Origin of the sequence: Neobacillus niacini, assembly GCF_031456445.1 — a bacterium.
Classification (GTDB): Bacteria; Bacillota; Bacilli; order Bacillales; family Cytobacillaceae; genus Neobacillus; species Neobacillus niacini_I.
Genome location: NZ_JAVDUQ010000001.1, coordinates 344,723 through 402,393, shown reverse-complemented (window position 1 = coordinate 402,393; position 57,671 = coordinate 344,723). Strand labels below are relative to the sequence as shown.

The 57,671-nt window shown below is 40.5% G+C and carries 54 protein-coding genes and 1 other annotated feature (2 of these 55 running past the window's edge); of the genes, 52 read left to right on the top strand and 2 right to left on the bottom strand.

All coding sequences use genetic code 11. The features are described from left to right. From J2Y67_RS01990 to pyrE, 19 genes are all read left to right on the top strand, one after another. Nucleotides 1–561 carry the 3' portion of a YggS family pyridoxal phosphate-dependent enzyme gene (locus J2Y67_RS01990; RefSeq protein ID WP_310169958.1) on the top strand. Its footprint begins 117 nt before the window's first position, so the window shows 561 of its 678 coding nt (coding positions 118–678); its start codon lies off the left edge, out of view; the stop codon is at nucleotides 559–561. Nucleotides 562–573: 12 nt separating this feature from the next. Then, nucleotides 574–1,014: a cell division protein SepF gene (locus J2Y67_RS01985; RefSeq protein ID WP_310169956.1), complete on the top strand. Its 441-nt coding sequence runs from the start codon at nucleotides 574–576 to the stop codon at nucleotides 1,012–1,014. A gap of 6 nt (nucleotides 1,015–1,020) precedes the next feature. After that, nucleotides 1,021–1,284, top strand: coding sequence for a YggT family protein (locus J2Y67_RS01980; RefSeq protein ID WP_310169954.1), 264 nt, complete (start codon nucleotides 1,021–1,023; stop codon nucleotides 1,282–1,284). Nucleotides 1,285–1,317: 33 nt separating this feature from the next. Then, a complete protein-coding gene (locus J2Y67_RS01975) occupies nucleotides 1,318–2,091 on the top strand; it encodes a YlmH family RNA-binding protein (protein WP_310169952.1) in 774 nt (257 codons plus the stop codon). 84 nt (nucleotides 2,092–2,175) lie between these two features. Then, the gene (locus tag J2Y67_RS01970; RefSeq protein ID WP_310169950.1) at nucleotides 2,176–2,691 is read left to right on the top strand and encodes a DivIVA domain-containing protein; all 516 of its coding nucleotides are present in this window, start codon (nucleotides 2,176–2,178) and stop codon (nucleotides 2,689–2,691) included. 50 nt (nucleotides 2,692–2,741) lie between these two features. Then, nucleotides 2,742–2,981 (top strand) — a binding site (T-box leader). A 74-nt stretch (nucleotides 2,982–3,055) separates the two neighbouring features. Then, a complete protein-coding gene (gene ileS / locus J2Y67_RS01965) occupies nucleotides 3,056–5,827 on the top strand; it encodes an isoleucine--tRNA ligase (protein WP_310169948.1) in 2,772 nt (923 codons plus the stop codon). Nucleotides 5,828–6,110: 283 nt separating this feature from the next. Beyond that, the gene (locus J2Y67_RS01960; protein WP_310169947.1) at nucleotides 6,111–6,476 is read left to right on the top strand and encodes a hypothetical protein; all 366 of its coding nucleotides are present in this window, start codon (nucleotides 6,111–6,113) and stop codon (nucleotides 6,474–6,476) included. Between the two features lie 76 nt (nucleotides 6,477–6,552). Further along, the gene (gene lspA / locus J2Y67_RS01955; RefSeq protein WP_310169945.1) at nucleotides 6,553–7,044 is read left to right on the top strand and encodes a signal peptidase II; all 492 of its coding nucleotides are present in this window, start codon (nucleotides 6,553–6,555) and stop codon (nucleotides 7,042–7,044) included. Then, a complete protein-coding gene (locus J2Y67_RS01950) occupies nucleotides 7,016–7,927 on the top strand; it encodes an RluA family pseudouridine synthase (protein ID WP_310169943.1) in 912 nt (303 codons plus the stop codon). Before lspA ends, J2Y67_RS01950 begins: the two co-directional genes overlap by 29 nt. Before the next feature lie 154 nt (nucleotides 7,928–8,081). Next, nucleotides 8,082–8,627, top strand: a complete 546-nt coding sequence (gene pyrR, locus J2Y67_RS01945; RefSeq protein WP_310169941.1) for a bifunctional pyr operon transcriptional regulator/uracil phosphoribosyltransferase PyrR — start codon at nucleotides 8,082–8,084, stop codon at nucleotides 8,625–8,627. A gap of 167 nt (nucleotides 8,628–8,794) precedes the next feature. Then, nucleotides 8,795–10,108, top strand: a complete 1,314-nt coding sequence (locus J2Y67_RS01940; RefSeq protein WP_310169939.1) for a solute carrier family 23 protein — start codon at nucleotides 8,795–8,797, stop codon at nucleotides 10,106–10,108. Nucleotides 10,109–10,268: 160 nt separating this feature from the next. Then, on the top strand, nucleotides 10,269–11,213 hold the full coding sequence (locus J2Y67_RS01935) for an aspartate carbamoyltransferase catalytic subunit (RefSeq protein WP_310169937.1): 945 nt from the start codon (nucleotides 10,269–10,271) through the stop codon (nucleotides 11,211–11,213). Beyond that, a complete protein-coding gene (locus tag J2Y67_RS01930; RefSeq protein WP_310169934.1) occupies nucleotides 11,173–12,459 on the top strand; it encodes a dihydroorotase in 1,287 nt (428 codons plus the stop codon). Before J2Y67_RS01935 ends, J2Y67_RS01930 begins: the two co-directional genes overlap by 41 nt. Then, nucleotides 12,456–13,547 (top strand): carbamoyl phosphate synthase small subunit, encoded by a 1,092-nt coding sequence (locus J2Y67_RS01925; protein WP_310169932.1) that lies wholly within the window; start codon nucleotides 12,456–12,458, stop codon nucleotides 13,545–13,547. Before J2Y67_RS01930 ends, J2Y67_RS01925 begins: the two co-directional genes overlap by 4 nt. Further along, a complete protein-coding gene (carB, locus tag J2Y67_RS01920) occupies nucleotides 13,540–16,749 on the top strand; it encodes a carbamoyl-phosphate synthase large subunit (RefSeq protein WP_310169929.1) in 3,210 nt (1,069 codons plus the stop codon). The genes J2Y67_RS01925 and carB overlap by 8 nt, the downstream gene beginning before the upstream one ends. Beyond that, entirely contained in the window at nucleotides 16,746–17,510 is a 765-nt protein-coding gene (locus J2Y67_RS01915; RefSeq protein ID WP_310169926.1) for a dihydroorotate dehydrogenase electron transfer subunit, read from the top strand. Before carB ends, J2Y67_RS01915 begins: the two co-directional genes overlap by 4 nt. Further along, the gene (locus J2Y67_RS01910) at nucleotides 17,507–18,448 is read left to right on the top strand and encodes a dihydroorotate dehydrogenase (protein ID WP_310169925.1); all 942 of its coding nucleotides are present in this window, start codon (nucleotides 17,507–17,509) and stop codon (nucleotides 18,446–18,448) included. Before J2Y67_RS01915 ends, J2Y67_RS01910 begins: the two co-directional genes overlap by 4 nt. Beyond that, the gene (pyrF, locus tag J2Y67_RS01905; protein ID WP_310169923.1) at nucleotides 18,420–19,136 is read left to right on the top strand and encodes an orotidine-5'-phosphate decarboxylase; all 717 of its coding nucleotides are present in this window, start codon (nucleotides 18,420–18,422) and stop codon (nucleotides 19,134–19,136) included. The genes J2Y67_RS01910 and pyrF overlap by 29 nt, the downstream gene beginning before the upstream one ends. Beyond that, nucleotides 19,133–19,765 (top strand): orotate phosphoribosyltransferase, encoded by a 633-nt coding sequence (gene pyrE, locus J2Y67_RS01900; protein WP_310169922.1) that lies wholly within the window; start codon nucleotides 19,133–19,135, stop codon nucleotides 19,763–19,765. The genes pyrF and pyrE overlap by 4 nt, the downstream gene beginning before the upstream one ends. A 178-nt stretch (nucleotides 19,766–19,943) precedes the next feature. On the opposite strand, the gene J2Y67_RS01895 is transcribed toward pyrE, so the two are convergent. After that, on the bottom strand, nucleotides 19,944–21,656 hold the full coding sequence (locus J2Y67_RS01895; RefSeq protein WP_310169921.1) for an Rqc2 family fibronectin-binding protein: 1,713 nt from the start codon (nucleotides 21,654–21,656) through the stop codon (nucleotides 19,944–19,946). Nucleotides 21,657–21,808: 152 nt separating this feature from the next. Between J2Y67_RS01895 and J2Y67_RS01890 the strand changes: the two genes are divergently transcribed. The 17 genes from J2Y67_RS01890 to spoVM all read left to right on the top strand — a co-directional run bounded on the left by J2Y67_RS01890 (nucleotide 21,809) and on the right by spoVM (nucleotide 39,622). Beyond that, nucleotides 21,809–24,487 carry a cation-translocating P-type ATPase gene (locus tag J2Y67_RS01890; RefSeq protein ID WP_310169920.1) on the top strand — a complete coding sequence of 893 codons (2,679 nt, stop codon included), beginning with the start codon at nucleotides 21,809–21,811 and terminating at the stop codon, nucleotides 24,485–24,487. Nucleotides 24,488–24,577: 90 nt separating this feature from the next. Further along, nucleotides 24,578–25,453: a YicC/YloC family endoribonuclease gene (locus J2Y67_RS01885; protein WP_310169919.1), complete on the top strand. Its 876-nt coding sequence runs from the start codon at nucleotides 24,578–24,580 to the stop codon at nucleotides 25,451–25,453. Nucleotides 25,454–25,513: 60 nt separating this feature from the next. Next, nucleotides 25,514–25,777: an extracellular matrix/biofilm regulator RemA gene (gene remA, locus J2Y67_RS01880; protein ID WP_026574829.1), complete on the top strand. Its 264-nt coding sequence runs from the start codon at nucleotides 25,514–25,516 to the stop codon at nucleotides 25,775–25,777. Between the two features lie 12 nt (nucleotides 25,778–25,789). Continuing rightward, nucleotides 25,790–26,404 carry a guanylate kinase gene (gmk, locus tag J2Y67_RS01875; protein WP_310169917.1) on the top strand — a complete coding sequence of 205 codons (615 nt, stop codon included), beginning with the start codon at nucleotides 25,790–25,792 and terminating at the stop codon, nucleotides 26,402–26,404. Nucleotide 26,405: 1 nt separating this feature from the next. Beyond that, nucleotides 26,406–26,624: a DNA-directed RNA polymerase subunit omega gene (gene rpoZ / locus J2Y67_RS01870; protein WP_310169915.1), complete on the top strand. Its 219-nt coding sequence runs from the start codon at nucleotides 26,406–26,408 to the stop codon at nucleotides 26,622–26,624. A gap of 189 nt (nucleotides 26,625–26,813) precedes the next feature. Beyond that, nucleotides 26,814–28,034, top strand: a complete 1,221-nt coding sequence (coaBC, locus tag J2Y67_RS01865) for a bifunctional phosphopantothenoylcysteine decarboxylase/phosphopantothenate--cysteine ligase CoaBC (protein ID WP_310169914.1) — start codon at nucleotides 26,814–26,816, stop codon at nucleotides 28,032–28,034. Beyond that, nucleotides 28,021–30,432, top strand: coding sequence for a primosomal protein N' (priA, locus tag J2Y67_RS01860; RefSeq protein ID WP_310169912.1), 2,412 nt, complete (start codon nucleotides 28,021–28,023; stop codon nucleotides 30,430–30,432). Before coaBC ends, priA begins: the two co-directional genes overlap by 14 nt. Before the next feature lie 109 nt (nucleotides 30,433–30,541). After that, a complete protein-coding gene (gene def, locus J2Y67_RS01855) occupies nucleotides 30,542–31,027 on the top strand; it encodes a peptide deformylase (RefSeq protein WP_310169910.1) in 486 nt (161 codons plus the stop codon). After that, nucleotides 31,024–31,968, top strand: coding sequence for a methionyl-tRNA formyltransferase (fmt, locus tag J2Y67_RS01850; protein WP_310169908.1), 945 nt, complete (start codon nucleotides 31,024–31,026; stop codon nucleotides 31,966–31,968). Before def ends, fmt begins: the two co-directional genes overlap by 4 nt. 1 nt (nucleotide 31,969) lies before the next feature. After that, a complete protein-coding gene (rsmB, locus tag J2Y67_RS01845) occupies nucleotides 31,970–33,319 on the top strand; it encodes a 16S rRNA (cytosine(967)-C(5))-methyltransferase RsmB (RefSeq protein ID WP_310169906.1) in 1,350 nt (449 codons plus the stop codon). 3 nt (nucleotides 33,320–33,322) lie between these two features. Continuing rightward, the gene (rlmN, locus tag J2Y67_RS01840; RefSeq protein ID WP_310169904.1) at nucleotides 33,323–34,414 is read left to right on the top strand and encodes a dual-specificity RNA methyltransferase RlmN; all 1,092 of its coding nucleotides are present in this window, start codon (nucleotides 33,323–33,325) and stop codon (nucleotides 34,412–34,414) included. 6 nt (nucleotides 34,415–34,420) lie between these two features. Further along, on the top strand, nucleotides 34,421–35,170 hold the full coding sequence (locus J2Y67_RS01835; RefSeq protein WP_310169901.1) for a Stp1/IreP family PP2C-type Ser/Thr phosphatase: 750 nt from the start codon (nucleotides 34,421–34,423) through the stop codon (nucleotides 35,168–35,170). A gap of 5 nt (nucleotides 35,171–35,175) precedes the next feature. Then, entirely contained in the window at nucleotides 35,176–37,143 is a 1,968-nt protein-coding gene (pknB, locus tag J2Y67_RS01830; protein ID WP_310169898.1) for a Stk1 family PASTA domain-containing Ser/Thr kinase, read from the top strand. Nucleotides 37,144–37,224: 81 nt separating this feature from the next. Beyond that, nucleotides 37,225–38,106, top strand: coding sequence for a ribosome small subunit-dependent GTPase A (rsgA, locus tag J2Y67_RS01825; RefSeq protein WP_310169896.1), 882 nt, complete (start codon nucleotides 37,225–37,227; stop codon nucleotides 38,104–38,106). 2 nt (nucleotides 38,107–38,108) lie between these two features. Then, nucleotides 38,109–38,753, top strand: a complete 645-nt coding sequence (gene rpe, locus J2Y67_RS01820; protein ID WP_310169894.1) for a ribulose-phosphate 3-epimerase — start codon at nucleotides 38,109–38,111, stop codon at nucleotides 38,751–38,753. Between the two features lie 56 nt (nucleotides 38,754–38,809). Beyond that, nucleotides 38,810–39,457 carry a thiamine diphosphokinase gene (locus J2Y67_RS01815; RefSeq protein WP_310169892.1) on the top strand — a complete coding sequence of 216 codons (648 nt, stop codon included), beginning with the start codon at nucleotides 38,810–38,812 and terminating at the stop codon, nucleotides 39,455–39,457. Nucleotides 39,458–39,538: 81 nt separating this feature from the next. After that, entirely contained in the window at nucleotides 39,539–39,622 is an 84-nt protein-coding gene (gene spoVM / locus J2Y67_RS01810; protein WP_035445740.1) for a stage V sporulation protein SpoVM, read from the top strand. 140 nt (nucleotides 39,623–39,762) lie between these two features. Here the strand turns inward: spoVM and rpmB are convergent, their stop codons facing one another. Then, on the bottom strand, nucleotides 39,763–39,951 hold the full coding sequence (gene rpmB, locus J2Y67_RS01805) for a 50S ribosomal protein L28 (protein WP_007087786.1): 189 nt from the start codon (nucleotides 39,949–39,951) through the stop codon (nucleotides 39,763–39,765). Between the two features lie 287 nt (nucleotides 39,952–40,238). Between rpmB and J2Y67_RS01800 the strand changes: the two genes are divergently transcribed. From J2Y67_RS01800 to rpsP, 16 genes are all read left to right on the top strand, one after another. After that, nucleotides 40,239–40,601 (top strand): Asp23/Gls24 family envelope stress response protein, encoded by a 363-nt coding sequence (locus J2Y67_RS01800; protein WP_026574843.1) that lies wholly within the window; start codon nucleotides 40,239–40,241, stop codon nucleotides 40,599–40,601. Nucleotides 40,602–40,636: 35 nt separating this feature from the next. Continuing rightward, entirely contained in the window at nucleotides 40,637–42,319 is a 1,683-nt protein-coding gene (locus J2Y67_RS01795) for a DAK2 domain-containing protein (protein ID WP_310169889.1), read from the top strand. Between the two features lie 127 nt (nucleotides 42,320–42,446). Next, nucleotides 42,447–43,109, top strand: coding sequence for an L-serine ammonia-lyase, iron-sulfur-dependent subunit beta (sdaAB, locus tag J2Y67_RS01790; RefSeq protein WP_310169887.1), 663 nt, complete (start codon nucleotides 42,447–42,449; stop codon nucleotides 43,107–43,109). Between the two features lie 94 nt (nucleotides 43,110–43,203). Further along, on the top strand, nucleotides 43,204–44,088 hold the full coding sequence (gene sdaAA / locus J2Y67_RS01785) for an L-serine ammonia-lyase, iron-sulfur-dependent, subunit alpha (protein WP_310169885.1): 885 nt from the start codon (nucleotides 43,204–43,206) through the stop codon (nucleotides 44,086–44,088). Further along, nucleotides 44,085–46,133: an ATP-dependent DNA helicase RecG gene (gene recG, locus J2Y67_RS01780; protein WP_310169883.1), complete on the top strand. Its 2,049-nt coding sequence runs from the start codon at nucleotides 44,085–44,087 to the stop codon at nucleotides 46,131–46,133. The genes sdaAA and recG overlap by 4 nt, the downstream gene beginning before the upstream one ends. A 130-nt stretch (nucleotides 46,134–46,263) precedes the next feature. Beyond that, a complete protein-coding gene (gene fapR / locus J2Y67_RS01775) occupies nucleotides 46,264–46,830 on the top strand; it encodes a transcription factor FapR (protein WP_310169881.1) in 567 nt (188 codons plus the stop codon). A 13-nt stretch (nucleotides 46,831–46,843) separates the two neighbouring features. Then, nucleotides 46,844–47,848, top strand: a complete 1,005-nt coding sequence (gene plsX / locus J2Y67_RS01770) for a phosphate acyltransferase PlsX (RefSeq protein ID WP_310169878.1) — start codon at nucleotides 46,844–46,846, stop codon at nucleotides 47,846–47,848. 15 nt (nucleotides 47,849–47,863) lie between these two features. Then, nucleotides 47,864–48,811 (top strand): ACP S-malonyltransferase, encoded by a 948-nt coding sequence (gene fabD, locus J2Y67_RS01765; RefSeq protein WP_310169876.1) that lies wholly within the window; start codon nucleotides 47,864–47,866, stop codon nucleotides 48,809–48,811. Further along, a complete protein-coding gene (gene fabG, locus J2Y67_RS01760) occupies nucleotides 48,808–49,551 on the top strand; it encodes a 3-oxoacyl-[acyl-carrier-protein] reductase (protein ID WP_310169874.1) in 744 nt (247 codons plus the stop codon). Before fabD ends, fabG begins: the two co-directional genes overlap by 4 nt. A 69-nt stretch (nucleotides 49,552–49,620) precedes the next feature. After that, entirely contained in the window at nucleotides 49,621–49,854 is a 234-nt protein-coding gene (gene acpP, locus J2Y67_RS01755) for an acyl carrier protein (protein ID WP_045515275.1), read from the top strand. 148 nt (nucleotides 49,855–50,002) lie between these two features. Beyond that, complete coding sequence (gene rnc / locus J2Y67_RS01750) at nucleotides 50,003–50,746, top strand: ribonuclease III (RefSeq protein ID WP_310169872.1); 744 nt, start codon at nucleotides 50,003–50,005, stop codon at nucleotides 50,744–50,746. Between the two features lie 36 nt (nucleotides 50,747–50,782). Continuing rightward, nucleotides 50,783–54,349, top strand: coding sequence for a chromosome segregation protein SMC (gene smc, locus J2Y67_RS01745; RefSeq protein ID WP_310169870.1), 3,567 nt, complete (start codon nucleotides 50,783–50,785; stop codon nucleotides 54,347–54,349). Nucleotides 54,350–54,366: 17 nt separating this feature from the next. Continuing rightward, nucleotides 54,367–55,356, top strand: a complete 990-nt coding sequence (gene ftsY, locus J2Y67_RS01740; RefSeq protein WP_310169868.1) for a signal recognition particle-docking protein FtsY — start codon at nucleotides 54,367–54,369, stop codon at nucleotides 55,354–55,356. Nucleotides 55,357–55,548: 192 nt separating this feature from the next. Then, complete coding sequence (locus J2Y67_RS01735) at nucleotides 55,549–55,881, top strand: putative DNA-binding protein (RefSeq protein ID WP_310169866.1); 333 nt, start codon at nucleotides 55,549–55,551, stop codon at nucleotides 55,879–55,881. Between the two features lie 12 nt (nucleotides 55,882–55,893). Continuing rightward, nucleotides 55,894–57,246 (top strand): signal recognition particle protein, encoded by a 1,353-nt coding sequence (gene ffh, locus J2Y67_RS01730; RefSeq protein WP_310169864.1) that lies wholly within the window; start codon nucleotides 55,894–55,896, stop codon nucleotides 57,244–57,246. Nucleotides 57,247–57,455: 209 nt separating this feature from the next. Then, nucleotides 57,456–57,671 carry the 5' portion of a 30S ribosomal protein S16 gene (rpsP, locus tag J2Y67_RS01725; protein WP_071356109.1) on the top strand. The gene runs 57 nt beyond the window's last position, so the window shows 216 of its 273 coding nt (coding positions 1–216); its start codon is at nucleotides 57,456–57,458; the stop codon falls past the right edge of the window.

Sequence of the window (57,671 nt, the reverse complement as noted above, 5' to 3'; positions counted from 1 at the left end):
GAAAGAGCGACGGAAGCAGTCGAGGCTGGGATCTTGAATCTTGGTGAAAACCGTGATGAGGGACTCCTTTCGAAATGGGAAGTGTTAGGGGACAAGCCTAAATGGCACTTCATTGGAACCTTGCAAACAAGAAAAGTAAAAAATGTTATCGATAAAATTGAATATATCCATTCATTGGACCGTTTTTCATTGGCACAGGAAATTAATAAACGTGCGGTGAAACCAGTAAAATGCCTTGTTCAGGTGAATATTTCACAAGAGGAATCAAAACATGGGTTAACTCCCCAAGTAGCAATTGAATTTATTAAACAGCTGCAGCCATTAGAAAACATTCGGGTTGAGGGCTTAATGACAATGGCCCCTTTAACAGAGGATGATAGCGTGCTTCGTAATTGTTTTCGCGGGTTAAGGCAGCTGCGGAACCAAATCAAGGAACTTCAACTGGAGTATGCCCCTTGCAATGAGCTTTCGATGGGAATGTCCAATGATTTTACAATTGCAATCGAAGAGGGAGCAACAATGGTAAGAATAGGAACAGCACTAGTCGGCGAAGATGGTTAGGAGTGGATTGTGATGAGCATAAAAACAAAATTAAAAACATTTTTCTTTTTGGATGAGGAATATGATGAAAACGAAGATGAGGAATATGTAGAAGAAGTGCAGCCTGTCAGACAGCAAAAACCACCTGCTAAACCTCAAAATGTAGTAAGCTTGCAAAGTGTACAAAAGTCTTCAAAGGTTGTACTCGTCGAACCGCGCACCTATTCAGAAGCGACGGAAATTGCCGACCATTTAAAAAACCGCCGTGCCGTTGTCGTTAACCTGCAGCGGATTGATAATGAACAGGGAAGACAAATTGTAGATTTTTTAAGTGGTGCAGTTTATACCATCAGCGGAGAGATTCAAAAAGTCGGAGACAAGATTTTTTTATGCACACCTGATAATGTAGAAGTGTCAGGTAATATTACAGAAGCATTGATGAACGGAAAAGAATTCCAAGATACGAGGTGGTAAGCGAAAATGGATTTAATTTTTACACTATTAATTGATTTAATCGGAATTTATCGCTGGATTCTAATCATTTATATTTTAATGTCTTGGTTCCCAAATATGAGTAGCTCGCAGATTGGTTCTTTTCTTGCACGAATTTGTGAACCGTTTCTTGAACCGTTCAGACGGATTATCCCGCCAATCGGCATGATGGATATATCCCCATTGGCCGCATTTTTCGTTCTTTATTATGCTCCCGCTGGCCTAAGTGCATTGCAAAGCTGGATTGGTTAATTTCGGGTTTTTAGGCGAAGTAAGGAGACGGCTATGAATATTTATCAGCATTTTCGGCCCGAAGAACGGGAATTTATCGATCAGGTATTACATTGGAAGGATTATGTGGAATCATTGTATTCTCCTAGGCTGACAGATTTTCTTGATCCGAGAGAACAACATATTTTAAAGATGCTGATTGGGGAAAATGGCTCGATTCAATACCGTCTTTTTGGCGGGAATTCCGGAGTGGAAAGAAAAAGAGCATTAATTATTCCAGATTATTATTCGGAAAATCCCGATGATTTCCAGATTGCCTTATTTGAAATTGAGTACCCCGGTAAATTTGTAACCATTGAACATCCAAAAGTGTTAGGAACGTTAATGTCATTGGGATTGAAGCGTGGGAAATTTGGAGATATTCTTTTTGAAGATGAGAGAGTTCAATTTTTTGCTTCAAAAGAAATTGGTGAATATATTAAAATGAATCTGCAATCCATTGGGCGCGCTACCGTAAGATTAAAGGAAATGGAATTAGAGAAAGCCATTTCTTCTAAGGATGAATGGGTGGAAACTGAAACGACTGTTTCTTCTTTACGGTTGGATACAGTTGTTTCCGGAATTCATCATTTATCCAGGCAAAAATCACAACTGCTGATTGGACAAGGATTGGTTAAGGTGAACTGGACGTTAACGGAAAACCCTTCGTTTGAATGTGATGCAGGCGATTTAATTTCGGTCCGTGGACATGGCAGAGTGAAAATTTTGTCAATTGATGGTAAAACAAAGAAAGAAAAATGGCGAATACATGTTGGGAAACAAAAATAAATGAAATTTTAGCAGGGAAATTGAAAACCTTGTCGAATTATTAATTTTATACATACAGACTTATTGATTGATGGAGGTGGCATCATGCCCTTAACGCCGTTAGATATACACAATAAAGAATTTAATAAAGGTTTTCGAGGCTACGATGAAGATGAAGTAAATGAATTTCTTGATCAAGTGATAAAGGATTACGAGTTGGTACTTCGCGAGAAAAAGGAATTGGAAGAACGTTTGAATGAAATGAATGAGCGCTTAAGCCATTTTGTAAATATTGAAGAAACATTAAATAAATCGATTATAATTGCCCAAGAAGCGGGCGAAGAAGTTAAACGCAGTGCGCAAAAGGAAGCGAAGCTGATTATTAAAGAGGCTGAGAAAAATGCCGACCGGATTGTAAATGAGTCCCTATCCAAAGCAAGAAAAATTGCAATGGAAATCGAGGATTTGAAAAAACAGTCAAAAGTCTTCCGCACAAGATTTAAAATGCTGATTGAAGCCCAGCTTGATATGTTGAACACAGATGATTGGGATCATTTATTAGAGTATGAAATTGATGCAACAGAGCTAAAAGTTCACGAAGAAGAAGATTCATTAGCTTGACGAATCTTACGAAAATAGCATATAATTTTCTAACAGATTAAATAGTTTGGACAATGACGATGAAAGGGACAGTACAATTTTTCAGATGCTTTTTCTAGCGAGCCGGGGAGGGTGAAAGCCCGGTAAAGTTGAAAAGTTGGAAGATCACCCTTGAGTCCCAGGTCGAACCCCTTTTTAGGAAAGTAGGCTTTGGCGTGTGATTCACGTTACGAATGGTTAAGCGGATAAGTACTTAAAAGTACTTGTCTATCAGGGTGGTACCGCGGGAATAAAACCTTCTCGTCCCTATTTGGGATGAGAGGGTTTTTTTATTGCAAAAATAGTCTAATATGTTCAATAGTAAGATTTATTGGAGGAAGAAAAAATGGATTATAAAGATACGTTATTAATGCCAAAGACCGAGTTTCCAATGCGGGGAAATCTTCCGCAAAGAGAGCCTGATATTCAATCAAAATGGGAAGAATTCGATATTTACGCAAAAGTACAGGAACGGACAAAAGAACGTCCAATATTTGTCCTTCATGATGGTCCTCCATATGCAAATGGAGATATCCATATGGGGCATGCTCTTAATAAAATTTTAAAAGATTTTATTGTTCGTTATAAATCAATGAGTGGTTTTCATGCACCATATGTACCGGGCTGGGACACACATGGTCTGCCTATCGAACAGGCGTTAACTAATAAAGGGGTAAAACGGAAAGAAATGACCGTTGCAGAATTCAGAAAGTTATGTACTGAATATGCTTTAGAACAAATTAATAACCAACGGACTCAATTTAAGCGCCTTGGCGTCCGCGGTGATTGGGAAAACCCATACATCACCCTGAAACCGGAGTATGAAGCACAACAAATTAAAGTATTCGGGGAAATGGCGAAAAAAGGCTATATTTATAAAGGTCTCAAGCCTGTTTATTGGTCCCCATCCAGTGAGTCTGCTCTAGCTGAAGCGGAAATCGAATATCAAGACAAACGTTCACCTTCTATTTATGTTGGTTTTAAGGTGAAGGACGGCAAAGGTGTACTTGATACCGATACACAAATTATTATCTGGACAACAACTCCATGGACGATTCCAGCAAACTTGGGAATCTCCGTTCACCCTGATTTAGTTTATGTGGTTGTATCAACCAACGGAAACAAATACTTAGTAGCTGATGCTCTTTTAGAGGCAGTAACAAAAGAAATTGGCTGGGAAGATGTATCTGTTGTTCAAAAAATAAAGGGTGCTGAATTAGAAAATATCATCGCAGCACATCCGTTATATGGCCGTGATTCCTTAGTCATGTTAGGAGAGCATGTTACCACAGATGCCGGAACAGGATGCGTTCATACTGCACCAGGTCATGGGGAAGATGACTTCTATGTCGGACAAAAATACGGTTTAGAGGTCCTTTGTCCAGTGGATGATAAAGGGCATATGACAAGTGATGCTCCTGGTTTTGAAGGATTATTTTACGATCAAGCGAATAAGCCGATTGGTGAAGCTTTAGAAAAAGAAGGAGCACTTCTGAAGCTTTCATTTATTACACACTCCTATCCGCATGATTGGAGAACGAAAAAACCGGTCATCTTCCGTGCTACTGCCCAATGGTTTGCTTCGATTAAAGATTTCCGAAAAGAACTCCTTGAAGCGGTTAAGGAAACCAAATGGGTTCCTGCCTGGGGAGAAACTCGTCTATTTAATATGGTACGTGACCGCGGCGACTGGTGTATTTCCCGCCAGCGTGTCTGGGGTGTACCAATCCCAGTATTTTACGCAGAAAATGGCGAGGAAATCATCACGGATGAAACCATTAATCATGTATCGGAATTATTCCGTCAATTAGGTTCAAATGTCTGGTTTGAACGTGAAGCGAAAGAGCTGCTTCCTGAAGGATTTACCCATCCTGGCAGCCCGAACGGTACGTTTACAAAAGAAACAGATATTATGGATGTTTGGTTTGACTCCGGATCTTCCCATCAAGCAGTGTTACTTGAAAGAGAAGATTTGGTCCGCCCGGCAGACCTTTATCTTGAAGGTTCTGACCAATATCGCGGCTGGTTTAACTCTTCCTTATCCACGGCAGTTGCTGTTACAGGCAAGGCTCCTTATAAAGGGGTTCTAAGTCACGGATTTGCCCTTGATGGAGAGGGGCGGAAAATGAGTAAATCATTAGGAAATACAATTCTTCCATCAAAGGTAATGAATCAACTTGGCGCCGATATTTTACGATTATGGGTAGCTTCAGTTGATTATCAGGCTGATGTTCGTGTTTCTGATGCCATTTTGAAACAGGTAGCAGAGGTTTACCGAAAAATCCGTAATACGTTCCGTTTCTTGTTAGGAAACTTAGCAGACTTTAATCCAGCTACTGATAAGGTTGTTTTTGAAAACCTACGAGAAGTGGACCAATTTATGCTTGTCAAATTAAATAAACTAATTAAAAATGTCCGAAACGGATATGAAAATTATGAGTTTTCCGGTATTTACCATGCGGTAAATAATTTCTGTACACTTGACTTGAGCGCATTCTATTTGGATTTTGCGAAAGATGTTCTTTATATTGAGGCAAAAGACAATCATGAACGCCGTGCCATCCAAACTGTTTTGTATGAGTCATTAGTTGCTTTAACTAAATTGGTTTCACCGATTCTTTCCCATACTGCAGATGAGGTTTGGAAGTTTATCCCTGATGTTAAGGAAGAAAGCGTTCAGTTGACAGATCTTCCAGAATACGTAGATTATCCAAACGCAAAGGGATTGGAAGAAAAATGGAATTCTTTCATGAAGCTACGCGATGATGTCTTAAAAGCGCTTGAAGAAGCTAGAAATGAAAAAGTAATTGGAAAATCATTAACGGCAAAAGTTACACTTTATGTAAATGAAAAAACGCAGGCTCTTTTAGATTCGATTCAGGAAAACTTACAGCAGTTATTTATTGTCTCCGGTTTTGAAGTAGCAGGTTCTGTAGAGGATGCTCCGGAAAATGCTCTTAAACTGGATAATGCAGCCATTGTTGTCATCAAAGCAGAAGGTGAGACTTGTGAACGTTGCTGGGTTGTTTCAAAAGAAGTCGGTCAGGATCCGGAGCATAAAACACTCTGTCCGCGCTGTGCAGAAGTTGTAAAAGAAAATTATACACATTTAGCCTAATGTTAATGCCCCGTATTTATAAGAATACGGGGTTTTATAATTTATCTAGCTCCAGCGCCTAGCCCCTCGAGGGAAAAAATGAACTGCTTTTTTCCTAGGTCGCTTCGGACCTGACGATGAAGTCAAAGTACGACTTCACCGTCAGGTCCGCAAGCAGCTGTCGGGGCTGAACACCAAGGAAAGCTCCTTAGAATAATCATCGCAGGAACAAGCTGTGCTTGTTCCGAAGGCGCTTCCGCTTTTAAATTTTTCCTTCTCCGTTAATTGTTGTTGTTGATGTCAAATGTTTATCCGAGTCAGCTTTAAACCGACGGAGGATAATAAGGAAACATTAATGAAAGCGGAGGTAACAACTATGAATGCCATGCAGGAAAAGCTGTTTTTGGAACTCCGTCAAACAAAGGAAGAAATTGAACATTCCTTAAAGAACAAGAGCAAGCAAGAATGGATTACCGCGATTTTGGAAGATGAACTTGCAGATATTAATTTGGCCATGGAAAAAATGAGAAAAGGTTTGTATGGTCAATGTGAAATATCCGGTGAATTATTACCGGACGATTTATTACAATTAATCCCCACGTTAAAGTCAACAAAGGATTCAGAGTGTTTGGCTAAATTTTATAAAAAACCGATAAATTCCTCTTTTTAATCCATCACATTGTCGTTTCGCCATTCGTTATGCTAAAATGCTAAGGAAGTAATGTTAAATGTGGAGGTATTTCTTAGTGTTTTATTACTTAATTGCGATTTTTGTTATTGTATTGGACCAAATTACGAAGTGGCTAATTGTAAGTAAAATGCATTTTGGCGAAAGCATCACCATTATTGAAAATTTTCTTTATATTACCTCCCACAGAAATCGAGGCGCTGCATGGGGTATTTTACAAGGGCAGATGTGGCTATTTTACGCTATCACCTTGGTTGTTATTATTGCTTTAATTTATTACCTGCAAAAAGCAGCTAAAGGAAAATGGCTGCTGGGAATTTCCCTTTCCTTCATGTTGGGAGGGGCAATCGGGAATTTTATTGACCGAGTGATTCGGAAGGAAGTTGTCGATTTTATTCATACCTTTATTTTTGGCTATAATTTTCCGGTATTTAATATTGCAGATTCGGCATTAGTAATCGGTGTAATTTTATTAATGATTTCGATGCTGCGTGATGAGAGAGAATCAAAGGAGAAATCTTATGGAGAAAATGGAACACACCATTCTTGAGGAACAAAAGGGCGACCGTATTGATAAAGTGATTTCAGCACTTGATGAAGAATGGTCAAGAACACAGGTCCAGCAATGGATTAAGGACGGAAATGTCCTAGTTAATGGACAAGTGGTGAAAACAAATTACAAATGTGCGGTAAACGATCATATTGAAATAACGATTCCAGACCCGGAATCACTCGATATGGTTCCAGAGGAAATGGATTTAGATATTGATTATGAGGATAAAGATGTCTTGGTTGTAAATAAGCCCCGGGGGATGGTTGTCCACCCTGCGCCAGGTCATTTAACTGGAACCCTAGTAAATGGCCTTATGGCACATTGCAAGGATTTATCCGGTATCAATGGAGTATTGCGCCCTGGTATTGTTCATCGCATTGATAAAGACACATCCGGTCTATTAATGGTCGCGAAAAACGATATGGCGCATGAAAACTTAGTAAATCAGTTAGTCGAAAAAACGGTAACCCGCAAATATAAAGCGATTGTTCATGGCGTTATCCCACATGATTTCGGTACAATTGATGCCCCGCTTGGAAGGGATCCAAAGGATCGCCAAAGCATGACAGTGGTAGATGATGGTAAACATGCGGTCACCCATTTCCATGTGCTTGAACGTTACAAAGATTTTACCTTAGTCGAATGTCAATTAGAAACTGGTAGAACACATCAAATTCGTGTCCATATGAAATACATCGGCTATCCACTGGCGGGAGATCCAAAATATGGACCGAAAAAAACTCTTGATATTGACGGACAGGCATTACACGCCGGGGTGCTTGGTTTTGTTCATCCAAGGACTAAGGAATATCTAGAATTTGAAGCACCGTTGCCGGATGATTTTGAGCGGCTGCTGGAACATTTGCGAAATAATCGTTGACACGATTATAAAAAGTATTGTAAGATAACAACAGTTGAATATGACCTTTAAATCAGTCCTGTGAGGCTGAGAAGGTAGCGGTTTTTGACTTAGGTGGATAATACCTAATTTCAGAATTGTCAGCCTCTCGCCGAACATAGCGGGAGGTTTTTTTATGAATAATCAAAAGGCACTTGTTCTCGATGAGCAGGCAATTTCGCGTGCGTTAACCCGAATTGCTCATCAAATTATTGAAAAAAATAAAGGGATTGAAGAATGTGTTCTTGTAGGGATTCGAACAAGAGGAATTTATTTAGCAGAACGCCTTGCAAAAAAAATCGAAGAGATTGAAGGTAAACCTATTCCAGTAGGAGAACTGGATATTACCTTATATCGAGATGACTTGACGAAGAAAACGGATAATCAAGAACCATTTGTTAAGGGCTCTGATATTCCAGCTGAAATTACTGATAAAAAAGTGATTCTTGTAGATGATGTATTATATACGGGGCGTACGGTAAGAGCTGGGCTAGATGCCATAATGGACATGGGGCGTCCTTCCGTAATCCAGTTAGCCGTATTAGCTGACCGCGGACATCGGGAACTTCCGATTAGAGCCGATTATGTAGGAAAAAACATTCCAACATCAAGTATGGAAAAAATCGTTGTTGAATTAGCAGAAATTGACCAAGTTGATCAAGTAAGTATTTATGACAAATAAATAAGCACCCTTTTAAATGCAGTCCCGTGAGGCTGACAAAGGGGAAAAACCGGGTATTTACTCAATACTCGGTAATTCTATCCTCTTTGTACCATCATGGGCGAAGAGGTTTTTTTTATAAAAATTAAAACATGATAAAGATAAACATGAAAGATGGGGGAGAAAAAATGTCTAACTCACCAATTTTAGACGTAAAAGATGTTCCGAAGCCGGGACAATGGCTCACATTAAGTCTACAGCATTTATTCGCAATGTTCGGTTCCACAATTCTTGTACCCTATCTAGTTGGATTAAGTCCTGCAATTGCACTAATTTCAAGTGGGATCGGAACCTTAGCATTTCTCTTGATTACACAGTTTAAAGTTCCTGCTTACCTTGGATCATCCTTTGCCTTTATTGCGCCAATTATTGCCGCTAAAACGGCCGGTGGACCAGGAGCAGCAATGGTCGGGACTTTCATGGCAGGCCTCTTATATGGAATTGTCGCACTTGTCATCAGTAGGGCAGGTTATCGCTGGATTATGAAACTGCTCCCACCGGTCGTTGTCGGTCCAGTCATCATTGTAATTGGTTTAGCCATTTCCGGAACAGCGGTTGGAATGGCAATGAATAATCCAGTAACACATAAATATAGCTTACTTCATTTCTCTGTCGCACTTGTGACGCTAGCAGCGACGATTATTTTCTCGATTTACTTAAAAGGAATATTAAGTATCATCCCAATTTTAGGCGGTATCATCATTGGTTATGTTTATGCTTTGATTGTAGGAATTGTCGATTTCAGCCCGGTATTAAAAGCACATTGGTTTGAACTACCGGATTTCATCTTCCCGTTTATCAGCTATAAAGTAAAATTCACATTGGATTTAGTCCTGCTAATGGTTCCGGTTGCCGTTGTTACCTTATCAGAACACATTGGCCACCAGTTGGTTTTAAGCAAAGTAGTCGGCCATGACTATATCAAAGATCCCGGTTTACACCGCTCAATACTTGGTGATGGAACAGCGACACTTATTTCATCACTTATTGGCGGACCGCCAAAAACCACTTACGGAGAAAATATTGGAGTCCTTGCGATAACCCGCATTTATAGCGTTTATATCATTGCCGGTGCCGCGGTTTTCGCCATCATCTTTGGCTTTGTGGGTAAAATCTCAGCCTTAATCAGCACCATTCCAACACCGGTTATGGGCGGCGTTTCCATCCTTCTATTCGGAATTATTGCTTCTTCAGGATTAAGGATGTTAGTTGATAGTAAGATTGATTTTGGTGACAAAAGGAACTTAGTAATTTCATCTGTTATCCTTGTCATTGGCATTGGAGGAGCATTCATTAAAGTATCTGATACATTCCAAATTCAAGGGATGGCCTTAGCAGCAATTTTTGGGGTATTACTTAACCTTATTCTTCCTGGAAGACCTCCGGTGAATGAAAATATGTTTGATGAAGATGAATTAGTAAATGATAAGAAAACAGCATAATTAAAAAGATCCTTTTAAATGAAGTCCAGAGAGGCTTATAAGGGTGTAGTACAAGAACGGCTCGTTCATGCTTTGATGGACTTGCTTTTAGTACAGAGTTTTACACCCTGACCCAGAAAGCCAGGGTATTTTTTTCGATAATAGAAGGGCGGGATGAACGATGTTAACTCACTTATTGACAACAAATGAATTGAAGGTTGAGGAGATTTATAAAATTTTAGAGGATGCACAGGGTTTTGCAGAAGGAATGAAATGGCGTCCTGAAGAGCAAATGTTTTCTGCAAACTTATTTTTTGAAAATAGTACCAGAACGAAATGTAGTTTTGAAGTGGCCGAAAGACGGTTAGGATTGAATGTCATTCCTTTTGAAGTCCAAACTTCTAGTGTTCAAAAGGGAGAGACGTTGTATGATACGGTTAAAACTTTAGAATCTATTGGTGTTAATACAATTGTCATTCGCCATCAACAGGATCGATACTTTGACGACCTTGTGGGGAAAGTTAATATTCCTATTATTAATGGAGGAGATGGATGCGGTCATCATCCAACACAGTCACTTTTGGACCTTTTAACCATCCATCAAGAGTTCGGAGGATTTAAAGGGCTAAAAATCGCCATCATTGGAGACATAAGACATAGCAGGGTGGCTCGTTCAAATGCTGATACATTGACAAGACTGGGAGCAGAGGTCGTATTCTCAGGACCAGAAGAGTGGTTTGATAATTATAGTTTAAGTTCATCAAGATTTAAACCAATTGATGAAGCAATCGGCCAAACTGATGTAGTCATGCTTCTTCGTGTTCAACATGAACGACATCAAAGGAAGGGCAGCTTTACGGCATCTGAGTATCATAAACAATTCGGTCTCACCCTCGAGAGGGAAAAGCAAATGCAATCACATAGTATTATTATGCATCCAGCTCCAGTAAATCGAAATGTCGAGATTGCTGATAGTCTAGTAGAATGTAATCGGTCAAGAATTTTCAAGCAAATGGAAAACGGAGTATTCGTTAGAATGGCTGTCCTAAAGAGATCAATCGAAAGTATCAAAGGAGGATGTACGGATGAAAATACTTATTCAGAACGCCAATTATATAGCATTTAATGGGGAAAATAAACTGTCGGATATTTTAATTGAAAATGGGATTATAACTAAAATTGAAAAGGAAATTGATGAAATCGTTGATCGAAAGGTAGATGCAACAGGAATGTTGGTTTCACCAGGGTTTATCGATTTACATATCCATCTCCGTGAACCTGGTGGAGAGAAGAAGGAGACAATTGAAACTGGTACACTGGCTGCTGCCAAAGGTGGTTTTACAACAGTAGCTGCAATGCCAAATACAAGACCTGTTCCTGATAGTATGGAACAAATGGAATGGCTTCAAAACCGAATTCAAGAAACAGCTAAAGTGCGTGTATTGCCATATGGTTCAATCACGATTAGACAGCTTGGACAGGAAATGACAAATTTTAATGCATTAAAGGAAGCTGGAGCTTTTGCTTTTACCGATGATGGGGTAGGAGTACAGTCCGCAGAAATGATGCTCGCTGCTATGCGGAAAGCAGCAGAGGTCAATATGGCCATTGTCGCTCATTGCGAGGAAAACACTCTGATTAATAAAGGGTGTGTCCATGAAGGGACATTTTCAAAAAGTAATGGATTAAACGGAATTCCATCTGTTTGTGAATCTGTCCAAATTGCTAGGGACGTCCTACTTGCCGAAGCAGCAGGCTGCCATTATCATGTCTGCCATATAAGCACAAAGGAATCTGTCAGGGTGGTAAGAGATGCGAAACGGGCCGGTATTCAAGTTACTGCGGAAGTAACACCGCATCATCTATTGCTTTCTCAAGATGATATCCCAGGACTTGATGCGAACTATAAAATGAATCCGCCGCTTCGTGATGCTGCTGATCGGAAAGCCTTAATTGAAGGACTTTTAGATGGAACCATTGATTTCATCGCAACCGACCACGCTCCACATAGAGCTGAAGAAAAAAGCGAAGGGATGGAATTAGCACCGTTTGGAATTGTCGGTTTAGAAACGGCCTTCCCACTGCTCTATACACATTTTGTTTTAAAAAATATTGTAACTTTGGAACAATTAATTGCATTTTTAACGAGAAAGCCTGCTGAAGCTTTTGGGCTTCCATATGGAAAAATAGAAATTGGTGCACCTGCAGATCTTGTTCTCTTGAACCTAACGGATGAACAAGTGATTAATCCGGAGGAGTTTTTATCTAAAGGTAAAAACACTCCATTTAGCGGCTGGAACTGTAAGGGCTGGCCAGAGATGACAATTGCAGAAGGAAAAATAGCATGGGAAAAAGGGAGTGTATCAGAATGAAAGCTCAGCTAATTTTAGAAGATGGAACTGTTTTTATTGGGGAGGGGTTTGGAAGTCATATTGATACAGTTGGGGAAGTAGTCTTTAATACCGGAATGACAGGCTACCAGGAGATTCTTTCGGATCCGTCCTATTGCGGACAAATTGTCACACTTACCTATCCATTGATCGGAAATTATGGAATTAACCGTGATGATTTTGAATCCATTAATCCCGCAGTGAAAGGATTCATTGTAAAAGAAGCAGCCGAGTTTCCTTCCAACTGGAGAAGCGAATTTACATTAGATGAGTATTTCAAAATGAAAAAAATCCCTGGGATTGCTGGGATTGATACACGTAAATTGACGAGGATTATTCGTAAATATGGAACATTAAAGGGTGCGATCTGCAGTATTGATAAGGATGTTAATGTAGTACTCGCCAGCTTAAGACAAACGAGACTCCCGATTGATCAGGTAAGACAAGTCTCTACGAAAAATTCATATCCGAGCCCGGGGCGAGGAAAAAGAATCGTTCTAGTTGATTTTGGGATGAAACATGGAATTTTGCGAGAATTAAATGAGCGCGGTTGTGATGTCATTGTTGTTCCGTATCGTACAACGGCAGATGAAATCCTTCAATTGCGTCCAGACGGTATCATGCTCTCGAATGGCCCTGGAGATCCAAAAGATGTTCCAGAAGCCATCCATATGATTAAAGAAGTTTTGGGGAGGATTCCGATCTTTGGTATTTGCCTCGGTCATCAATTATTTGCGCTTGCTTGCGGGGCAGATACAATGAAAATGAAGTTTGGCCACCGTGGATCAAATCACCCTGTAAAGGATCTTGCAACCGGCAAAATTGCAATTACAGCACAAAACCACGGCTATACAGTTGAACCGGAATCAGTAAAAAATACAAGATTGGCGATAACTCATATTGCCTTAAATGATGGGACAGTTGAAGGATTAAAGCATCTTGATTATCCTGCATTTACCGTCCAATATCATCCTGAAGCATCACCGGGACCGGAAGATGCAAACGGGTTATTTGAACAATTTCTTGCACTGATGGAAGCGAACAAACAGGAGGTAACTATTCATGACTAAACGTACAGATATTAACTCCATTTTAGTAATCGGATCAGGTCCAATTGTAATCGGGCAGGCTGCGGAATTTGATTATGCAGGCGCACAGGCTTGTATTGCTCTTAAAGAGGAAGGCTACCGTGTTATTCTCGTCAATTCAAATCCTGCGACGATAATGACGGATACCGAGATGGCTGATGCTGTCTATATCGAGCCGTTAACAGTAGAATTTGTCAGCCGAATTATCCGCAAGGAACGCCCAGACGCTTTATTAGCAACTTTAGGCGGGCAAACCGGCCTGAATTTGGCTGTGGAATTATCAGAATCAGGCATCCTCGATGAACTGGGTGTTGAAATTCTTGGCACAAAGCTATCCGCGATTAAACAGGCGGAGGATCGTGAATTATTCCGCACTCTTATGAATGATTTAAATGAACCCGTTCCAGACAGTGAAATCATTCATGAATTAGACGAAGCAAAAGCATTTGTTGAAAAAATTGGCTTCCCTGTAATTGTTCGTCCTGCTTATACACTTGGAGGTACAGGCGGCGGAATCTGCCATAATCCTGCTGAATTAGAGGAAATTGTTTCAAGCGGCTTGAAGAGTAGCCCGGTTCATCAATGCTTACTTGAGAAAAGCATTGCCGGGTATAAAGAGATTGAATATGAAGTCATGCGTGACGCAAATGATAGTGCCATTGTGGTATGTAACATGGAAAACATCGACCCGGTTGGAGTACATACGGGCGACTCGATTGTAGTGGCACCAAGTCAAACTTTAAGTGACCGCGAGTACCAGCTGTTAAGAAATGTATCCTTAAAGATTATCCGCGCACTTGGAATTGAAGGTGGATGTAACGTACAGCTTGCCTTAGATCCTTACAGCTTTAACTACTACATCATCGAAGTAAATCCAAGGGTAAGCCGTTCTTCTGCTCTTGCATCAAAAGCGACAGGTTACCCAATTGCTAAACTGGCAGCGAAAATTGCTGTAGGTTTAACGCTTGATGAGATGCTAAACCCAGTAACAGGAAAAACCTATGCAAGCTTCGAACCGGCGCTGGATTATATCGTAACTAAAATTCCAAGATGGCCGTTTGATAAGTTTGAATCAGGGAACCGTTCGCTTGGAACTCAAATGAAAGCAACGGGAGAAGTCATGGCAATCGGACGTACTTTTGAAGAATCACTATTAAAAGCAATCCGCTCTCTAGAAGCAGGTGTCTACCACTTTGAATTAAATGGCGCAGCAGAAATTGACGATGAATTAATTGAAAAGCGGATTCGTAAAGCTGGGGATGAGCGGCTCTTTTACATCGCAGAGGGGTTAAAACGCGGTTTAACGATTGAAACGATTCATCAATGGAGTAAAATTGATTTGTTTTTCTTAAGGAAACTGGAAGGCATTATTGCTTTGGAAACAAAGCTATCTGAGAATCCGTTTGATAAGGAAATTTTAATCGAGGCAAAACAAAAAGGATTTACCGATAAAAAGATTGCTGAATTGTGGAACAGTACCGAAAAAGATATTTACAATCTAAGAAAAACTTCCGGCATTGTACCTGTATTCAAAATGGTTGATACATGTGCTGCAGAATTTGAATCGGAAACACCGTATTATTATGGAACATACGAAGAAGAGAATGAATCGGTTGTAACGGAAAGAAAAAGTGTAATCGTGTTAGGTTCTGGTCCAATCCGAATCGGACAGGGAATTGAATTCGATTATGCCACTGTCCATTCTGTTAAGGCGATTAAAGAGGCTGGCTACGAAGCCATTATTATTAACAATAACCCGGAAACTGTTTCAACTGATTTCAGTATCTCCGATAAACTTTACTTTGAACCACTGACAATTGAAGATGTAATGAGCATCATTGATTTGGAAAACCCAATCGGAGTAGTCGTCCAATTTGGCGGGCAAACGGCCATTAACCTTGCTTCAAAGCTTGAAGACCATGGGGTGAAAATCTTAGGAACAAGCTTAGCGGACTTAGACCGTGCTGAAGACAGGGATAAGTTTGAACAGGCGCTTGTAGCACTAAACATTCCTATGCCTCTTGGTAAAACAGCATTATCAGTAGATGGAGCACTTGTGATTGCCGAAGAGATCGGGTATCCGGTTCTTGTCCGCCCATCTTATGTCCTTGGCGGTAGGGCAATGGAAATCGTCTACCGTAAAGAAGAACTTCTGCATTATATGAAAAATGCCGTGAAAATTAATCCGGAGCATCCGGTCTTAATTGACCGTTATTTGACAGGTAAAGAGATTGAAGTGGATGCAATCTGTGACGGTGAAAATGTATTGATTCCAGGGATTATGGAGCATATTGAACGCGCCGGAGTCCATTCAGGTGACTCGATTGCTGTATATCCGCCGCAAACACTTTCTGAAGAAATTAAACAGATTCTCGCTGACTATACAGTGAAAATGGCTAAGGGCTTAAACATTATCGGCTTACTAAACATTCAATATGTTTTAGCAGGAGATCAAGTTTATGTACTTGAAGTAAACCCGCGTTCAAGCCGTACGGTACCATTCTTAAGTAAAATTACTAATGTGCCAATGGCGAAAATTGCAACAAAAGCGATATTAGGTACGTCCATCATCGAGCAAGGCTATACAGCAGGACTTGTTTCGGAAAAACAAGGCGTGTTTGTGAAGGTTCCAGTCTTCTCTTTTGCAAAATTGAAAGATGTTGATATTACATTAGGACCTGAAATGAAATCAACCGGTGAAGTAATGGGTAAGGATGTTACTCTGGAAAAAGCTCTTTATAAGGGATTAGTTGCATCGGGAATGAACATTCAAAAGTTTGGGACTGTATTATTTACGATTGCGGATAAAGATAAAGAGGAAGCACTGCAGCTTGCGAAACGTTTTTCCTCGATTGGTTACCGTCTAATGGCAACAAGCGGGACAGCAGCGGTATTAGAATCTGCCGGTCTGCCGGTTAAAGTTGTTGGAAAAATTGGTTCGGAAGGAAAAACATTGTTAGATGTCATTCATCATGGAGAGGTACAATTCGTCATCAATACCTTAACAAAAGGAAAACAGCCCGAACGTGATGGATTCAGAATTCGCCGTGAAGCTGTAGAAAATGGTGTTCCATGTTTAACTTCATTGGATACCGCTGATGCCATTCTTAAGGTGATTGAGTCGATGAACTTCTCTACAGAAGCGATGAAGTCCGAGAAAAAAAGAGAGGCGATTTTTGCATGATCGCGAAAGAGATGTGCAAAATTATCAGCCAAAAAGAAATAGCTGAAGACATTTATGAACTTACAGTAGCAGCCGAATTTGTGAAGGAAATAAATTCGCCGGGGCAGTTTGTCCATATTCGTGTCTCGAGCGGCTGGGATCCGCTATTACGTCGACCGATTAGTATTTCATCCTACGATGATGAAAAATTTACCATGATTTATCGCAAAGAAGGTAACGGTACTGGGGTGCTTGCAGAAATGAAAGCAGGTATGGAGATTGATATTCTTGGACCGTTAGGAAATGGTTTTCCGGTTGAGGAAGCAACTGCTGGCGAAACAGCACTGCTTGTAGGGGGAGGCATTGGGGTGCCTCCGCTCTACGAGCTATCCAATCAATTGCGTACAAAAGGGGTCAAGGTTATTCATGTCCTTGGCTTTCAAACAAAATCAGCGGTATTTTACGAAGAAAAGTTCGCGGAAAATGGTGAAACCTATATCGCTACAGCAGATGGGTCCTATGGGCATAAAGGGTTTGTTACCGATGTGATGAAAGATTTGAACTTTGATTTAATTTATACATGCGGTCCAACACCCATGTTAAGAGCTATCCAACAGGGCTATTCTGACAAGAAATTATTTTTATCCCTAGAGGAACGGATGGGCTGCGGTGTAGGTGCATGCTTTGCTTGTGTGTGTAAAACGGGTGATGGTTCGAGCACTTCCTATAAGAAAGTATGCAGTGATGGACCTGTATTCCGTGCCGGGGAGGTTTTAATATGAGTTGCTTAACTATCAATCTGCCGGGTTTAAACTTGAAAAATCCGATTATTCCTGCGTCAGGCTGCTTTGGGTTTGGTAAAGAATATAGTAAGTTTTATGATTTAAGTGTTCTTGGAGCGATCATGATTAAAGCTACTACGGTCGAGCCGAGATTTGGAAATCCAACACCAAGGGTTGCCGAAACTACTTCAGGGATGTTAAATGCGATTGGACTGCAAAACCCGGGCTTAGAGAAGGTAGTTTCAGAAGAATTGCCTTGGCTATCACAGTTTGATGTTCCAATTATCGCCAATGTTGCGGGTTCTCTTGAGGAGGATTATGTTGCGGTTGCAAAGGAAATTTCAAAGGCTCCAAACGTTCATGCCCTTGAACTCAATATTTCCTGTCCAAATGTCAAAACCGGCGGTATTGCTTTTGGAACGATTCCCGAGGTGGCAAAGCAGTTAACCCGTAAAGTGAAGGAAGTTTCCGAAGTACCGGTTTATGTGAAGCTTTCCCCGAACGTAACCAACATTGTGGAGATGGCAAAAGCAGTGGAAGATGGTGGTGCTGACGGCATAACCATGATTAACACCCTAGTTGGAATGAGGATTGATTTAAAAACAGGCAAGCCGATTTTAGCTAATCGGACAGGTGGACTTTCTGGACCGGCTGTAAAACCTGTGGCAATTAGAATGATCTATGAGGTCAGCCAAGCGGTAAAAATTCCGATTATCGGTATGGGCGGTATTACTTCTGCCGAAGATGTGATTGAATTTTATTATGCCGGGGCAAGTGCTGTGGCCGTTGGAACAGCCAATTTCGTTGACCCATTTGTTTGTCCGACAATAATTGAGGAATTGCCTGTTTTATTAGACAAATTAGGATATGAACATATCAGTGAGTGTCGAGGAAGGAGCTGGAAGCAGGATGAACAACTCGCTTATCATCGCGCTTGATTTTGCGAATGGGGATGAAGTGAAAACATTTTTAGAGCCATTTGCCGGTAAAGAGCTTTTTGTAAAAGTGGGAATGGAGCTGTATTACCAGGAAGGTCCTTCTATCATTCATTTATTAAAGGAAGCCGGGCATCAGATTTTCTTAGATTTGAAACTCCATGACATTCCAAATACGGTAAAGAGTGCGATGCGGGGTTTGGCTAAACTGGATTGCGATCTTGTAAATGTACACGCTGTCGGCGGAAGGGAAATGATGCAGGCCGCATTAGAAGGCCTTGAAGCTGGAACATCTGCTGGCCGTAAGCGCCCTGCCTGTATAGCAGTTACACAATTGACCAGTACATCAGAGGAGCAAATGAATCGCGAACAGCTGATTCCCGGTTCATTGATGGATTCTGTTCTTCACTATGCAACGCTGACAAAGGATGCAGGTTTAGATGGTGTCGTTTGCTCGGCATGGGAAGCGGGGGCAATCAGGGAAAAGCTCGGCTCGGAATTTTACACGGTAACCCCAGGGATTCGAATGGTTTCCGATCATATCGGGGACCAAAAGCGCGTAGCCACCCCGGAATTTGCAAGAAATACGGGGGTTACGTCCATTGTCGTCGGGCGCTCGATTACAAGGTCAGCTGACCCGTTAAAAAGTTATCAACAATGGATGGAAGCATGGAAGGGAGTAACAATATGAAACATTTGATTGCGGAAAAACTTTTAGGGATTAATGCGGTGGCGTTAAAACCGAATGAACCATTTACATGGACCTCAGGGCTTCGTTCCCCGATTTATTGTGATAACCGTTTGACATTATCCTATCCTGAAGTGAGAAGAGCAATTGCTGACGGGCTGCGTCAGCTGATTGTTGAGAAATTCCCGGATACAGAAGTCGTCGCTGGAACAGCAACTGCCGGTATCCCGCATGCTGCTTGGGTAAGTGAATTGATGGATTTACCTATGTGTTATGTCCGTTCGAAAGCAAAGGGACATGGAAAAGGAAATCAAATTGAGGGGAAAGCGGAAAAAGGGCAAAAGGTTGTCGTGGTCGAAGATTTAATCTCTACCGGCGGCAGTGTGATTACGGCTGTTCAGGCATTACGAGAAGCAGGATGCGTGGTGCTTGGTGCGGTATCCATTTTCACCTATGGTCTTGATAAGGGGAAAGAAGCGTTTGAGCAAGAAGGGATTGCTGCGGCTTCTTTAACCGACTTTGCAACATTAGTCGAAACAGCGATTGAAAAAGGCTATATTAGTGAAAATGATCAAGAGAGTCTTTTAACATGGAGCAAGAACCCGGCTGAATGGAGTAAGCGGTTCGAATAGTATTCAAAATTGTTGATATATGGTGGAAATGTGTCGATATATTTCTAAAAAGTGTCGATATCCGAATGAAATGTGTTGATATAACTTGAATTTGTGTCGATATATCCAAAAATTGTGTTGATATAATCAAAATAGAGATTAAAAATAACAAAAAGACCCCGGAATCCCCGGGGTCTTCTCAATGTTTCTTCAATTTTAGTACCAATTCCTCATCTGGTGTTACATAAACCGTCTGCTGATTGTCATAGATCACGAATCCCGGCTTGGCACCACTTGGTTTTTTAACAAAACGCACCTTTGTGAAGTCTACAGGGACCGAGCTTGAATTACTTGCCTTACTGTAATAAGCCGCAAGTGATGCTGCCTCCAAAATTGTTTCGTCAGATGGTTCCTTACTGCGGATGACCACATGCGATCCGGGAATATCCTTCGTATGGAGCCAAATTTCGTCCCTTGCAGCAAATTTATTGGTTAAATAATCATTCTGTTTGTTATTTTTCCCGACAATAATCTCAGTACCATCCGATGCTGCAAAATAATCAAGTACCGGCTTTGCATTTTGCCCCTTTTTTCCATTCCGTTTCTGACGGTCGCGGATATAACCGCCTTCAACAAGCTCTTCGCGAATCTCAACGATATCTTTAGGTGATGCGCTCACGACTTGCTGCAGTAAATTTTCAAAATAGGCTATTTCATAAAGAGCCAATTGTATCTGTTCCTCTACAATCGAAACTGCATTTTTTGCCTTCTGATATTTTGAAAAATATTTTTGCGCATTTTCCGATGGTGACTTCCGTGGATCAAGAGGTATCGCCACTGTCCCACCTGACTCATCATAATAATCAAGGACCTCGATTTCTCTCATCCCTTTTTTAGCTGCATATAAATTCGCTGTTAACAGTTCACCATAACGCTGAAATTGCTCCGCCCGTTCTGCTTCAAGTAACGTAGCCTGCAACTTAGCAATTTTTTTCTCATTCTTTTCCTTTTCATTGATAATGAAACGTTCAATGTCATTCCCTTGCTGCTTTACTCTATCCCGTTCCGCCTTGCCAAAATAAAAACGATCAAGCATTTCGCTAAGGGTTGGATAGTTCCGGGATTCTCCCTTTAAATGTTGGAGTGGAAATAAATAAAAAGCTTCCTTTCCGCCAGTTGAAATAATTGTGGGTGTAATTTCACCATCTTGAATTTGTTTGATCATCCCAATAAATGTTTTTGGTAAGGTTGAGCGATTAGCAAGCCCGCTTTGAAAGATTACTTCTTTTGCAAATAACGGAGAAATTCCGGCAAATTGCTCAACAAGCTGGCGGTCCAGCTTACCGCTGTTAAAATCCAGTTTCTTTAACACATCCTCTTCTAAAGCATGAAAGGGATTCTGTTTATTTTGCTTAGGCGGGGAGACATACGGCTGCCCTGGTAGAATCGCCCGATGGCTATTAATAGCAAAGGATACGTGTTTAATACTATCGAGGATGAGATTTCGGCTTTTATCAACCAATACAATATTGCTGTGCCTTCCCATTATCTCAATGATTAACTGTTTGTAACTAATATCGCCAATTTCGTTCCGTCCTTTAATTTCAAAAATAATCATCCGGTCATTATCCACTTGGTATAAATCATCAAGAATATATCCTTCAATATGCTTCCTAAGAAGCATGCAAAACATCGGCGGTTCACTCGGGTTTTCATAGGCTTCGTTTGTCAGTTGAACCCTTGCATAACTTGGATGGGCAGATAACAGCAGTTTTTGATTCACACCTTTTGCCCGGATTGTTAAAATAACTTCATTTTTATATGGCTGATGCACCTTATTAATCCGTCCGCCTTTTAAGGAACGGGTAAGCTCATCTACCATTGATTTTGTAAATAAACCATCAAATGACATAGAAAAACATCCTTTACAATCTTCTATAGGTCAATTATATCGTACTCAATTAAATACTGTCTTATTTTAACCCAAACAATAGCATTTTTTTGGACGAGTCTGAATATGTATTTTGTAGAGATGTCTATTATAGGGGGAAGTGAGATGGTCGGATGAAGTTCCATGAAATGGAGATTAAACAAGTAGAAAAGGCCTTAGAAACCGACTTTTCTTCTGGTTTATCAACGGAGGAAGTAAAAAGGCGTTTAGCCCAGCACGGTCATAATGAATTAGACGAAGGAGAAAAGCAATCGGCTTTACTCTTATTTTTTAGTCAATTTAAAGATTTTATGGTTTTAGTGCTGCTGGCCGCAACCTTAATTTCTGGTCTGTTAGGCGAATATATTGATGCAATTGCGATTATCGCGATTGTAATCATTAATGGGTTTTTAGGTTTTTTCCAAGAGCGAAAAGCAGAAAAGTCTTTGCAGGCATTAAAGGAATTGTCCGCACCCCAAGTTTCAGCCTTACGGGATGGACAATGGCTAAAAATTCCTTCTAAAGAAATTGTCATTGGCGATATTCTAAAATTTACTAGCGGAGACCGGATTGGGGCAGATGTCCGTATCATTGAATCGAAAAGCTTAGAGATTGAAGAATCTGCCCTCACTGGTGAATCAGTTCCTGTTTCCAAATCGATAGATGCCCTACAAACTGTAAATCCCGGAATTGGTGATATGGAGAATATCGGCTTTATGGGAACGATGATTACAAGGGGAAGCGGAGCAGGAGTTGTGATTGCAACCGGGATGAAAACAGCCATGGGGCAAATAGCTGATTTACTGCAAAATGCAGAGTCCCAGGAAACACCTCTGCAGCGCCGTTTGGAGCAGTTAGGGAAAATTCTTATCACAGTAGCCTTATTATTAACTGTGCTTGTTGTGGTAATTGGGGTTTTTCAGGGACATAAATTATATGAAATGTTTTTAGCCGGTGTTTCATTAGCTGTCGCGGCAATCCCTGAAGGTCTGCCTGCGATTGTAACCGTCGCATTATCTCTCGGCGTCCAAAAGATGATTAAGAAAAATGCAATTGTAAGAAAAATTCAAGCCGTGGAAACACTGGGTTGTGCTTCCGTTATTTGTTCCGATAAAACGGGGACAATGACGCAAAACAAAATGACGGTTACGCACCTTTGGAGTGGCGGGCATACATGGACGGTAGATGGTGTCGGATATCAACCGCAAGGAACATTTTATCGGAATGAAAAAACTGTCCATCCAAAAGATGAGAAAGCATTGCAGCAAATGCTGATTTTTGGTATGCTGTGCAATCACTCTGATTTAGTCATGAATGAAGAAGAAAATATTCTTGACGGTGACCCAACAGAAGGGGCGCTCCTTGTCAGTGCAATGAAAGCCGGATTTGACCGACCTGCTCTTCTGAAAGAATTTACGGTTATCAATGAATTCCCATTTGATTCGGCAAGAAAAATGATGAGTATGCATGTCAAGGATAAGAATGGCAGACATTTTATTGTGACAAAAGGTGCACCAGATGTCATATTAGGAAATTGTGAATCTATCCTCTGGGAGGAAAAAACACAATATTTAGGGAAGGAAATACAAAATAAAGTTCAGGATGCCATTAACGGACTTGCCGCAAAGGCCCTAAGAACGATCGCCATTGCCTTTAAACCGGTTCCTGCGAATACTGTTATCTTAAGTGAGCATGAAGCGGAGAAGAAATTAACCTTTATCGGAGTTCAAGGAATGATTGACCCGCCGAGACCTGAAGTAAAGGAAGCTGTAAAAGAGTGTAAAGAAGCAGGCATAAAAACGGTCATGATAACAGGGGACCATGTCATTACCGCAAAAGCGATTGCTTCGCAGCTTGGAATTCTGACAAGTAAAAGCAAGGTTCTTGATGGCAAGGCATTAGCTGATATGTCTGTGGGAGATCTTGAAAATGTGGTGGAGGATGTATCTGTTTTTGCCAGGGTTTCACCGGAGCACAAATTAAAAATCGTAAAGGCATTACAAAATAAAGGACATGTTGTGGCAATGACCGGTGACGGAGTAAACGATGCACCAGCCATAAAAGCGGCTGATATCGGTGTGGCAATGGGCATTACCGGTACAGATGTTGCAAAAGAAGCATCAGCGCTTGTATTGTTGGATGATAACTTCGCGACGATTAAAGCTGCTATTAAAGAAGGAAGAAATATCTACGAAAATATTCGTAAATTTGTCCGCTATTTACTTGCTTCCAATGTTGGGGAAATCTTAGTCATGTTATTTGCGATGATCCTGGGTCTTCCTTTACCATTAGTACCCATTCAAATTCTTTGGGTAAACCTTGTAACAGACGGACTGCCTGCGATGGCACTTGGACTAGACCGTCCTGAAGAAAATGTTATGAAGCGAAAACCACGGAGTCCAAATGAAGGTGTTTTTTCAAGAGGATTAGGCTGGAAAGTTGTTTCTAGAGGATTTCTGATTGGCCTAGTTACATTACTTTCCTTTATGATTGTCTATCAAAACGACTCGAGTCGACTGGAATATGCGCAGACCATTGCATTTGCAACGCTCGTTATGGCACAGCTCATACATGTATTTGATTGCCGCAGTGAAAAATCGGTACTATCTAGAAACCCTTTAGGAAATCAATATCTTGTTTGGGCGGTAATTTCTTCTTTACTACTGGTTCTGGTGGTCATTTATTATCCGCCGTTACAGCCTGTTTTCCATACACTGCCGATTTTAGCCAAGGATTGGCTGTTAATCTTGGGATTATCCTCCATTCCAACTTTTTTATTAGCTGGTTCATTTTTGTTAAGAAAAACAAAATAAAGTATGATATAATCCAAAAGGTAGTAGAGGAAACTCTATTACCTTTTTTAACTAAACCGATCACTTAGGTAGATTGGATGTGTATACAGAATGGTTATTAGCATGACAGGCTTTGGAAGAAGTAAAAAGGAATCGGGGTCATTATCGGTAAATGTTGAGGTGAAAACCGTTAACCACCGATTTTGTGAATTTAATATTCGGATGCCAAGGCAGCTATTGAAAATTGAAGATAAGATGAAAAAAAAATTAAATCAGCATATCCGCCGCGGCAGAGTTGAAGTTTATGTAACAATCGAAGGGGAAAGTGCTGTTACCCGCAAAATCCATGTTGACTGGAAGTTAATTGAGGAATATTACCAATTTATCAATCTTGCCCGTGAAAAGTATGAGATTGAAGGAAAGGTAACCCTTCAGGATTTACTAAATAATAGTGAACTTATACATATCGAAGAAAGTGAATCAGGCAATGAAGAGCTTGAAAATTTAGTCCTCACTGCAACAGAGGATGCGGTTATTTTATTAAAACAGATGAGGCTGGCTGAAGGGGAGGAATTAAAAAAGGATTTGCTCTCTGCCTTAACTCAATTAGAGAAAAATATAAGCGAACTACAAGAGTATGCTCCGCTTGTTCTTCAAAGCTATCAAGAACGCTTAATGAAAAGAATGGAAGAACTGGTAAAGGGTCAAATAGACGAAACAAGGATTCTAACAGAAGTTGCTATATTTGCCGATAAAGCGGATATTAATGAAGAAATTACACGTCTAAATAGCCATATCGGTCAATTCATTCAAACATTGAATGAACAGGAACCAATCGGCAGAAAGCTTGACTTTCTTGTGCAGGAAATGAATAGAGAGGCAAATACCATCGGATCCAAAGCCAATGATGCCAATATTGCCAAAAAGGTAGTGGAAATTAAAAGTTTACTTGAAAAACTAAAGGAACAGGTTCAAAATATCGAATAGTACCTGTTTAGAAAAGGTTTTCCACGGTCAAAATATATTATTGATGATTGGATGAGAGACATGTCAATTAAATTGATTAATATTGGATATGGAAATATTGTTTCGGCCAATCGAATTATATCGATCGTTAGCCCGGAATCTGCTCCAATAAAAAGAATTATTCAAGATGCCCGGGATCGGGGTTCCTTGATTGATGCAACATACGGACGACGTACACGTGCTGTGATTGTGATGGATAGCGATCATGTTATTTTATCAGCAGTCCAGCCAGAAACGGTGGCGCATCGATTAGCCGACCGTGATGAAATTATTGATGAAGGGTAGGATGTAAGAAATATGCAGGAAAAAGGATTACTAATCGTACTTTCGGGACCATCAGGGGTAGGAAAAGGTACGGTTCGAAAAGAAATATTTTCACATCCTGATACAGCCTTTGAATACTCCATATCCATGACAACCCGTAAGCCTCGGGAAGGTGAGGTTGATGGGGTCGATTATTTCTTTAAGACAAGGGATGAGTTTGAAAAATTAATCGAACAAGGGAAGCTATTAGAATATGCTGAGTTTGTCGGGAATTATTATGGTACACCTGTGGATTATGTGAGAGAAACCCTTGATTCCGGAAAAGATGTATTTTTGGAAATTGAAGTAAAGGGTGCCCGCCAAGTTCGTGAAAAATTTCCGGAAGGATTATTTATATTCCTGATGCCCCCTAGTCTTTCTGAACTAAAGAATCGGATTGTGACACGCGGAACGGAAACGGAAGATTTAATTCATAATCGCATGCTATCTGCACGGGAAGAAATTGAAATGATGGAATTATACGATTATGTTGTGGAAAATGACCAAGTTGAGCTTGCTTGTGAACGTGTAAAGGCGATTATCACAGCAGAACATTGCCGCAGGGAACGAGTAGAGCATCGCTATAAAAAATTGCTGGAGGTTGAATAGAATGTTATATCCTTCTATTGATTCATTACTTGAAAAGATTGACTCAAAATATTCGCTTGTTTCCGTGGCAGCAAAACGCGCCCGTGTTATGTCGCAAGCAAGAAATGAAAGATTGCCTAAATATGTTTCCTATAAGTTTGTGGGAAAAGCACTTGAGGAAATTTACAGCGGGGAACTTACCTACCGCATTTCCCAAAAAGCTGATACACCAGCGGAATAAGCGAACCTTATTCCTGAAGAAATCATAAAAGAAGGTCTGACGGCGAAGGAATTCCTTATGTGTCAGACTTTTTTATTTTTATTTTTTTATCGTTTTTTGTAGAATTACGGAGGAAAAAGATGAAATCTTGGTTTTTTTCTAGCATAATTAAAGTAATGATTTTTGTGGGAATAGAAGCGGGGGTTCTTTATGTTACAGAATAAAAAAATAGTTTTATGTGTTACTGGAGGAATAGCTGTATATAAAGCGGTGGCCTTAACAAGCAAACTTGTACAGGATGGGGCACAGGTCAAAGTGATTTTGAGTGATTCTGCTGCAAAATTTGTAACCCCATTAACCTTCCAGGCATTATCGCGGAACGAAGTATATATAGATACCTTTGATGAAAAAGATCCAAGTGTCATAGCCCATATCAATCTTGCAGATTGGGCAGATTTGATTCTTGTTGCACCTGCAACCGCCAATACCATCGCAAAGCTTGCAAACGGACTTGCGGACAATATGCTGACAACTACGCTTTTGGCGACGAAAGCACCCGTATGGATTGCACCGGCAATGAATGTACATATGTATGATCATCCTGCTGTGAAAAAGAATCTGGCCATTTTAGCAGAGTATGGGTATCAGTTTATTGAACCAAGTGAAGGCTATCTTGCCTGCGGCTATATTGGAAAAGGTCGTTTAGAAGAGCCTGAAAAAATAGTAGAGTTGGTACGGGGATTTTTTCAAAAAGACACTCTTTTACTTAAGGGGAAGACCGTGGTTATTACCGCAGGACCGACCAGAGAAAAAATTGATCCGGTCCGGTTTATTTCGAATCACTCCACTGGAAAAATGGGGTATGCACTTGCAGAACAGGCCAGAAAAAATGGCGCAGAGGTGGTACTTATTTCCGGTCCCGTTTCCTTGCCCGATCCTGCCGGAATTAAGATAAAAAAGGTTGAAAGTGCTGAGGAAATGTACAATGCCGCGCTCCGGTTTTTTGAAAATGCCGATGTAGTGATTAAAACGGCTGCAGTCGCTGATTACCGCCCCAAAATTATCCATGATCAAAAGGTTAAGAAACAACCTGGGGATACGGTGATTGAGCTTGAAAGGACCAAGGATATTTTAGCAGAGCTCGGGAAAAGGAAAAATAAGCAAGTGCTTATCGGCTTTGCTGCTGAAACCAATAATGTGGATGAATATGCCCGCAAAAAATTACATGATAAAAATGCCGATTTAATTGTTGCTAATAATGTTAAGGCAGAGGGTGCGGGGTTTGGAACGGAAACGAATATTGTCACGCTGTTTAAACGGGATGGAACGGTTAAAGAATTACCGATCATGTCGAAACACGCCGTTGCCGAAAAAATTATTGAAGAAATTTCGTCTCTTCTAAAGGACTTGGCTGAAAATGAAAATTGCTAGCGTCATTGTCGATGTTCCAACAAAGCAAACCGATAAGCCTTTTGATTATTTAATTCCAGACCAATGGGAGGATACAATTCAGCCGGGAATGAGGGTAATCGTTCCTTTTGGTCCAAGAAAAATACAAGGATTTGTAACGGAGCTGAAGAACCAATCAGAATTTAAACAGTTGAGAGAAATATGCGAGCCGATGGACCTTGAACCAGTTTTAAATAAAGAATTATTGGAGCTTGGAAACTGGCTGACGGAAAATACCCTTTGTTTTAAAATTTTCGCTTATCAAGTAATGCTGCCTGCAGCCTTAAAAGCAAAATATCAAAAAAAGGTTAAACTCTCCAGCGGCACCAAGCTTAATGATTTACCGGAGCCGCTTCCTTCATTCTTTCATCAAGACGGAACCATCCATTGGGACGAGGCATTAAAGGCAGGGATTGTTCCGAGGCTGCAGCGGGAAGCGGCTAAAGGTCATCTTGAGGTCATTTATGAAGTAAAAGAAAAACTCAAAAAAAAGCATATTAAAAAGATACGTCCATTGCTTTCTTTTCCGGAATTAACGGCTGAAATGGAGCGAATACCGGCGAGGGCCGCCAAGCAAAAAGAAGTACTCAAGTATTTTATCGAAAACTATCGTGAAGTTGAACTAAAACAATTATTGGAAGACTTACACACGACCAAGAGCACCGTCAATGCTTTACTTGAAAAAAATCTTCTTTTTGAATGGGATGAAGAAGTTTATCGGGACCCATTCGAACATCGAACATTTGAACGGACTTTAAGCTTGCCACTAACCGAACAGCAGCAGACGGCCATTGAACCGATTTTAAAATCTATTGATGAACATCATCATGATGTTTTCTTACTTTATGGGGTTACCGGGAGTGGTAAAACCGAAATTTATTTGCAATCGATTCAGGATTGCCTTGAAAAGGGAAAAGAAGCGATTGTTCTTGTGCCTGAAATCGCACTCACTCCGCAAATGGTGAATCGCTTTAAAGGAAGATTCGGTAATCTTGTTGCGGTTATGCACAGCGGGCTGTCAGCTGGTGAAAAATATGATGAATGGCGGAAAATCCAGCGACGGGAAGTTGGTGTGGTGGTTGGAGCAAGGTCAGCTATCTTTGCTCCTTTTGAAAACCTGGGAATTATCATTATCGATGAAGAACATGAAACAAGTTACAAGCAGGAGGATATGCCGCGTTATCATGCACGTGATGTTGCCATTAAACGAGCGAAAACCTATAACTGCCCGGTTGTTCTCGGTAGTGCTACTCCTTCGCTTGAATCATTTGCCCGGGCACAGAAAAAGGTATACCAGCTCCTGTCTCTTCCAAGCAGGATGAATAATCAAGCACTTCCATCCGTGGAAACCATTGATATGCGTGAGGAATTGCGAGAAGGAAATCGTTCCATGTTTTCAAGAAGCTTATTCGAAAAGTTGAAGGACCGTTTAGAAAAAAAGCAGCAATCTGTTTTATTTTTAAATAAACGCGGTTACTCTTCGTTTGTGATATGCCGGGATTGTGGTTATGTGATCAATTGTCCTAATTGTGATATATCCTTAACCTATCATCGGGCGAATGAACAAATGAAATGCCATTATTGTGGATATGAAAGCTATGTACCGAAACAATGTCCAGAATGCTCAAGTGAGCATATTCGGTATTTTGGAACAGGTACGCAAAAAGTGGAGTCAGAACTAGGGAAAATCTTGCCTGAGGCAAGGATTATCCGTATGGACGTAGATACGACCGGCCGAAAAGGGGCACATGAAAAACTTTTACAGGAGTTTCAGGATGGAAAAGCGGATATTCTTTTAGGCACGCAAATGATTGCTAAGGGGCTTGATTTTCCCAACATCACGCTTGTGGGCGTCCTTTCAGCCGATACGATGCTGCATTTGCCAGATTTCCGCTCATCTGAAAAAACGTTTCAATTATTAACACAGGTAAGTGGGAGAGCTGGAAGGCATCGATTGCCGGGAGAGGTGATTATTCAAACCTATACCCCTGAGCATTATAGTGTGGAACTTGCAGGTACCCAAGATTATGACCTTTTTTACAAAAAGGAAATGATGATCCGAAAAGTCCATCACTACCCGCCATTTTACTATTTAACTCTTATTACGGTCAGCCATGAGCAGTTGATGACAGTCGTTTCGGTAACCGAGAAAATTGCAGGTTATGTCCGCACGCAGGTGTCGAATGAAACGGTTGTATTAGGACCAACCGCCTCGCCTATTCCCCGTATTAATAATAGATATCGCTATCAATGTTTGATAAAATACAAGCGGGAGAAAGACCTTTCCAGAACGCTTAAAACCATTCTTGATCAGTATCAGAAGGATACGGCTAATGGATTACAAGTCTCGATTGATTTAAATCCGTTTATTTTAATGTAATCTGCTTGATTATACGGTCTTTTCGATTACGAAAAGAAACTTTTGGTGAAAATAAGTAGTAATAATATTCTTATTTTTTATACCTACAATTTATTTTGGAGGAAAGAATTTGACTATACGCAAAATTGTAAATTACCCAGCGGAAATTTTAGAGCAGCCGTGCAAACCCGTCACAAAGTTTGACCGGAAGCTTGGAAAATTACTCGATGATATGTATGATACGATGATTCAATATGATGGAGTAGGGCTGGCAGCCCCGCAAATTGGTCTTGGCGAGAGAATTGCCATTGTCGATATTGATGATGAACATGGGACGATTGAATTGATTAATCCAAAGCTCTTAGAATCCTCCGGGGAACAAACAGGGCCTGAAGGCTGTTTAAGCTTTCCTGGTCTTTTTGGAGAAGTCACAAGGGCTAATTATGTAAAAATCGAAGCATTAAACAGAAAAGGGAAAAAGTATACGTTTGAAGCAGAAGGATTCCTTGCCCGAGCGATTCAACACGAAATGGATCACCTCGATGGAGTTTTGTTCACTTCAAAAGTCATCAGATACCTTGAGGAAGAAGAGTTAAAAGGAGTAGAACCGGAATGACCAAAATTGTTTTTATGGGTACGCCTGATTTTTCCGTACCAGTATTGAGACGAATTATCGATGATGGCTACGAGGTTATTGGGGTGGTGACCCAGCCGGACCGTCCGGTAGGGAGAAAAAAAGTATTAACCCCGCCGCCAGTGAAAGTAGAAGCCTTAAAACATGAAATCCCGGTCTATCAGCCTGAAAAAATACGAGAAAGATATGAACTTGAGAAAATTCTTGCATTAGAGCCGGATTTAATCGTTACGGCAGCATTTGGACAGATTTTACCTAAAGAGCTTTTAGATGCTCCACCACTCGGTTGCATAAATGTTCATGCCTCACTGCTTCCAGAACTTCGCGGGGGTGCTCCAATCCACTATGCGATTATTCAGGGGAAAAAGAAAACGGGTATTACGATCATGTATATGGTGGAAAAACTTGATGCCGGGGATATCATAACCCAAGTTGAAGTCCCTATAACGGATGAAGATAATGTAGGAACACTGCATGATAAGTTAAGTAAAGCAGGTGCGGATCTGTTATCAGACACAATTCCAAAATTGGCAGCAGGCAGTCTTACTCCGATTTCGCAGGAGGATGCTGCTGCGAGCTTTGCCTCAAACATAAAACGGGAGCAGGAAAAAATTGATTGGAGTAAAACCGGGGAAGAAATCTATAACCATATCCGCGGGTTAAATCCTTGGCCGGTTGCCTTTACCGTGATGAATGGGCAGGTTCTGAAGATTTGGCAGACTGAAAAGGTACCTGGCTCGAAAAGCGAGATACCCGGTACAATCATCGAAATTGAACAGGATGGTCTAGTGGTTAGCACCGGTAACGAAACTGCGATTAAAATAACGGAGCTTCAGCCATCCGGTAAAACAAAAATGACAAGTAAAGATTTTTTACGAGGAGCAGGCTCAAAAATTTCAGCTGGCGAGAGACTTGGAGAGTAATATGACATCAAAAAGAAAAAATGTGCGCGAAGCCGCAATGGATTTGCTGGCAGCAATTGAAAAAAATCAATCTTACAGCAATTTATTATTAAATAGTACCATCGAGAAAAACCAAATACCTTCAATAGATATAGGATTATTAACGGAATTAACCTATGGTACGCTTCAAAGAAGAATGGCGTTGGATTTCTTTTTAAAGCCCTTCATTAAAAATAGTAAGAAATTGGAAAGCTGGGTGCTGCATCTTTTAAGACTTACGCTTTACCAGATGGTTTACCTTGATAAAATTCCGGACCGAGCAGCGATTCATGAAGCCGTTGAAATTGCTAAAAAGCGCGGTCACAAAGGTATCGCCGGTTTAGTGAATGGTGTCTTGAGGAGTATTCAGCGCGAAGGTCTTCCATCCCTTGACGAGATCAATGATCCAATAGAGCGGCTTTCCATCAAAACAAGTCATCCTGATTGGCTTGTTTCGAGATGGGTGAAGCAATTTGGCTATGAAAAAACAAAAGAAATGTGTGAAATGAACATTCTGGCTCCATTACAAACGGCAAGAATTAATCTAGAGAAAACCACTGTTAGAGAATGTATCGAGGAGCTTGATGAGGAAGGATTCCTAATTGAAAAGAGTCCAGTTATTCCAGAAGCGATTCGATCATTAAAGGGGAATTTGGCATCATCAAAAGCTTTTCAGAAAGGCCTGTTTACCATTCAGGATGAAAGTTCAATGCTGGCTGCTTACGCCTTGGGTGCCAAAGTGAACGAGAAAATTTTAGATGCCTGTGCGGCACCAGGGGGGAAAAGTACACACATCGCAGAAAAAATGCAGAGTACGGGTGTGGTATACTCTATTGATTTGCATGAACATAAGGTGAAATTAATCCAAGACAATGCTAAACGCTTACGCTTGGGAAATATTAAAACAATTGTAATGGATTCCAGACAGGTTGGAGAGGAATATCCCGCAGAATCTTTTGATAGGGTTTTACTTGATGCACCGTGCTCAGGTCTAGGTGTAATCAGAAGAAAACCTGATATGAAATATACGAAAAAGGAAGAGGATATCCTAAAATTAAGTGATATTCAACAAACATTATTAAGAGCTGTTTCTCCTTTAGTGAAAAAAGGTGGAATCCTTGTCTACAGTACTTGTACCGTTGATAAAGAGGAAAATGATAAAACAATAAAAGCATTTTTACAGGATCATCCCGATTTTGAGGGAGATTTGACCTTTAAAGACCGTATGCCCGAATCCATTCAACCATTGATAACTGATTTTGATTTGCAAATTTTCCCTCAGGATTTCGGCTCGGATGGCTTTTATATTGCAGTTTTAAGAAAGAAGGGGTAATAGTTGGAACAATTAAAAACAACGGAGATTCAAACAACATTGGACAATAAAAAACCATCCATTTATTCTTTGCAGCTTCATGAATTAAAGGACTGGCTGTCAGAAAACGGTGAAAAGCCATTTCGAGCTGAGCAAATCTTTGATTGGTTATATAAAAAACGTATTTCTTCTTTCGAAGAGATGAGTAATTTACCAAAAGGGCTGAGGGATAAACTTGACCTGCATTTTGTTGTCACCACATTAAAAACTGTTATTCAACAAACATCATCCGATGGCACGATTAAATTTTTATTTGAACTGCATGATGGCTATTCCATCGAAACAGTGCTCATGCGGCATGATTATGGGAACTCGGTTTGTGTTACGACACAGGTAGGTTGCCGAATCGGCTGTACTTTTTGTGCATCGACTCTTGGCGGATTAAAAAGGCATTTAGAAGCAGGAGAAATCGTTGCGCAGGTTGTCAATGTCCAGCAGGCACTCGATACAACAGATGAAAGAGTAAGTTCAGTCGTCATAATGGGGATTGGGGAACCATTTGATAACTATGACAACATGCTTTCCTTCCTTAAAATCATTAATCATGATAAAGGATTGAATATTGGTGCACGTCACATCACCGTTTCCACAAGCGGAATCATTCCAAAAATTTATCAATTTGCTGATGAAGATATGCAGATTAATTTTGCTATTTCCCTGCATGCTCCCAATACGGAATTAAGGTCAAGATTAATGCCAATCAATAAAGCATATAAACTTGATGACTTAATGAAAGCAGTACGGTATTATATCGATAAGACAGGAAGACGCATCAGCTTTGAATATGGACTTTTTGGCAGCGTGAACGATACTGTAGAACATGCTGAGGAGCTTGCCGCATTGTTAAAGGGGATCAAATGCCATGTGAATCTTATCCCCGTAAACTATGTTCCGGAACGGGATTATGTCCGTACTCCTAAAAATCAAATTTTTGCCTTTGAAAAAACGCTGAAAAAGCGTGGAATAAATGTTACAATTCGCCGAGAGCACGGTCATGATATTGATGCTGCATGTGGACAACTTCGTGCAAAGGAGCGGAAAGAGGAGACGAGGTGACGATAAGTGAAAGCTGTTTTTAAAACGGATCAAGGAAGGGTCCGTCAAAATAACGAAGATAATGGCGGAATTTTTCAAAATAAGGATGGGCACTTTCTTGCGATTGTAGCAGATGGTATGGGCGGTCACTTGGCGGGGGATATTGCCAGTGAAATGACCGTTCAACACTTAAAGGATTTATGGGAGCAAGCAGATGGATTAGTGACAGCCGACCAGGCGGAAGAATGGCTCAAAACCCATATAAATCAAGTGAATATGCTATTGTTTGAGCATTCTAAAAATAATCCAGAGTGTGAAGGAATGGGAACGACCATCGAGGCAATTATTGCAACAAATCGTTTTACAACTGTTGCCCATGTCGGAGACAGCCGGTCGTATATTTTAAATGAGAGCGGATTTCAACAGTTAACGGAAGATCATACACTAGTAAATGAATTGGTCCGCTCTGGCCAAATTTCTAAAGAAGACGCGGAACATCACCCAAGAAAGAATGTAATCCTTAGGGCTTTAGGCACCGAGTTGGAGATTAAAATTGATATCAAAACCATCATGTTTGAGGAAGGAGATTTTCTTCTTTTATGCTCCGATGGTCTGTCGAATAAGGTAAGAGAAGAAGAAATGGTTCAAATTCTCCAAAACCAAGATAACCTTGAGGAGAAAGCGAAAACATTTATAAAAATAGCCAATGAAAATGGTGGCGAAGATAATATCACCCTAATCATATTAGTGTTCGATGATGAAGATGAAAGAGGGTGAAATAAATGATTATTGGGAAAAGAATAAGCGGCCGCTACAAAATCCTTGAAATGATTGGTGGAGGTGGAATGGCAAATGTTTATTTAGCGCATGATATGATTTTAGATCGCGATGTAGCGGTTAAAATCTTGCGCCTCGATTTTGCCAATGATGAGGAATTCATTCACCGCTTTCATCGAGAAGCCCAATCCGCTACTAGTTTAGTTCATCCCAATATCGTTAGTATTTACGATGTAGGTGAAGAAGATTCCATTTATTATATTGTCATGGAATATGTAGATGGCCAAACATTAAAGCAATACATACAGGGACGGTCACCACTTCATGTGGAAGAGTCAATTGATATCTTGAAACAATTGACCTCAGCAATCTCCCACGCCCATCAAAATCATATTATTCATCGGGATATTAAACCACATAATATTCTTATTGATCGAAATGGGAATGTAAAAATTACAGACTTTGGAATTGCAATGGCATTGAGTGCAACAAGTATTACGCAAACAAACTCCGTTTTAGGTTCTGTTCACTATTTATCACCTGAACAGGCAAGAGGCGGAATGGCGAACCGGAAATCAGATATTTATTCTCTAGGCATTGTGATGTTTGAATTACTAACAGGAAGACTGCCATTTTCGGGTGAGTCAGCTGTTTCGATTGCGTTGAAACATCTTCAATCGGAAACACCTTCCGTTCGCAGATGGAATCCAAACATTCCACAAAGCGTTGAAAATATTGTTTTAAAAGCAACAGCAAAGGATCCATTCCACCGCTATAAAAGTGTTGATGAAATGGAGGAGGATTTAAGAACAGCTCTAAACCCTGAGAGAATGCATGAACGAAAGTTTGTTATACCAGTTGATGATGAAGCAACGAAGGCGATACCGGTCATCACAAATGATCGCCCTTACCAAAATCTTGATGAAACATTAGTCCATAATACGGACAAAAATACAGTTAAGCCCCATGAACCTGTAAAAAAAGGAAATGCAAAAAAGAAACGTAAAAAATGGCCGATTATCTTGATTTCCACTTTTATTATCCTTGCACTTCTCGGACTTTTTTCTTTTTTAGTTTTACCAGGTCTATTATCTGCAAAAGATATAAAAATTCCGGATGTTAGTGGGATGAATATAAACGATGCAGTTTCAAAACTTAAATTAGAAGGTCTTCAAGCAGGCGACAAAATCGAAATAACCAATGAAAAAGTTACGGAGGGACATGTCATTAAGACAGACCCAAAGGCAGGAGACACGGTAAAAGAAAATCAAAAGGTTACACTTTATATTAGTTCAGGGAAAGAAAAATTCCAACTGTCAGATTATACGATGCGACAATATAATGATGTCGTTCAATTGTTGGAAAGGAAAAACTTTAAAGATATCATTAAAAATGAAGTATATGATGATAGTGTTCCCGGAACTATTATTAGTCAAAATCCGGTTGGCGGAGAAAATATCGTACCAGAAGATACAGTTCTTAAGTTTGAGGTAAGCAAGGGACCGGAAACCATTACTTTAAAAGACTTGAGACAATATACAAAAAAAGCGGCAGAGGATTATGCGAATGAAACAGGATTTCTCATTGATACATCCAATGAACAATATGATGATAAAATTCCGGAAGGTATGGTTATTTCCCAATCACCTGAACCAGGGGCACAATTAAAAAGCGGTGACCAAATTTCTGTCGTTATTTCTAAAGGAAAAGAGGAAAAACCGCCTAAGAATGTTTCAATCGAATTGGACATCCCGTATCAACCTGCAACGCCGGGAACACCGCAGGAGGTTCGAATCTTTATTGAAGATATGAATCATAGCATGACAGAACCGGCTGATAGTTTTGCGATTACAGAGGACACCAAAAAAATAATTGAATTAAAAATTCCTTATGGAAAAAAAGCGGGTTATAAGGTAATCCGTGATAACGAAGTAATTATTGATGAAAATAGGAAATACTCTGATGAGGAGTAACATTAAGTCGACCGGCATGAATGATACTTGATTGTATTTCAGCATTATGGAAAAAGTAAGGAAGAGGCAGGGAGTGTTGCTATGCCAGAAGGCAAAATTGTCAAAGCATTAAGTGGTTTTTATTATGTTCTTCAAGATGGAGAACTAATACAATGCCGCGGAAGAGGGGTTTTTCGAAAAAATAAGATTACCCCTCTTGTGGGCGATGAAGTCATTTTTCAGGCCGAAAATGATAAAGAAGGATATATCCTAGAAGTAAAGCCAAGAAAAAACGAATTAATTCGCCCGCCAATCGCAAATGTAGACCAGGCCATTCTTGTTTTTTCAGCGGTTGAACCTGACTTTAGTACCGTTTTATTAGACCGTTTTCTTGTCCTGGTTGAATTTAATCATATCGAGCCGCTGATTTGTATTTCCAAGATGGACCTTACGTCAGAGGAAGAATTACAAACCATTTCGGGATATGCGGAACAGTATCGAAAAGCCGGCTATGATGTTATCCTTACTTCTTCGGAAACAGAAACGGGGATTGAACGGCTAAACCCGCATATTGAGAATAAAATATCTGTATTTGCCGGTCAATCCGGTGTAGGAAAATCATCCTTATTAAATGTCCTCCGGCCTGATCTTGATTTGAAAACCAATGATATATCAACACATCTTGGCAGGGGGAAGCATACTACAAGGCATGTTGAGTTGATTAAAATTGGAAATGGTCTGATTGCTGATACACCTGGTTTCAGTTCATTAGAATTCACCAATATAGAGGCTGAGGATTTAACCTTTTGTTTTCCCGAAATTGCAAAGGCAAGTGAAAATTGTAAATTTCGCGGCTGCCTGCATGTAAGTGAACCAAAATGCGGGGTAAAAGCAGGGGTGGATAAAGGAGAAATACCAACCTATCGTTATGAACACTATTTGGATTTTCTAAAGGAAATTAAAGAGAGAAAGCCGAGGTACTAACCATGGTAAAAATTGCGCCTTCAATCCTTTCAGCGGATTTTTCTAAATTGGGAGAAGAAATTTTGGCGGTAGAAAAAGCGGGAGCGGATTATATTCATGTTGATGTCATGGACGGACATTTCGTGCCGAATATCACGATTGGTCCTTTAATTGTGGAGGCGATTCGTCCTGTCACAAGGCTGCCGCTTGATGTCCATTTGATGATTGAAAACCCCGACCAATATATCGAAACATTTGTAAAGGCGGGAGCAGATATAATCACTGTGCATGTGGAGGCATGCCGTCATCTCCATCGGACTATCCACCATATCCAATCTTTAGGAGTTAAAGCTGGGGTGGTTTTAAACCCAGCAACCCCAGTAGAGACCATACAGCATATTATTGCAGATGTTGATATGGTGTTATTAATGTCCGTTAACCCTGGTTTTGGAGGGCAAAAATTTATTCCGGAAGTTCTGCCTAAAATTAAAAAGGTGAAAGAACTGGCGGAACAAAAGGGACTGGAGCTTGAAATTGAAATTGATGGCGGAGTAAATCCTGAAACCGCCAAACTTTGCATTGAAGCGGGAGCAAATGTCCTTGTTGCAGGGTCAGCAGTCTATAATGAAAATGACTATGCGAGGGCAATATCCAGAATAAGAGATTAGTGAGAGGAAAAGCCAGCGCAAGCTGGCTTTTTGCCTCTGGAAAGAGGGTTGTTTGCATGATTATCAATATCCTGGCTGGAGGTCCTGAAAAGGACCTTCCTGAATTAGACCTTTATTCAGATACAGATGCAGTATGGGTAGGGGTGGATCGAGGTGTTTATCAACTTTTAAAACGAAACATCACACCCGAAATTGCTTTTGGGGACTTTGATTCGGTTACACCTGAAGAACTGGTTTTTATTGAAAGCGAAGTAAACCATCTAAACCGGTACCAACCTGAAAAAAATGAAACGGATATGGAGTTGGCGTTGGACTGGGCTTTAAAACAAAACCCGGTTAAAATCCGACTATTTGGGGCAACCGGTGGCAGACTCGATCATTTATTTGCCAACGTCCAATTATTAATACATTCATTATTACAGCAAAATCAGTCTCCCATATACATTATAGACCGATTCAATGAGGTTTGTGTGAAGGGGCCGGGAAGCTTTCAAATAGCCAAAAGATCCGATAAAAAATACATTTCATTTATTCCCGTTACACAGGGCGTCGAAAACCTTACACTTGAAGGCTTTAAATACCCCTTAAAAAATCGTCATATTTCCCTCGGTTCCACACTATGTATTAGTAATGAACTTATTAGTGAACATGGTACTTTTTCATTTACAGAAGGCATATTAATAGTCATAAGAAGTCATGATTAATATGGTACTGATTTCATTCGATTGAATAAAATGGTAAGGGCTTTGAAGAAAGAGATGTGGATGACGTTGAGGAGGGACAATATGAAATTCTATACCATTAAACTGCCGAAATTTTTAGGCGGACTTGTCCGAGCGATGATAGGGGCCTTTAAGAAAAACGAATAAATGTGTTAAGTTTAAGCACCCGCCTCCGGGTGCTTTTTGTTTAACGGAAGAATTTTTAAAAAAGAAAGGGCATCCTAAATGGATGCCCAATCAATACATTTTGTTTAGCTTCAGCGCCTAGGGGCTGAAGCTTTTCTTTATTAAACGCGTTCTACTTTACCAGATCTTAACGCTCTTGCAGAAACCCAAACACGCTTAGGCTTTCCGTCAACAAGAATACGAACTTTTTGTAGGTTAGCACCCCATGTACGCTTGTTTGCGTTCATAGCGTGAGAACGTGCGTTACCAGTTGTGGTTTTCTTTCCAGTTACAACACATTTACGTGGCATAATGATTTCCCTCCTTAACACCAAAAGCTTTATACAGCAATTACATTTTCAGATGCTTCCATCTGGATATAGAAAAATGGCCGCGCCATATTTTCTCTAAAGATACCTTAATAATTTATCATACAACCTGTATGAATGCAATACTTGTTAAGAAAGGTTTCAAGAAAAATTCCTTGACATTAGTTGCCGTAAAGGGCTCATAATAGGAAGAATGGCTTTTATTATTCTAATGTCTATAGTAAAATGACTGTAAGTCAAGGAGCATTTTCCAAAAGGGGGAACGATTCATGTCCATTGAATTAAAAACAAAGTTCGGACAAATTGATATTTCAAATGAAGTAATCGCTACCATCGCTGGAGGAGCAGCAATCGATTGTTATGGAATCGTCGGTATGGCTTCAAAAAATCAAATTAAAGACGGTCTTACAGAAATATTAAGAAAAGAGAATTTTACACGTGGAGTTATTGTTCGCCAAGATAATGAGGAAGTACATATTGATATGTATATAATTGTCAGCTATGGAACGAAAATTTCTGAGGTTGCCCACAACGTGCAATCAAAGGTTAAATACACCCTCGATAAAACTGTTGGACTTGCCGTTGACTCGGTAAATATTTACGTTCAGGGAGTTCGAGTGACGAACCCATAAGTTCGTATTACGAACCTCAGTAAGGAGGAAGGTTTGTGTCAATTACAGCTTTGGATGGAAAACGTTTTGCAGAGATGGTGATTCAAGGTGCAAATCATCTGGCTGCAAATGCAAAAATGGTTGATGCGTTAAACGTTTTTCCCGTGCCCGATGGCGATACCGGTACAAATATGAATTTATCCATGACCTCAGGAGCGAAGGAAGTTAGAAATAACGTTCAGGAACATATTGGGAAAGTAGGGGTGGCCCTCTCAAAGGGACTACTAATGGGTGCCCGTGGGAACTCAGGAGTGATTCTTTCTCAATTATTCCGCGGCTTTGCCAAGGCGGTTGAAAATAAATCTTTCATTTCGGGCAAGGATTTTGCACAAGCATTGGATTCCGGAGTGGAAACTGCTTATAAAGCAGTAATGAAGCCTGTTGAAGGGACGATACTTACGGTTGCAAAGGATTCCGCAAAGAAGGGAGTTCAGGCTGCAACAAAAACCGATGATGTGATCACGATTATGGAGGAGGTTTTAAAGGAGGCGAAAGCTTCTTTAAAACGGACGCCTGATTTACTGCCTGTTTTGAAGGAAGTCGGGGTAGTTGATAGCGGCGGTCAAGGTCTTGTATTCGTTTATGAAGGCTTCTTAGCGGAATTAAAAGGTGAGAAGCTTCCAGATTCACCTGCGGCTCTTCCTTCTATGGATGAAATGGTGAGTGCCGAACACCATAAGACTATACAAGGTCATATCAATACGGAAGATATTGTATTTGGTTACTGTACCGAATTCATGGTGAAATTTGAAAGTGACAAGATAGCGAAACACTCTTTTAAAGAAGAAGTGTTTCGTAATGATCTTAGCAAATTAGGAGACTCTTTACTTGTTATTGCGGATGAAGAACTGGTTAAAGTGCATATCCACTCAGAGCAGCCGGGAGAAGTTCTAACTTATGGGCAGCGTTATGGAAGCCTTATCAATATGAAAATTGAAAATATGCGCCAGCAGCATTCCAATATTGTTGGTGAAACCCATACACCGCTTGTTTGGGATAAACAAACCACTCAAAAAGAAAAAGCGGAATATGGAATTGTTACCGTTTCAATGGGTTCCGGTATTGCAGAATTATTCAAAAGTATCGGGGCAAATGCGGTGATTGAGGGCGGCCAGACGATGAACCCAAGTACTGAGGATATTATTAGAGCTGTTAAGGAAGTAAATGCTAAAAAGGTCTTTATTTTACCAAACAATAAAAATATTATTATGGCTGCCAGGCAGGCTGCAGATGTTACGGATGAAGATATTTATGTAATTCCTTCCAAAACGGTTCCGCAAGGTCTATCGGCATTATTAGCTTTTAATCCTTCAGCAGATGCAAATGCAAATGATGCAGCAATGAAGGAAGCCATGCAGCATGTTAAATCAGGACAAATTACCTTTGCCGTTCGTGATACTCAGATTGATGGGTTAGAAATTGAAAAAGATGATTTCATGGGAATCGCAGAGGGGAAAATTATTGTAAAAAACAAGGGAAAAGTTAAAGCGGCGGAAGAACTCCTTGTAAAAATGCTGGATGACGAATCTGAAATCCTTACGATTCTTTACGGTGAAGATGTAGCCGAAGAGGAAATTAAAATGCTTGTAGAATATATGGGAGAGCAGTATCCAGACGTTGAAATTGAGGTTCACAATGGTGCTCAGCCATTATATTCTTTTATCTTTTCAATTGAATAAGGAACAGATACAATAGAAGGGGGGAACCCCTTCTTTTTATATTAAAAGAAGGGGCAGTCACTCCTAAAAGTTTTCTTGGAATAATTATAAGTGATTAGATAGATTAAATATAAGGGAGAGAACTCATTTGAAATATAGAAGTGTGTTTGACATCATTGGGCCTGTTATGATAGGACCATCAAGTTCACATACTGCAGGAGCGGCACGAATTGGCAGGGTAGCAAGAAGCTTGTTCGGCAGGGAACCGAAATGGGCGAATATTTCATTATATGGCTCTTTTGCGAAAACCTATAAGGGTCATGGGACAGATGTTGCCATTGTCGGCGGATTATTGGATTTTGATACGGATGATGTCCGGATTATTAATGCACTCGATATTGCGAAGGAAAAAGGAATTAAACTTCGCTTTATTGAGGAAGACGCGGTAACCGATCATCCCAACACTGCCCGAATCATTTTGGGTGACCATAATGGAGAGCTTGAACTTGTCGGGATTTCTATTGGCGGAGGAAAAATTGAAATAACCGAGTTAAATGGGTTTGAACTAAAACTATCGGGCAATCATCCTGCCATTTTAGTTGTTCATAATGATAAATTTGGGACTATTGCAAGCGTTGCCAATACACTTGCCAAATATCAAATTAATGTTGGTCATATGGAGGTTGCCCGAAAAGAGGTTGGGAAATTGGCCCTTATGACGATTGAAGTAGACCAAAATATTGATGATAACCTGATTAACGAATTAGAACAGCTTCCGAATATATTGAAAGCAACAAAAATCGTTGATTAAACGAAAAGTGAAAGCGCCTTGGTCAGGGGCTTAAGATCTCGAGCCCCTATGCGCTGGAGCTGGACAATAGAAGCATCCAAGAGGAGGAAGACTTATGTTTCGAAATGTAGCTGAGCTAGTGGAGCTAGCAAATAGCCAAAATAAAAAAATCTCTGAAATTATGATTGAACAGGAGGCGACTGTTACTGGCCGGACTAGAGAAGAAGTAATTGCTTTTATGGACCGTAATTTGCGGGTCATGGAAGAAGCGGTAGAACGTGGAATCAATGGAGTAAAATCTCACTCAGGTTTAACCGGCGGGGATGCCGTGCTTCTTCAAGAGTATATAAAAAAAGGAAATTTCTTAACAGGAGAAACCGTACTTGATGCCGTAAGTAAAGCGGTTGCCACAAATGAAGTAAACGCTGCGATGGGGACTATTTGTGCGACGCCAACTGCTGGGTCAGCAGGTGTTGTTCCTGGGACACTATTTGCTTTAAAAAGTAAATTGAATCCAACACGTGAACAAATGGTATCGTTTCTATTTACAGCAGGTGCGTTTGGTTTTGTTGTGGCAAATAACGCTTCGATTTCCGGTGCTGCGGGCGGCTGTCAGGCAGAGGTAGGTTCTGCAGCAGGGATGGCTGCAGCTGCCATTGTAGAATTGGCCGGAGGAACACCAGATCAATGTGCCCAGGCAATGGCGATTACCTTGAAAAATATGCTTGGTCTTGTCTGCGACCCTGTTGCCGGATTAGTGGAGGTACCATGTGTAAAAAGAAATGCAATGGGTGCTGCGAATGCCATGGTTGCGGCTGATATGGCTTTAGCAGGGGTTACCAGCCGGATCCCTTGTGATGAAGTCATCGATGCGATGTATAAAATCGGTCAGAATATGCCGACAGCATTAAAAGAAACTGCACAGGGAGGTTTGGCGGCAACACCGACAGGTCGTAAACTCGAAGCAAAGATCTTCGGTATTCCGCTGGAAGAAAAGTGAATCCGGAACTAATCCAATCTGTAACCGTTTTAAAGGGTATTGGTGGAGAAACGGCTGAAACCTTGGCAGAAATGAAAATCTACACCATTTGCGATTTATTGGAGTATTTTCCTTATCGTTATCAAGACTACCGCCTCCGCGACTTAACGGAAGTTAAGCATGACGAAAAAATAACGGTTGAAGGGAAGGTTCATAGTGAGCCTTCTCTTGTCTATTATGGGCGGAAGAAATCGAAAATCACCATTCGGCTTTATGTGGATCGTTATCTGATTAAGGTAGTTTTTTTTAACCAGCCCTATTTAAAAAATAAATTAATCCCGAATGAAACCATTACTGTCACAGGAAAATGGGATGCGCACCGGCAAACGATTTCGGCCAATGAAATGCAGGCTGGTCCAAATGCGAAGGGGCATGATTTTGAACCTGTATATGCCTTAAGAGGAAAAATGACGACGAAAGGAATGCGGAAATTTATTAGCCTAGCGTATCAGCAATACGGAAATTGGATTGAAGAAAACCTCCCTCTGTCACTTTTGAAAAAATATCGTTTGCTCAGCCGCCGTGACGCACTCCGGACCATGCATTTTCCCAATACCTCGGATGATGTTAAGCAGGCAAGACGGCGGTTTGTCTATGAAGAATTTCTTTTATTTCAACTTAAAATGCAGGCATTAAGAAAATTTGAAAGAGAACAATCACCGGGATTAACCCAAAACTATTCGCAGCCAAAATTAACAACTTTTATTGATGCTCTGCCTTTTCCTTTAACAAATGCCCAAAAACGAGTCGTGAATGAAATTTTAGCCGACTTGAAGTCCGGCTTTCGCATGAATCGCCTGTTACAAGGGGATGTCGGTTCAGGAAAAACAGTCGTTGCTGCCATTTGTTTATATGCAAGTGTGACGGCAGGCTATCAAGGCGCGTTAATGGTCCCAACTGAAATATTAGCAGAACAGCATGCCGAATCGCTTAATGGTTTATTAGACCCTTTTGCAGTTCGCTGCGAGCTATTAACCAGTTCCGTGAAAGGGAAACGAAGACGTGAAATTCTCCAAGACTTGGCTGAAGGAAAGGTGGATATTCTTATTGGGACCCATGCCCTCATCCAGGAGGAGGTAACATTTAAAAATCTTGGTTTTGTGATTACGGATGAGCAGCATCGCTTTGGGGTCGAACAGCGAAGAGTGTTAAGGGAAAAAGGCGAAAACCCTGATGTTCTGTTTATGACCGCAACACCAATCCCCCGTACTTTGGCGATTACGGTTTTTGGCGAAATGGATGTATCTATTATTGATGAAATGCCAGCAGGCAGAAAAAGGATTGAAACCTATTGGGCAAAACCTGAAATGCTTGATCGGGTCTTGGGTTTTGTTGAGAAAGAATTGGCTAAAGGTCATCAAGCCTATGTTATTTGTCCGTTAATCGAAGAATCGGAAAAGCTGGATGTTCAAAATGCCATTGATGTTCATACAACCCTTTCGCATTATTTTCAAAATCGTTATCGGGTAGGACTTATGCATGGCCGCTTAAGCTCTGATGAAAAAGATACAGTCATGAAGGCTTTCAGCACAAACGAAGTTCAAATCCTTGTTTCAACTACTGTTGTGGAAGTGGGCGTAAATGTTCCAAATGCGACGATGATGGTGATTTACGATGCTGAAAGGTTCGGTCTGTCACAACTCCATCAGCTCAGAGGACGGGTTGGAAGAGGCAGTGACCAATCCTATTGTATTTTGCTGGCGGCGCCTAAATCCGAAGTTGGCCAGGAAAGAATGAAAATCATGACCGAAACAAATGATGGTTTTGTTCTTAGTGAAAAAGATTTAGAGCTGCGTGGACCAGGGGATTTCTTTGGGAAAAAACAAAGCGGGATTCCAGAATTTAAAGTGGCGGATATGGTCCATGACTATCGAGCTTTGGAAACGGCTAGAAATGATGCAGCAGTGATGATTCAGTCAAAGGCGTTTTGGTCTTCTCCTGAATATGAATATTTACGGAAACAGCTTGAGTGGTCAGGTGCACTAGAAGGAGAAAAACTAGACTAAATCTAACTAATTTAATGAACAAAAATAGGAAAAGCAGATAGCAAGTTTGAAAGTATTACTTGCAATCTGCTTTTTCTACTTTTATACTACTGTTAGTACCTAGTCATAAGAGCTCGGACGGTGTAAAATCATGAGAAGAAGTAAAAAAGAACGGCAGCAATTGTTAACCTCAACCATAAAAGAAAATCCATTTACGACGGATGAAGAACTTGCGGAGAAATTTCAAGTAAGCGTCCAAACTATCCGCCTTGATCGATTAGAGTTATCAATACCGGAACTAAGGGAAAGAATCAAAAATGTCGCTGAAAAACGATTTTCTGATGAGGTTCGTTCATTGCCACTGGAAGAAGTTATTGGTGAAATTATTGATATCGACTTAGATAGAAGTGCAATATCCATTTTGGATGTCAAAGAAGAGCATGTTTTTAAACGGAATAAGATCGCTCGCGGTCATCATTTATTTGCGCAGGCAAATTCTTTGGCTGTAGCTGTCATCAATGATGAACTAGCCTTAACAGCGAAAGCAAATATTCAATTTAAACGTTCAGTAAAGCAAAATGAACGGGTAATTGCCAAGGCTAAGGTGTTAAAAATTGATGACGGTCTCGGGAGAACCTTTGTTGAAGTCAATAGCTTTGTAAACAATGAGCTTGTTTTTACCGGAGAATTTGAAATGTACCGTTCGAAAAATCATTAAGGGATGAGACGAAATGAAACTTGCAATTGATGCAATGGGCGGCGATCATGCCCCTAAAGAAATAGTCCTTGGTGCAGTAAAGGCTGTTCAAGAATTTTCTGATATACATATTACCCTTGTTGGGGACGAAAGTAAAATTAAGGAGCATTTAACAAGCCAAGAGAGAATTTCAATCATACATACAACTGAGGTAATCCTTGGAACAGATGAACCGGTACGGGCAGTCCGCCGGAAGAAAAATGCCTCAATGGTTTTAGCGGCCACGCAGGTAGCAGATGGGGAGGCGGATGCCTGCATCTCCGCTGGTAATACCGGTGCATTAATGGCGGCTGGTCTGTTTGTGGTCGGCAGGATTGAAGGGATTGATCGCCCCGCTCTTTCTCCAACTTTGCCTACGATCGGAGGAGAAGGCTTTCTTCTTCTAGATGTTGGAGCAAATGCCGATGCAAAGCCTGAACATCTCTTGCAGTATGCCATCATGGGATCGATTTACAGTGAAAAGGTAAGAGGTATAGCAAAACCACGAGTCGGATTATTAAATATTGGCACGGAAGAAAAAAAGGGGAATGAATTAACGAAAGGCTCCTTTGAACTTTTAAAAAAAGCGAATATCAATTTTATTGGGAATGTTGAAGCGCGCGATTTACTTGAAGGTGCAGCCGATGTGGTCGTAACGGACGGCTTTACTGGAAATATGGTTTTAAAAACAATTGAAGGAACCGCCCTTTCTATGATGAAAATGTTAAAAACAGCTTTAATGAGCAGTTTTACAAGCAAACTGGCGGCTGCTGTTTTAAAACCAAATTTGTATGCCTTGAAAAACAAGCTGGATTACTCGGAATATGGCGGAGCTGCTCTATTTGGCTTAAAAGCACCAGTGATTAAAGCGCATGGTTCTTCAAACGCACAAGCGATCTTTAGTGCCATTCGCCAAACAAGAGAGATGGCAGGAAATGATGTCGTTGGTTTAATAAAAAATGCGGTAGAAGAAACAAAGATTTCGAAAATTGAACAGTAAAGAAGGAGTGCGAAAATGGGTAAAATTGCATTTGTTTTTCCGGGGCAGGGTTCCCAAACAGTTGGAATGGGGAAAGAGGCTGCAGAACAAAATTCAGAAATGATGAGTTATTTTACGAAGGCAGATGAAACACTTCAAAGTTCCTTAAGTAAAATTATTTTTGAGGGGCCGCAAGCTGAGCTGACCTTAACCGTGAATGCCCAGCCTGCATTGTTAACAACCAGTATTGCACTGTTATCCCTATTTCAAAAATCAGGGATTCAAGCAGATTATCTTGCTGGGCATAGCCTTGGGGAGTATACTGCTCTAGTTGCTTCTGGTGCCTTAACCTTTGGAGAAGGTGTATATGCCGTCAGAAAAAGAGGCGAGTTGATGGAAGTGGCTGTTCCAAATGGAGAAGGCACAATGGCAGCAGTCTTAGGTCTTGATCGTGAAAAGCTTTCTGCGGCATGTAACCAAGTAAGTGAAACAGGTTTTCCTGTATCCCTTGCAAATTTAAATTGTCCCGGTCAAATTGTGATTTCCGGTTCAAGAAAAGGAGTAGAGCTTGCGGGGGAAAAAGCAAAAGAAGCAGGAGCAAAGCGTGTGATTCCACTTGAGGTGAGCGGACCTTTCCATTCTTCGCTTATGAAACCAGCTGCTGAAAAGTTACAGGGTGTTTTAGATGGTTTAAATATGCAGGATGCAAAAATTCCAGTCATTGCGAATGTTTCAGCTGAACCGATGAGCAAAAGTCCTGAAATCAAAGGGAAATTAATTGAGCAACTCTTTTCACCTGTTTTATGGGAAGATTCCGTTCAAAAAATGATTGACCTTGGTGTAGATACATTTATTGAAATTGGACCAGGGAAGGTTTTATCGGGACTAATTAAGAAAATTGATCGTTCTGTTAAAACCTATTCCGTATCTGACGCGGTGAGCTGTAAGGATGTAATCGAAGCATTAAAGGAGGGTCAATTATGAGTTTAGCAGGAAAAGCAGTACTTGTAACAGGGGCATCAAGAGGAATTGGTCGTGAAATTGCCCTTGAGTTGGCACGCCAGGGAGCAAATGTGGCAGTGAATTTTGCCGGCAGCGAGGCAAAAGCAAATGAAGTGGTAGATGAAATTAAAGCACTGGGCAGAGACGCTTTTACGGTAAAGTGCGATGTTTCGAATTCTGAAGAGGTAGCATCAATGGTCAAAGAGACGGTTGAGCGTTTTGGAAAACTAGATATCCTCGTTAATAATGCTGGCATTACAAAAGATAACTTATTAATGAGAATGAAAGAAGAAGAATGGGACGATGTCATCAGCATTAATTTAAAAGGTGTCTTCCTTGTCACAAAAGCTGTAACGAGACAAATGATGAAACAACGTTCAGGTAGAATCATCAATATCGCTTCCATCGTTGGTGTCAGCGGTAATCCTGGGCAAGCGAACTATGTTGCGGCAAAAGCTGGCGTGATTGGATTAACAAAAACAACAGCAAAAGAATTGGCGGCAAGAAATATTACAGTTAACGCGATTGCACCAGGTTTTATTACGACCGATATGACAGACAAATTAACAGAAGAGATCAAAACGGAAATGCTTAAACAAATTCCTTTAGCCCGTTTTGGAGAACCTAAAGATATCGCCAAAGTAACAGCGTTCCTTGCTTCTGATGACAGTTCTTACATGACAGGACAGACACTTCACATCGACGGCGGCATGGTAATGTAATTTTTAAAAATTTAACATTTATTATTTTAATCAAATACTCTATAATAGCTTGAGGGGAGGTGAACAAGCATGGCAGAGGTATTAGAACGTGTAACAAAGATCATTGTAGACCGTTTAGGTGTAGACGAGTCTCAAGTTAAGCTTGAAGCTTCTTTTAAGGATGATCTTGGTGCTGATTCCCTTGATGTAGTTGAACTAGTAATGGAATTGGAAGATGAGTTTGATATGGAAATTTCTGACGATGATGCTGAAAAAATTGGCACAGTTGGTGATGCTGTTAATTACATAAATAGCAAAAATTAATCGTTGGATTTCTTCTGAAAGCTCCGTTTTCAAACGGGGCTTTCTTCAACTTGGCAGTATTGCCAAGTTTCTTTGCGTTTTTAACGCAACTTTTTTAAACTATTACTAGGAAACTGTGTGAAAATAAAATGCAAGGTGGAGACTTTTCATGCGCAAAAATGGCAAGGAAAAAGAAACAAGCAGTCGCGCAAAAGAAAATCAATTCAAGGATTTTCAACAATTTATTGGAATTCATTTTGAAAATGAGAAATTATTAAAACAAGCTTTTACCCATTCATCCTATGTGAATGAGCATCGCAGGAAGCCTTATGAAGATAACGAAAGGCTTGAATTTTTAGGAGATGCCGTACTCGAACTTACTGTTTCACAATTCCTTTTTAAAAAATATCCCATGATGAGTGAAGGAGAATTAACGAAACTTCGGGCCGCCATTGTTTGTGAGCCATCACTTGTTTCTTTTGCTAACGAACTTTCCTTTGGTAAATATATTTTATTAGGAAAAGGGGAAGAAATGACGGGTGGCAGGGAGCGTCCTGCATTGCTTGCAGATGTATTTGAAGCCTTCATTGGAGCGCTTTATTTAGATAAAGGAATTGATCCAGTAATTGAGTTTCTAGAAAAGATTGTATTTCCTAAAGTAAATGCGGGTGCTTTTTCTCATGTGATGGATTTTAAAAGTCAGCTTCAGGAACTCGTTCAGCGCGATGGGACCGGCTTGATTGAATATCGGGTTCTTCAGGAAATAGGACCGGCGCATAACAAAGAGTTTGTTTCCAGGGTCTCATTAAACGGAGAAGAATTAGGAACCGGTACCGGTAAATCCAAAAAAGAAGCAGAACAGCATGCTGCCCAAATGGCGCTTGAGGTATTAAAAGGGAAGACAACCATGTAATTTCATCTAAACGCGCTTTAAGGGAGGATTTTTTAAATGTTTTTAAAGCGGTTGGACATTATTGGATTTAAATCATTCGCTGACCGTATCGGAGTGGATTTTGTCCCTGGGGTGACGGCTGTGGTTGGACCTAATGGCAGCGGGAAGAGTAATATAACCGATGCCATTCGCTGGGTGCTGGGGGAACAATCAGCAAAATCATTAAGAGGGGCAAAAATGGAGGATATCATTTTTGCCGGGAGTGATACGAGAAAACCACTTAATTTGGCTGAAGTAACCCTAACCTTAGATAATGAGGACCAGGGGTTATCGATTGACTATAATGAAGTTAGTGTTACACGAAGAGTATCCCGTTCTGGGGATAGTGACTATTTCATTAATAAACAGCCGTGCAGACTTAAGGATATTGTGGATCTTTTTATGGATTCTGGCTTAGGAAGGGAAGCCTTTTCAATTATCAGTCAAGGAAAGGTAGAAGAAATCTTAAATAGTAAGCCGGAAGACAGAAGAACAATTTTTGAAGAAGCTGCCGGAGTATTAAAATATAAAAATCGTAAGAAAAAAGCGGAGGGAAAGCTATCTGAAGCACAAGAGAATTTAAATCGTGTGAAAGATATTCTCTACGAACTGGAAAGCCAGGTAGAGCCGCTAAAAATTCAAGCGTCGATGGCAAAAGACTTTTTAGAGAAAAAAGAAGAGCTTGAAAAAATTGAAGTTGCGTTAACGGTTTATGAAATTGAAGATCTGCATCAAAAATGGGAAAAGCTTTCTCACCAATTGGATGAGCATCAACAGGAAGAGTTGAAACTTTCGACCCAGCTGCAAAAGAAAGAGGCTAAAATTGCCGAAACAAGGGACCATGTAACCGCAATAGATGAGTCGATTTCTGATTTGCAAAATGTCCTCCTCTATGCAAGCGAAGAACTGGAAAAATTGGAGGGCAGGAAGCAGGTATTAAAGGAACGAAAGAAAAATGCTTCACAGAATAAAGAACAATTAATCAAAAATATTTCTGAACTAACTGAGAAGGTAGCCCAGCTTAAAAAGAACCGGGACACGCAAGCAGAGTCTGTTCGACTTTTAAGTGAACAGGCTCGAACACTAAAGACTCAGTTAAAGGAAAAGCAGGAGAAGCTCCAATTATTCACGGAAAATATGGATGAAAAAATTGAATCATTAAAAAGTGAATATATTGAATTGTTGAATGATCAAGCAGGGGCTAAAAATGAATTAAGAATGATTACCCAGCAGCTTGAACAGCAAGAGAAGAAGAACTTACGGCTCGACGAGGAAAATAGCAGATTTATCGCGGAGCGTCAAATTGCGGCAGAGAAAAAATTAACGATTCTAAACGGATTAGAAGAAATTCAGAAAAGGCTGGCCGACCATGTTGTTTTATTCCGCGAGCAGCAAAAAAAGCTGGAGTCGGTTAAAAATAACTACCAAAGGCAAGAAAAAACCTTGTACCAAGCTTATCAGATTCTGCAGCAGGCTAAATCAAGAAAAGAAATGCTGGAGGAAATGGAAGAGGACTTTTCAGGTTTTTTCCAGGGGGTTAAAGAGGTTTTAAAGGCACGCGGGAAAAAGTTAACTGGAATTGAAGGAGCCGTTGCAGAGCTTGTTACGGTTCCAAAACAATATGAGACTGCCCTTGAAACTGCCCTTGGTGGTGCATTGCAGCATATCGTCGTTGACACAGAGCAAAATGCACGGATGGCCATTCAATTTTTAAAACAAAATTCGTTTGGACGCGCAACCTTTTTACCGCTTAGTGTCTTAAAAGGACGACCATTGTCATCTTCTCAATTGTCTTCCATCGAAAATCACCCTTCCTTCATTGGAACTGCAGTAACTCTAGTCCAGTTCGAACATAAATACACAGAGGTAATGAACAATCTTCTTGGAAATGTGGTCATAACGAAAGACTTAAAGTGTGCCAATGAATTAGCAAAAATCCTTCAATATCGCAGCCGCCTCGTTACACTCGACGGTGATATTGTGAATCCTGGCGGTTCGATGACAGGCGGTGCCCTTAAACAAAAAAACTCCTCACTTTTAACTCGAAAAGGTGAGCTGGAAGATTTGAAAGAAAAGCTTACGATCATGGAGGAAAAAACCGCCAGTTTAGAAAAAACAGTAAAAGCGTTAAAGGAAGAGGTTCAAATCAATGAAAACCTTCTAGAAGAAATACGAAATACTGGTGAGGAATTAAGGGTTAAAGAGCAGTCGCTAAAAGGAAATATACATGGTGCTGAGCTTGAAGAAAAGAATATTAATGAGCGTTTAAGCATCTATGATTTAGAAAAAGGCCAATTTTTCGAAGAACGAGATCGTTTAACAGAGAGAAAAAGTGAATTATCCAATGCTCTTGAAAACTATCAAGAGAAGATTGTCAGTCTTGATGGGCTTATAGCAAAGCTAACTGAGCAAAAGACTAATGATTTATCTTCGAAAGAAACTTTAACAAACGAAATGAATGAATTAAAGGTTGAGTTTGCTTCTAAAAATGAACAGTTGACCAATGCTAAAGAACGTTTTGCGATTACCAAAGAGGATTTAGAAGAAAGCGAAGAAAAATTGACGATTTTAACGGACGACTTGCAGCTGCTTACATCAGAAATGACCAACAGCTCTTCCGGTGAGGAACAATTGGAAGGCCAAGTGGTAAGGAAGCAACAGGATAAACAAGAAACCATTGAGCTTATTTCATCAAGAAGACAGGAACGCTTGGAATTGCAAACAGTTCTAGAGGATTTAGAGCTCGAAGCAAAGGAACTTAAGCGTCTTCACCGGGGAATGACGGAAGTATTAAAGGATGAAGAGGTCAAGCTTAACCGTTTAGATGTAGAACTTGAAAACCGTCTGACCCACCTCAGGGAAGAATATTTATTATCATTTGAAGGGGCGAAAGAACAGTTCCCGTTAATGGTTTCCATTGAGGAAGCACGTAAAAGGGTAAAGTTGATTAAATTGGCAATTGAAGAGCTTGGCAATGTAAATCTTGGGGCGATTGAAGAATATGAACGGGTATCAGAGCGCTATGAATTTCTAAACGAACAAAAAAACGATCTTCAAGAAGCAAAAGAAACGCTTTTTCAAGTGATTGAAGAAATGGATATGGAAATGAAAAAACGCTTTGAGCATACCTTTGAGGGAATCCGGAATCATTTTGAACCGGTTTTTCGCGCCTTGTTTGGCGGAGGCCGCGCCGATTTAAGACTTACTGAACCGGAAGATTTATTAAATACCGGGGTTGAAATTATTGCACAGCCGCCAGGAAAAAAACTGCAGAACCTTGGATTACTATCCGGAGGCGAAAGGGCGTTAACGGCGATTGCTCTGCTGTTTTCAATCCTTAAGGTTAGACCGGTGCCGTTTTGTATTCTTGATGAGGTCGAGGCAGCCCTTGATGAAGCAAATGTTCACCGTTTTAGCCAATATTTAAAACGATACAGCTCAGAAACCCAGTTTATCGTCATTACTCATCGCAAAGGGACGATGGAAGAAGCGGATGTCCTTTACGGAGTTACGATGCAGGAATCGGGTGTCTCAAAGCTTGTGTCTGTTCGGTTAGAAGATACAAAGGAGCTTGTTGAATCTTAAGATAGGGAAGTGAAATCATGAGCTTTTTTAAAAAATTAAAAGAAAAAATCACGAAACAAGCGGATTCTGTTACAGAAAAGTTTAAGGAAGGTCTTACAAAAACTCGGGATAACTTTTCCGGAAAGGTAAATGACCTTGTGTCCAGATACCGTAAAGTAGATGAGGATTTTTTTGAAGAATTGGAAGAAATCCTTATTCAGGCGGATGTTGGCTTTGAAACGGTAATGGAATTAATTGATGAGCTGAAAATGGAAGTAAAACGCCGCAACATCCAGGATCCAAAAGAAGTTCAAAGTGTAATTTCTGAAAAGTTGGTGGATATTTATAATGCGGGTGAAGAGCTATCTTCGGAGTTAAATATTCAACCTGAGGGACTTACCGTTATTTTATTTGTCGGTGTTAACGGGGTTGGAAAAACAACAACGATTGGAAAGTTGGGACATAAGTTCAAGAGTGAAGGAAAGAATGTCCTGATGGCCGCCGGCGATACTTTCCGTGCCGGTGCGATTGAGCAACTGGAGGTATGGGGAGAAAGGGTAGGCGTTGATGTCATTAAGCAAGCGGAGGGTTCTGACCCCGCAGCGGTTATGTATGATGCTATTCAAGCAGCCAAAGCCCGTAAAGCAGATATTTTATTATGTGATACAGCAGGACGCTTGCAAAATAAAGTAAATTTAATGAAGGAACTAGAGAAGGTTAAGCGGGTAATTGAACGGGAAATTCCTGGCGCACCGCATGAAGTTCTCCTTGTTCTTGATGCGACTACAGGACAAAATGCACTTATCCAGGCAAAAACCTTTAAGGAAGCAACCAATGTCAGCGGGATAGTTCTTTCAAAATTAGATGGAACAGCAAAGGGCGGTATTGTCCTTGCCATCCGCAATGAATTAAAAATTCCGGTGAAATTCGTTGGTCTTGGTGAAAAAATGGATGACCTGCAGGAATTTAATGCAGAACAGTATGTATACGGCTTATTCGCCGATCAAGTCGAAAAGACAGAAGAATGATTTCTTTAGAAAGCAGTATTTTCAAAGTACTGCTTTACTTTTTTAAACCGACTAATTTTGCAGAGCACTTTTGATGAAATCTGCAAAAATATGAATCAAGTATCGTTGTAAAGGCCTTATCTTGACAGACACAGTCCCACTGTGTAAACTACATTTGTAAAGGCTTTTCACTTAACAACAGGAGGGATGAGCATGCTTGAGAAAACAACACGGATGAATTATCTTTATGATTTTTACTATTCGTTGTTAACACCAAAGCAGCAAAGCTATATGTCTCTCTATTATTTAGATGATTACTCACTAGGTGAAATTGCCGAAGAGTATAATGTCAGCCGCCAGGCCGTTTATGACAATATTAAACGGACGGAAGCCATGCTTGAGGAGTATGAGGAAAAGCTGCTATTGTTTCAGAAATTTCAAGAGCGCAGTAATCTATTAAAGCATGTAAAAGAACTACTTAACGAGGAACACCCTTCAAAGCAGGCGATGCTTGAAGCAGTTGCCGAGCTTGAGAAACTGGATTAGGAGGCGGCATGAATGGCGTTTGAAGGATTAGCCGACCGACTGCAGAGTACCATTCAAAAAATTCGCGGTAAAGGGAAAGTCTCTGAAGCGGATGTTAAAGAAATGATGAGAGAAGTTCGTCTAGCTTTATTAGAAGCCGACGTTAACTTCAAGGTTGTCAAAGAATTTGTCAAAAAAGTCAGTGAACGGGCAGTAGGGCAGGAAGTCCTAAAAAGCTTAACTCCGGGTCAGCAAATCATTAAAATTGTTAATGAAGAGTTGACGGAATTAATGGGTGGAGAGCAGAGTAAAATTGCCGTTGCTGGGCGCCCGCCAACTGTGATTATGATGGTTGGTTTGCAGGGGGCAGGTAAAACAACGACCACCGGTAAGCTTGCTAACCTGCTTCGGAAAAAGTATAACCGTAAACCATTGCTGGTTGCTGCCGATATTTATCGCCCGGCCGCAATCAAGCAGTTACAAACCCTTGGTAAACAATTAGACATGCCGGTTTTCTCGCTTGGAGACCAAGTAAGTCCGGTAGAAATTGCGAAGCAGGCCATTGCAAAAGCAAAGGAAGAGCATCATGATTATGTCTTAATTGATACAGCCGGACGGCTTCATATTGATGAGGTCTTAATGGATGAGTTGAAGGACATTAAGGAGCTTGCAAAACCTGATGAGATCTTTCTTGTTGTCGATGCGATGACAGGTCAGGATGCCGTCAATGTTGCTCAAAGCTTTAATGAGACTCTTGGTTTGACTGGTGTCGTATTAACCAAGTTGGACGGAGATACCCGTGGTGGTGCAGCACTTTCGATTCGTGCCGTTACCCAAACCCCGATTAAATTCGTCGGTTTAGGTGAGAAAATGGATGCAATTGAACCGTTTCATCCGGAACGGATGGCATCGCGAATTCTTGGCATGGGGGATGTGCTGACACTTATTGAAAAAGCACAGGCCAATGTCGATGAGGAAAAGGCGAAAGAACTCGAACAAAAAATGCGGACAGCCTCATTTACCCTTGATGACTTTTTGGAACAATTGGGTCAGGTTCGCAAACTCGGACCGCTTGATGAATTATTAAAAATGATGCCAGGGGCTAACAAGATTAAAGGTTTGAACAATCTTCAAATAGATGAAAAGCAAATTGCCCATGTGGAGGCGATTATTCGCTCGATGACGAAAGAAGAAAAAATTCATCCGGAAATCATGAACTCAGGCCGCAAAAGAAGGATTGCGAAAGGCAGCGGAAGAACGGTTCCTGAAGTCAACCGCTTGCTCAAGCAGTTTGAAGACATGAAAAAAATGATGAAGCAAATGTCAGGGATGCAGCAAAAAGGAAAGAAAAAAGGTGGATTTAAATTTCCGTTTAAACCTTTCTAAACGCGTAAAGAGAAAAACCTTTACAAGCTAATTTCTTTCTGCTCCTGCGCCACAGCTTATTCGAGGAAGCGATCTTTAGCTCGTCGCAAGCCTGTAGAAAAGGATTATTCAATAAATGGTTAGATGTAAAGATAAAAACCTTTACAAACATTTTGTTATCTGATATTATTATTTCTTGTGTGAAACATATTCGGAGGTGCTTATTTAAAATGGCAGTTAAAATTCGTTTAAAACGTATGGGAGCTAAAAAAACTCCTTTCTATCGTATCGTAGTAGCAGATTCTCGTTCACCACGTGATGGACGTTACATTGAAATCGTTGGAACTTACAACCCAGTTGCACAGCCGGCTCAAGTTCAAATCAACGAAGAATTAGCTCTTAAATGGTTACAAGACGGTGCAAAACCATCTGATACAGTTCGTAAC

What these genes read in the sequence shown, in the direction of transcription:
- J2Y67_RS01735 (WP_310169866.1), top strand. Translation starts at nt 55,549, where the DNA reads ATGCTTGAGAAAACAACACGGATGAATTATCTTTATGATTTTTACTAT.
- carB (WP_310169929.1), top strand. Translation starts at nt 13,540, where the DNA reads ATGACTAAACGTACAGATATTAACTCCATTTTAGTAATCGGATCAGGT.
- plsX (WP_310169878.1), top strand. Translation starts at nt 46,844, where the DNA reads ATGAAACTTGCAATTGATGCAATGGGCGGCGATCATGCCCCTAAAGAA.
- gmk (WP_310169917.1), top strand. Translation starts at nt 25,790, where the DNA reads ATGCAGGAAAAAGGATTACTAATCGTACTTTCGGGACCATCAGGGGTA.
- J2Y67_RS01940 (WP_310169939.1), top strand. Translation starts at nt 8,795, where the DNA reads ATGTCTAACTCACCAATTTTAGACGTAAAAGATGTTCCGAAGCCGGGA.
- sdaAA (WP_310169885.1), top strand. Translation starts at nt 43,204, where the DNA reads ATGTTTCGAAATGTAGCTGAGCTAGTGGAGCTAGCAAATAGCCAAAAT.
- J2Y67_RS01800 (WP_026574843.1), top strand. Translation starts at nt 40,239, where the DNA reads ATGTCCATTGAATTAAAAACAAAGTTCGGACAAATTGATATTTCAAAT.
- rsmB (WP_310169906.1), top strand. Translation starts at nt 31,970, where the DNA reads ATGACATCAAAAAGAAAAAATGTGCGCGAAGCCGCAATGGATTTGCTG.
- J2Y67_RS01890 (WP_310169920.1), top strand. Translation starts at nt 21,809, where the DNA reads ATGAAGTTCCATGAAATGGAGATTAAACAAGTAGAAAAGGCCTTAGAA.
- ileS (WP_310169948.1), top strand. Translation starts at nt 3,056, where the DNA reads ATGGATTATAAAGATACGTTATTAATGCCAAAGACCGAGTTTCCAATG.
- fapR (WP_310169881.1), top strand. Translation starts at nt 46,264, where the DNA reads ATGAGAAGAAGTAAAAAAGAACGGCAGCAATTGTTAACCTCAACCATA.
- rsgA (WP_310169896.1), top strand. Translation starts at nt 37,225, where the DNA reads ATGCCAGAAGGCAAAATTGTCAAAGCATTAAGTGGTTTTTATTATGTT.
- rnc (WP_310169872.1), top strand. Translation starts at nt 50,003, where the DNA reads ATGCGCAAAAATGGCAAGGAAAAAGAAACAAGCAGTCGCGCAAAAGAA.
- smc (WP_310169870.1), top strand. Translation starts at nt 50,783, where the DNA reads ATGTTTTTAAAGCGGTTGGACATTATTGGATTTAAATCATTCGCTGAC.
- J2Y67_RS01895 (WP_310169921.1), bottom strand. Translation starts at nt 21,656, where the DNA reads ATGTCATTTGATGGTTTATTTACAAAATCAATGGTAGATGAGCTTACC.
- fmt (WP_310169908.1), top strand. Translation starts at nt 31,024, where the DNA reads ATGACCAAAATTGTTTTTATGGGTACGCCTGATTTTTCCGTACCAGTA.
- fabD (WP_310169876.1), top strand. Translation starts at nt 47,864, where the DNA reads ATGGGTAAAATTGCATTTGTTTTTCCGGGGCAGGGTTCCCAAACAGTT.
- rpmB (WP_007087786.1), bottom strand. Translation starts at nt 39,951, where the DNA reads ATGCCACGTAAATGTGTTGTAACTGGAAAGAAAACCACAACTGGTAAC.
- J2Y67_RS01960 (WP_310169947.1), top strand. Translation starts at nt 6,111, where the DNA reads ATGTTTATCCGAGTCAGCTTTAAACCGACGGAGGATAATAAGGAAACA.
- remA (WP_026574829.1), top strand. Translation starts at nt 25,514, where the DNA reads ATGTCAATTAAATTGATTAATATTGGATATGGAAATATTGTTTCGGCC.
- J2Y67_RS01930 (WP_310169934.1), top strand. Translation starts at nt 11,173, where the DNA reads ATGAAAATACTTATTCAGAACGCCAATTATATAGCATTTAATGGGGAA.
- spoVM (WP_035445740.1), top strand. Translation starts at nt 39,539, where the DNA reads ATGAAATTCTATACCATTAAACTGCCGAAATTTTTAGGCGGACTTGTC.
- J2Y67_RS01935 (WP_310169937.1), top strand. Translation starts at nt 10,269, where the DNA reads ATGTTAACTCACTTATTGACAACAAATGAATTGAAGGTTGAGGAGATT.
- ftsY (WP_310169868.1), top strand. Translation starts at nt 54,367, where the DNA reads ATGAGCTTTTTTAAAAAATTAAAAGAAAAAATCACGAAACAAGCGGAT.
- J2Y67_RS01885 (WP_310169919.1), top strand. Translation starts at nt 24,578, where the DNA reads ATGGTTATTAGCATGACAGGCTTTGGAAGAAGTAAAAAGGAATCGGGG.
- pyrF (WP_310169923.1), top strand. Translation starts at nt 18,420, where the DNA reads ATGAACAACTCGCTTATCATCGCGCTTGATTTTGCGAATGGGGATGAA.
- rpe (WP_310169894.1), top strand. Translation starts at nt 38,109, where the DNA reads ATGGTAAAAATTGCGCCTTCAATCCTTTCAGCGGATTTTTCTAAATTG.
- fabG (WP_310169874.1), top strand. Translation starts at nt 48,808, where the DNA reads ATGAGTTTAGCAGGAAAAGCAGTACTTGTAACAGGGGCATCAAGAGGA.
- priA (WP_310169912.1), top strand. Translation starts at nt 28,021, where the DNA reads ATGAAAATTGCTAGCGTCATTGTCGATGTTCCAACAAAGCAAACCGAT.
- rpoZ (WP_310169915.1), top strand. Translation starts at nt 26,406, where the DNA reads ATGTTATATCCTTCTATTGATTCATTACTTGAAAAGATTGACTCAAAA.
- pknB (WP_310169898.1), top strand. Translation starts at nt 35,176, where the DNA reads ATGATTATTGGGAAAAGAATAAGCGGCCGCTACAAAATCCTTGAAATG.
- pyrR (WP_310169941.1), top strand. Translation starts at nt 8,082, where the DNA reads ATGAATAATCAAAAGGCACTTGTTCTCGATGAGCAGGCAATTTCGCGT.
- pyrE (WP_310169922.1), top strand. Translation starts at nt 19,133, where the DNA reads ATGAAACATTTGATTGCGGAAAAACTTTTAGGGATTAATGCGGTGGCG.
- J2Y67_RS01815 (WP_310169892.1), top strand. Translation starts at nt 38,810, where the DNA reads ATGATTATCAATATCCTGGCTGGAGGTCCTGAAAAGGACCTTCCTGAA.
- J2Y67_RS01915 (WP_310169926.1), top strand. Translation starts at nt 16,746, where the DNA reads ATGATCGCGAAAGAGATGTGCAAAATTATCAGCCAAAAAGAAATAGCT.
- coaBC (WP_310169914.1), top strand. Translation starts at nt 26,814, where the DNA reads ATGTTACAGAATAAAAAAATAGTTTTATGTGTTACTGGAGGAATAGCT.
- acpP (WP_045515275.1), top strand. Translation starts at nt 49,621, where the DNA reads ATGGCAGAGGTATTAGAACGTGTAACAAAGATCATTGTAGACCGTTTA.
- J2Y67_RS01980 (WP_310169954.1), top strand. Translation starts at nt 1,021, where the DNA reads ATGGATTTAATTTTTACACTATTAATTGATTTAATCGGAATTTATCGC.
- J2Y67_RS01970 (WP_310169950.1), top strand. Translation starts at nt 2,176, where the DNA reads ATGCCCTTAACGCCGTTAGATATACACAATAAAGAATTTAATAAAGGT.
- J2Y67_RS01925 (WP_310169932.1), top strand. Translation starts at nt 12,456, where the DNA reads ATGAAAGCTCAGCTAATTTTAGAAGATGGAACTGTTTTTATTGGGGAG.
- J2Y67_RS01950 (WP_310169943.1), top strand. Translation starts at nt 7,016, where the DNA reads ATGGAGAAAATGGAACACACCATTCTTGAGGAACAAAAGGGCGACCGT.
- J2Y67_RS01910 (WP_310169925.1), top strand. Translation starts at nt 17,507, where the DNA reads ATGAGTTGCTTAACTATCAATCTGCCGGGTTTAAACTTGAAAAATCCG.
- ffh (WP_310169864.1), top strand. Translation starts at nt 55,894, where the DNA reads ATGGCGTTTGAAGGATTAGCCGACCGACTGCAGAGTACCATTCAAAAA.
- J2Y67_RS01975 (WP_310169952.1), top strand. Translation starts at nt 1,318, where the DNA reads ATGAATATTTATCAGCATTTTCGGCCCGAAGAACGGGAATTTATCGAT.
- J2Y67_RS01985 (WP_310169956.1), top strand. Translation starts at nt 574, where the DNA reads ATGAGCATAAAAACAAAATTAAAAACATTTTTCTTTTTGGATGAGGAA.